Annotated in this window: 51 protein-coding genes, 2 tRNA genes and 2 pseudogenes (2 of these 55 running past the window's edge); 32 read left to right on the top strand and 23 right to left on the bottom strand. The window is 54.9% G+C overall.

Annotated features, from left to right (window positions below):
• Positions 1-58, top strand: the end of a protein-coding gene (locus WH279_RS18495) for a DUF3800 domain-containing protein (RefSeq protein ID WP_339457964.1). Its footprint begins 1,154 nt before the window's first position; the window shows 58 of its 1,212 coding nt (coding positions 1,155-1,212); its start codon lies beyond the left edge, outside the window; its stop codon occupies positions 56-58.
• Positions 59-324: 266 nt separating this feature from the next.
• Here the strand turns inward: WH279_RS18495 and WH279_RS18490 are convergent, their stop codons facing one another.
• The 3 genes from WH279_RS18490 to WH279_RS18480 all read right to left on the bottom strand — a co-directional run bounded on the left by WH279_RS18490 (position 325) and on the right by WH279_RS18480 (position 3,007).
• Positions 325-789, bottom strand: coding sequence for a hypothetical protein (locus WH279_RS18490; protein ID WP_159337002.1), 465 nt, complete (start codon positions 787-789; stop codon positions 325-327).
• A 352-nt stretch (positions 790-1,141) separates the two neighbouring features.
• Positions 1,142-2,452: a hypothetical protein gene (locus WH279_RS18485; RefSeq protein WP_339457963.1), complete on the bottom strand. Its 1,311-nt coding sequence runs from the start codon at positions 2,450-2,452 to the stop codon at positions 1,142-1,144.
• Between the two features lie 39 nt (positions 2,453-2,491).
• On the bottom strand, positions 2,492-3,007 hold the full coding sequence (locus WH279_RS18480) for a DUF7380 domain-containing protein (protein WP_339457962.1): 516 nt from the start codon (positions 3,005-3,007) through the stop codon (positions 2,492-2,494).
• Positions 3,008-3,477: 470 nt separating this feature from the next.
• Here WH279_RS18480 and WH279_RS18475 point away from each other — a divergent pair.
• Positions 3,478-3,744, top strand: a pseudogene (locus tag WH279_RS18475) (zincin-like metallopeptidase domain-containing protein); the annotation flags it as partial.
• A gap of 100 nt (positions 3,745-3,844) precedes the next feature.
• On the opposite strand, the gene WH279_RS18470 reads toward WH279_RS18475, so the two are convergent.
• Positions 3,845-3,920 (bottom strand) — tRNA-Asn (locus WH279_RS18470).
• Positions 3,921-4,282: 362 nt separating this feature from the next.
• Between WH279_RS18470 and WH279_RS18465 the strand changes: the two genes are divergently transcribed.
• Positions 4,283-5,719 (top strand): glycoside hydrolase family 1 protein, encoded by a 1,437-nt coding sequence (locus WH279_RS18465; protein WP_200643307.1) that lies wholly within the window; start codon positions 4,283-4,285, stop codon positions 5,717-5,719.
• Between the two features lie 45 nt (positions 5,720-5,764).
• Here WH279_RS18465 and WH279_RS18460 read toward each other — a convergent pair whose 3' ends face one another.
• Genes WH279_RS18460 through WH279_RS18445 form a run of 4 tightly spaced genes read right to left on the bottom strand, consistent with a single transcriptional unit; the run spans position 5,765 to position 9,166 of the window.
• Positions 5,765-6,601: a metal ABC transporter permease gene (locus tag WH279_RS18460; protein ID WP_167863850.1), complete on the bottom strand. Its 837-nt coding sequence runs from the start codon at positions 6,599-6,601 to the stop codon at positions 5,765-5,767.
• Entirely contained in the window at positions 6,601-7,455 is an 855-nt protein-coding gene (sitC, locus tag WH279_RS18455; RefSeq protein ID WP_133841677.1) for an iron/manganese ABC transporter permease subunit SitC, read from the bottom strand. Before sitC ends, WH279_RS18460 begins: the two co-directional genes overlap by 1 nt.
• Positions 7,455-8,258, bottom strand: a complete 804-nt coding sequence (locus WH279_RS18450) for a manganese/iron ABC transporter ATP-binding protein (RefSeq protein WP_212812947.1) — start codon at positions 8,256-8,258, stop codon at positions 7,455-7,457. The genes sitC and WH279_RS18450 overlap by 1 nt, the downstream gene beginning before the upstream one ends.
• Positions 8,255-9,166, bottom strand: a complete 912-nt coding sequence (locus tag WH279_RS18445) for a metal ABC transporter substrate-binding protein (protein ID WP_339457961.1) — start codon at positions 9,164-9,166, stop codon at positions 8,255-8,257. The genes WH279_RS18450 and WH279_RS18445 overlap by 4 nt, the downstream gene beginning before the upstream one ends.
• Positions 9,167-10,096: 930 nt before the next feature.
• Between WH279_RS18445 and WH279_RS18440 the strand changes: the two genes are divergently transcribed.
• The 10 genes from WH279_RS18440 (at position 10,097) to WH279_RS18395 (ending at position 22,197) form a co-directional block, all read left to right on the top strand.
• Positions 10,097-12,178 carry a hydantoinase/oxoprolinase family protein gene (locus WH279_RS18440; protein WP_339457960.1) on the top strand — a complete coding sequence of 694 codons (2,082 nt, stop codon included), beginning with the start codon at positions 10,097-10,099 and terminating at the stop codon, positions 12,176-12,178.
• Positions 12,175-14,202, top strand: a complete 2,028-nt coding sequence (locus WH279_RS18435) for a hydantoinase B/oxoprolinase family protein (protein ID WP_339457959.1) — start codon at positions 12,175-12,177, stop codon at positions 14,200-14,202. The genes WH279_RS18440 and WH279_RS18435 overlap by 4 nt, the downstream gene beginning before the upstream one ends.
• Positions 14,189-15,274 carry an ABC transporter substrate-binding protein gene (locus tag WH279_RS18430; protein ID WP_339457958.1) on the top strand — a complete coding sequence of 362 codons (1,086 nt, stop codon included), beginning with the start codon at positions 14,189-14,191 and terminating at the stop codon, positions 15,272-15,274. Before WH279_RS18435 ends, WH279_RS18430 begins: the two co-directional genes overlap by 14 nt.
• Positions 15,271-16,362, top strand: coding sequence for an ABC transporter ATP-binding protein (locus WH279_RS18425; RefSeq protein ID WP_339457957.1), 1,092 nt, complete (start codon positions 15,271-15,273; stop codon positions 16,360-16,362). The genes WH279_RS18430 and WH279_RS18425 overlap by 4 nt, the downstream gene beginning before the upstream one ends.
• Complete coding sequence (locus tag WH279_RS18420) at positions 16,359-17,228, top strand: ABC transporter permease (protein WP_133841684.1); 870 nt, start codon at positions 16,359-16,361, stop codon at positions 17,226-17,228. Before WH279_RS18425 ends, WH279_RS18420 begins: the two co-directional genes overlap by 4 nt.
• The gene (locus WH279_RS18415; RefSeq protein WP_339457956.1) at positions 17,218-18,021 is read left to right on the top strand and encodes an ABC transporter permease; all 804 of its coding nucleotides are present in this window, start codon (positions 17,218-17,220) and stop codon (positions 18,019-18,021) included. The genes WH279_RS18420 and WH279_RS18415 overlap by 11 nt, the downstream gene beginning before the upstream one ends.
• 560 nt (positions 18,022-18,581) lie before the next feature.
• Positions 18,582-20,042, top strand: coding sequence for a methyl-accepting chemotaxis protein (locus tag WH279_RS18410; protein WP_339457955.1), 1,461 nt, complete (start codon positions 18,582-18,584; stop codon positions 20,040-20,042).
• Between the two features lie 270 nt (positions 20,043-20,312).
• Entirely contained in the window at positions 20,313-21,083 is a 771-nt protein-coding gene (locus WH279_RS18405) for a VOC family protein (protein WP_339457954.1), read from the top strand.
• Between the two features lie 125 nt (positions 21,084-21,208).
• Positions 21,209-21,805, top strand: a complete 597-nt coding sequence (locus WH279_RS18400; RefSeq protein WP_339457953.1) for a hypothetical protein — start codon at positions 21,209-21,211, stop codon at positions 21,803-21,805.
• A gap of 146 nt (positions 21,806-21,951) precedes the next feature.
• The gene (locus WH279_RS18395) at positions 21,952-22,197 is read left to right on the top strand and encodes a YmjA family protein (protein WP_171149801.1); all 246 of its coding nucleotides are present in this window, start codon (positions 21,952-21,954) and stop codon (positions 22,195-22,197) included.
• A 114-nt stretch (positions 22,198-22,311) separates the two neighbouring features.
• Here WH279_RS18395 and WH279_RS18390 read toward each other — a convergent pair.
• The 3 genes from WH279_RS18390 to WH279_RS18380 form a co-directional block, all read right to left on the bottom strand.
• Positions 22,312-22,387: transfer RNA gene (locus WH279_RS18390), tRNA-Asn, on the bottom strand.
• A gap of 99 nt (positions 22,388-22,486) precedes the next feature.
• Positions 22,487-23,281 (bottom strand): DgsA anti-repressor MtfA, encoded by a 795-nt coding sequence (mtfA, locus tag WH279_RS18385; RefSeq protein ID WP_339457952.1) that lies wholly within the window; start codon positions 23,279-23,281, stop codon positions 22,487-22,489.
• A 136-nt stretch (positions 23,282-23,417) separates the two neighbouring features.
• Positions 23,418-24,074: a hypothetical protein gene (locus WH279_RS18380; protein ID WP_339457951.1), complete on the bottom strand. Its 657-nt coding sequence runs from the start codon at positions 24,072-24,074 to the stop codon at positions 23,418-23,420.
• Positions 24,075-24,668: 594 nt separating this feature from the next.
• Between WH279_RS18380 and WH279_RS18375 the strand changes: the two genes are divergently transcribed.
• On the top strand, positions 24,669-25,382 hold the full coding sequence (locus WH279_RS18375) for a phosphohydrolase (protein ID WP_339457950.1): 714 nt from the start codon (positions 24,669-24,671) through the stop codon (positions 25,380-25,382).
• Positions 25,383-25,445: 63 nt separating this feature from the next.
• Entirely contained in the window at positions 25,446-25,694 is a 249-nt protein-coding gene (locus WH279_RS18370; RefSeq protein WP_133841703.1) for a hypothetical protein, read from the top strand.
• 49 nt (positions 25,695-25,743) lie between these two features.
• Here WH279_RS18370 and WH279_RS18365 read toward each other — a convergent pair whose 3' ends face one another.
• Positions 25,744-27,345: a methyl-accepting chemotaxis protein gene (locus tag WH279_RS18365; RefSeq protein ID WP_339457949.1), complete on the bottom strand. Its 1,602-nt coding sequence runs from the start codon at positions 27,343-27,345 to the stop codon at positions 25,744-25,746.
• Positions 27,346-27,474: 129 nt separating this feature from the next.
• Positions 27,475-28,128, bottom strand: a complete 654-nt coding sequence (locus WH279_RS18360) for an epoxyqueuosine reductase QueH (RefSeq protein ID WP_339457948.1) — start codon at positions 28,126-28,128, stop codon at positions 27,475-27,477.
• A gap of 156 nt (positions 28,129-28,284) precedes the next feature.
• On the opposite strand from WH279_RS18360, the gene WH279_RS18355 reads away from it, so the two are divergent.
• A complete protein-coding gene (locus WH279_RS18355; RefSeq protein ID WP_339457947.1) occupies positions 28,285-29,694 on the top strand; it encodes a DNA cytosine methyltransferase in 1,410 nt (469 codons plus the stop codon).
• A 72-nt stretch (positions 29,695-29,766) separates the two neighbouring features.
• Entirely contained in the window at positions 29,767-30,237 is a 471-nt protein-coding gene (locus WH279_RS18350; RefSeq protein WP_159336456.1) for a very short patch repair endonuclease, read from the top strand.
• 562 nt (positions 30,238-30,799) lie between these two features.
• Here the strand turns inward: WH279_RS18350 and yedA are convergent.
• Complete coding sequence (yedA, locus tag WH279_RS18345) at positions 30,800-31,720, bottom strand: drug/metabolite exporter YedA (protein ID WP_133841708.1); 921 nt, start codon at positions 31,718-31,720, stop codon at positions 30,800-30,802.
• 166 nt (positions 31,721-31,886) lie between these two features.
• Between yedA and WH279_RS18340 the strand changes: the two genes are divergently transcribed.
• The 4 genes from WH279_RS18340 (at position 31,887) to WH279_RS18325 (ending at position 33,626) form a co-directional block, all read left to right on the top strand.
• On the top strand, positions 31,887-32,162 hold the full coding sequence (locus WH279_RS18340; protein ID WP_133841709.1) for a hypothetical protein: 276 nt from the start codon (positions 31,887-31,889) through the stop codon (positions 32,160-32,162).
• 11 nt (positions 32,163-32,173) lie between these two features.
• The gene (locus WH279_RS18335; protein WP_339457946.1) at positions 32,174-33,085 is read left to right on the top strand and encodes a DUF808 family protein; all 912 of its coding nucleotides are present in this window, start codon (positions 32,174-32,176) and stop codon (positions 33,083-33,085) included.
• 34 nt (positions 33,086-33,119) lie between these two features.
• On the top strand, positions 33,120-33,254 hold the full coding sequence (locus WH279_RS18330) for a hypothetical protein (RefSeq protein WP_259151748.1): 135 nt from the start codon (positions 33,120-33,122) through the stop codon (positions 33,252-33,254).
• A 192-nt stretch (positions 33,255-33,446) separates the two neighbouring features.
• The gene (locus WH279_RS18325; RefSeq protein WP_133841711.1) at positions 33,447-33,626 is read left to right on the top strand and encodes a YodC family protein; all 180 of its coding nucleotides are present in this window, start codon (positions 33,447-33,449) and stop codon (positions 33,624-33,626) included.
• Positions 33,627-33,682: 56 nt separating this feature from the next.
• Here the strand turns inward: WH279_RS18325 and WH279_RS18320 are convergent, their stop codons facing one another.
• From WH279_RS18320 to WH279_RS18310, 3 genes are all read right to left on the bottom strand, one after another.
• A complete protein-coding gene (locus tag WH279_RS18320; protein WP_339457945.1) occupies positions 33,683-34,006 on the bottom strand; it encodes a DUF6388 family protein in 324 nt (107 codons plus the stop codon).
• Positions 34,007-34,106: 100 nt separating this feature from the next.
• The gene (locus tag WH279_RS18315) at positions 34,107-35,408 is read right to left on the bottom strand and encodes an ABC transporter substrate-binding protein (RefSeq protein ID WP_339457944.1); all 1,302 of its coding nucleotides are present in this window, start codon (positions 35,406-35,408) and stop codon (positions 34,107-34,109) included.
• A 14-nt stretch (positions 35,409-35,422) separates the two neighbouring features.
• Positions 35,423-36,988, bottom strand: a complete 1,566-nt coding sequence (locus WH279_RS18310) for a methyl-accepting chemotaxis protein (RefSeq protein ID WP_339457943.1) — start codon at positions 36,986-36,988, stop codon at positions 35,423-35,425.
• Between the two features lie 254 nt (positions 36,989-37,242).
• On the opposite strand from WH279_RS18310, the gene yedD reads away from it, so the two are divergent.
• Positions 37,243-37,692, top strand: coding sequence for a lipoprotein YedD (yedD, locus tag WH279_RS18305; protein WP_339457942.1), 450 nt, complete (start codon positions 37,243-37,245; stop codon positions 37,690-37,692).
• Positions 37,693-37,727: 35 nt separating this feature from the next.
• Here the strand turns inward: yedD and amyA are convergent, their stop codons facing one another.
• The 4 genes from amyA to fliD all read right to left on the bottom strand — a co-directional run bounded on the left by amyA (position 37,728) and on the right by fliD (position 41,535).
• Positions 37,728-39,206, bottom strand: coding sequence for an alpha-amylase (gene amyA / locus WH279_RS18300; protein WP_339457941.1), 1,479 nt, complete (start codon positions 39,204-39,206; stop codon positions 37,728-37,730).
• Positions 39,207-39,345: 139 nt separating this feature from the next.
• Positions 39,346-39,711 carry a flagella biosynthesis regulatory protein FliT gene (gene fliT, locus WH279_RS18295; RefSeq protein WP_200643286.1) on the bottom strand — a complete coding sequence of 122 codons (366 nt, stop codon included), beginning with the start codon at positions 39,709-39,711 and terminating at the stop codon, positions 39,346-39,348.
• A gap of 12 nt (positions 39,712-39,723) precedes the next feature.
• Positions 39,724-40,122 (bottom strand): flagellar export chaperone FliS, encoded by a 399-nt coding sequence (gene fliS / locus WH279_RS18290; RefSeq protein WP_200643285.1) that lies wholly within the window; start codon positions 40,120-40,122, stop codon positions 39,724-39,726.
• 9 nt (positions 40,123-40,131) lie between these two features.
• Entirely contained in the window at positions 40,132-41,535 is a 1,404-nt protein-coding gene (fliD, locus tag WH279_RS18285; protein ID WP_339457940.1) for a flagellar filament capping protein FliD, read from the bottom strand.
• A 278-nt stretch (positions 41,536-41,813) separates the two neighbouring features.
• On the opposite strand from fliD, the gene WH279_RS18280 reads away from it, so the two are divergent.
• From WH279_RS18280 to WH279_RS18265, 4 genes are all read left to right on the top strand, one after another.
• On the top strand, positions 41,814-43,019 hold the full coding sequence (locus tag WH279_RS18280; RefSeq protein WP_339457939.1) for a FliC/FljB family flagellin: 1,206 nt from the start codon (positions 41,814-41,816) through the stop codon (positions 43,017-43,019).
• A 204-nt stretch (positions 43,020-43,223) separates the two neighbouring features.
• Positions 43,224-46,751, top strand: a complete 3,528-nt coding sequence (locus WH279_RS18275) for a glycosyltransferase (RefSeq protein WP_339457938.1) — start codon at positions 43,224-43,226, stop codon at positions 46,749-46,751.
• 3 nt (positions 46,752-46,754) lie between these two features.
• The gene (locus WH279_RS18270) at positions 46,755-50,222 is read left to right on the top strand and encodes a glycosyltransferase (protein ID WP_339457937.1); all 3,468 of its coding nucleotides are present in this window, start codon (positions 46,755-46,757) and stop codon (positions 50,220-50,222) included.
• Positions 50,223-50,249: 27 nt separating this feature from the next.
• A complete protein-coding gene (locus WH279_RS18265) occupies positions 50,250-51,377 on the top strand; it encodes a DegT/DnrJ/EryC1/StrS family aminotransferase (protein WP_200643280.1) in 1,128 nt (375 codons plus the stop codon).
• 40 nt (positions 51,378-51,417) lie between these two features.
• On the opposite strand, the gene WH279_RS18260 is transcribed toward WH279_RS18265, so the two are convergent.
• Both WH279_RS18260 and WH279_RS18255 read right to left on the bottom strand, forming a co-directional pair.
• On the bottom strand, positions 51,418-52,008 hold the full coding sequence (locus WH279_RS18260) for an acyltransferase (RefSeq protein ID WP_339457936.1): 591 nt from the start codon (positions 52,006-52,008) through the stop codon (positions 51,418-51,420).
• 95 nt (positions 52,009-52,103) lie between these two features.
• Positions 52,104-52,205 (bottom strand): annotated as a pseudogene (locus tag WH279_RS18255) (sugar phosphate nucleotidyltransferase); the annotation flags it as partial.
• A 285-nt stretch (positions 52,206-52,490) separates the two neighbouring features.
• On the opposite strand from WH279_RS18255, the gene WH279_RS18250 reads away from it, so the two are divergent.
• The 6 genes from WH279_RS18250 to WH279_RS18225 all read left to right on the top strand — a co-directional run.
• Positions 52,491-53,459: an HNH endonuclease signature motif containing protein gene (locus WH279_RS18250; RefSeq protein ID WP_339457935.1), complete on the top strand. Its 969-nt coding sequence runs from the start codon at positions 52,491-52,493 to the stop codon at positions 53,457-53,459.
• A gap of 167 nt (positions 53,460-53,626) precedes the next feature.
• Positions 53,627-54,349 carry an RNA polymerase sigma factor FliA gene (locus tag WH279_RS18245; protein WP_062742546.1) on the top strand — a complete coding sequence of 241 codons (723 nt, stop codon included), beginning with the start codon at positions 53,627-53,629 and terminating at the stop codon, positions 54,347-54,349.
• A 43-nt stretch (positions 54,350-54,392) separates the two neighbouring features.
• On the top strand, positions 54,393-54,896 hold the full coding sequence (gene fliZ / locus WH279_RS18240) for a flagella biosynthesis regulatory protein FliZ (protein ID WP_200643273.1): 504 nt from the start codon (positions 54,393-54,395) through the stop codon (positions 54,894-54,896).
• Between the two features lie 284 nt (positions 54,897-55,180).
• Positions 55,181-56,161 carry a D-cysteine desulfhydrase gene (locus tag WH279_RS18235; RefSeq protein WP_339457934.1) on the top strand — a complete coding sequence of 327 codons (981 nt, stop codon included), beginning with the start codon at positions 55,181-55,183 and terminating at the stop codon, positions 56,159-56,161.
• A 186-nt stretch (positions 56,162-56,347) separates the two neighbouring features.
• Positions 56,348-57,442, top strand: a complete 1,095-nt coding sequence (locus tag WH279_RS18230) for an acyltransferase family protein (RefSeq protein ID WP_133842132.1) — start codon at positions 56,348-56,350, stop codon at positions 57,440-57,442.
• 163 nt (positions 57,443-57,605) lie between these two features.
• On the top strand, positions 57,606-57,671 hold the start of the coding sequence (locus WH279_RS18225) for an acyltransferase family protein (protein WP_339457933.1). It continues 1,008 nt past the right edge of the window; 66 of the gene's 1,074 nt are visible here — the first part of the coding sequence; the start codon lies at positions 57,606-57,608; its stop codon lies off the right edge, out of view.

Raw genomic sequence — 57,671 nt, 5'->3', positions numbered from 1 at the left:
ATTTTATGTAATGTCTATGCATGAGCATGAAAAACATCATCAATTTACATTTTCTTGATAAAAAGGGGTGAAAACCCCTTCTTTCTTTACCTACACATTTATCTAATAACCTCTCCATTCATTTGATATTTCGGATATCCGCTTCTCGCTCAAAATTGCCTGTCAAAGTGGTTAAGCTCTACAACAGCTCAGAGGTACAAAAAAATCACCTTAACGTACAATAATTTTCTATATCCAAACTGATCCCTTCCATACCGATGGGGGCTATCAGTCAAGCAGGTAAACACCGAGTTTTGGCTTGGGTCTATCGTATTCATCCATCCCCTAAAACGGCAATCGAAACCATATGGCCCACAGGATATAAACGCCACCCGCGAGAAATAACAGGCGATAGACCCAGACAATGGCGTTTTCCTGCCGCAGGTAAAATTTCAGCGGGTTACGGTGCAGGTTGGCCGCATTGTGAGTTTTATGAAAATGCGTCATCTGTTGCGCGCCTCTGCTGGCTAGTGCAATCATAAAACTGGTCATCATGATCATCACTAATACCATATAGCTTTTCACCAGAAGCCCCAGGCTCAGGCGCAGCCATGAACTGTCACCCTTGTGCAAAACGACGACACCATGTTTTTTAAGCGCAATCGCAGCAAAGCTAAGCGTAAGGTGCACGACCAGCAGGATGACAAAATGCTTCGCATTGGTGCGGAAAGGATTCTTCAGTGTGATACCAAAGATCCAGGCGAAAAACAGCAGTGTTGATGCCAGCCACATCATTGAGTTTAGAATCATTCCAGGCCTGCTCAGTAAATTACTCAGTGGCATATTTTTGCCGAATGACGGTAAGAGCGCCAGGATGATTTTTGCTGCTAAATCGTAACTGACAATATTTCACGAATACTCGGGTTCTTTTGACTGACGGTTTTGTGCCAGAAGCGGACATTGCTGACATCATAATGTGTGAATCATCCTGGAACAAGGCTGTGAGTTGGTGATGAGAGTGGGGTGTCAAAAGTTGTCGCTCGCCATCACCGCCAGCGGGGATTCTTGAGTGTACGCGCCCTAAGTTACAGTTGCTTCATTCAGGCGCATAAGAAATATTTTTAATTTCCGTATTCACAATAAATCGAAATATTAGATAAAGCTAAAGCGTCATCTCAATTTTCGGTATTACTTGGTCTTTCCAACAATGAAGAATGGGTAAACAAATGAGTCTATAAATGAACCAACAAGCGTAGATAGAATCTGGCTGGTAACAGTCTCCGGCCGACAATTTACCATGTGCAACTTTGTGCCTTAGTGAAGGGCCTGCTTTATAATGGAAAAGCATATCGATCTCATGTACCATATCCTCTCCAAATATTTTGACTAAATCACTACGTTTATTTTCCAATAGGCCTGACAATGAACGGTCCTCCTGAAGTCCGCCCTCCGAAAATTTGAATGAATCTCTTCCGCTACAGAATAAAACATGGCGCAAAGTATTCTCGAGTTGAGGGATTAATATGTACGCGGCTGATGCAAAATCACCTTGCCATAAACGAGCAAATCCTAAACTGAAGAGATGTTCATGGCCAAAAGGAACAAAACTACTTAAACTCACAATAGAGTCGAAGTGTCTTAATTCTACGGCGTATTGTAGCATCGTAGCATGTCGGGCTGGCTTAATCATTGATTCAGCGATAAAAAACCTAAGATTACTCATATATATAATAGAGTTAGATTTCAACCACTCATTGTTAAGCTCTTGCTCTGAAGAGTCGTTGGATGTTTTAGCTATAGGCTTGCCTTCTTGGTCAATATATATTGAAGTGGGGAATAAAACGGATAGCCCACTGCTATTGTTGTTTGAAATTTGTTCTTTTATACTTTCAATAGATGGTGATTTAGATAATGTTGCAAAGCAATACAGTATTTCCGGTAGGCCTATGTTTGTAAACTGATTAATTGTTTCATTGCATTCTTCTGATAGATCACAAGGCATGTCATATGAAAACATCTCAGAAAGACTGGCAAGTTGTAAATCCCTTAATTTAACTCGAAGAATATCAATTTTATCCTGAAACCCTCCCGCTATTTGAAGTTCTGTTATAGCCTGTCGTACCCAAGAAGCTTTTGCAGCATAGCTTGAAACTTGTTCACACATTCCTAGGGTTTCATTGGAATATTCTTCTAAACAGCGTCTGCGACCTTCAGTATTTTTATTTTTTAAATGGCATTGTGCTGCAAGTGCCCACACTTTTTTTCGCGCTTCTGGGTAATCATTTTTACTTCCCCTGTTAACAAGGTTTTCTGAATTATCAGCTACTTCTTGCCATGTTCTTATTTTATAACCTATGGCTAACTCTCCAATTCTAGAAAATGCTACATATATACATTTTTCATAAGTGAAGTTATAAAATTTCTCAAAAGTCTCTGCCAGATAACTTGGAATACGGTCGCGCTTACCCATCATCCCATTTATGTATAAGGCTCTCTGTAATAAATTTATTAGTTAAAATAACCTTGTGAAATTATCGGTTTCGCATTTTTTGCTTATATGTTCAAGAACTATACTAGAGTATGCCTTAACCGCTTCAATTCCACACTTGTATTCCTTACGGTCATTTGACCATACGATATCTGCAATTCGGCCTTTTAATGCTAAATTATTAATAACATTAATAATATCTGAAAGAAGTGAGTTGTAATCATTTTTTATATTCTGAGGGGTGAACATTTTATTTTCCGCGTCTTGCCACCTTGGATGCCAAGTATCAGCAGGATCGTCAGATGACATTCGCATTGAACATAGTGTCGCTAATAATTTATATGCTCTGTGAGCAGAATTCTCACCGCGGTTTAAAGCTGTAGATGCTAATTTACTAAGCTCAAGCCACATATCTAAATCACACAGTTCTTCATAATCGTCTAACAATGATGCGAGGGGGATGCTGTGTAAATCATCAATAGTAGTATTATCGTCAAACGGGTTTTTACTTTTTCTTCCCTGATTCATTGAGTCTGCCATAGATTTGTCCTTTCGTTAAAAGTTTTGAAAAAGTGCTTTAAACTTTCATCCGGTTCGGTTTCTAGAAAAATTTACTTGTAGAACTAGAAAAAAGCATGTGACCTTAATCTCTTCATAATAATCTAACTATTGATAATACTCGAAGTTATGGTGGGAAACTTGTTGGATTGACTGGGACCGTTGAAGATGGTACCGCTATCGGTGTGGAAGCTCCGCGTTTAATCACAAAAGAGCTAAAAAATATCCAACTCTGGCCGCCGCGCAACAAGTCTCGTTTGATACCATTCGGGCGAGTTTGGCTCTGGAATGTGATCCATTTGAAGTTATTGAAGAAGTTTTAGCTACTTTAAAAGATATGTTAACTTCCGCTGTTCGCTCATAGCAGACAGCGGACCTTGTCTGACATTAGTGTGATTGGCTTAGAACGAGAGGCGGGCATTGCTAACCCAATTACCGCAACGATGTTTATTGCTGATGCCACCAACTTCTACGCCACCAGCCTGCATGAGTGGATTATCAGTAGCGGGGCAAAACCGCCAGAATCCTGAAATCAAAGGGATGCTCGGCAGTGAGGGGGACGCGTTTGAGGCGTTGATCGCCGAGCTGCGAAGCGCGTTCCTGATGGCGATCTGAGGATTACCAGAGAGGTCCAGCACAAAAACTAAATCGCCTGCTGGCTGAAAACCCTGAATAACGACAAACGCTATATTTTCAACGTCACCAGTGCAGCATCCTAAGCGCAACGCTATTGAGGAATGACATCTGATCCCGCCACGATTGATACGCCCAAAAAAAAAAAAGCCCGCTCAGGTTTCCCTGAGCGGGCTTCTCTAAATTTGGCTCCTCTGACTGGACTCGAACCAGTGACATACGGATTAACAGTCCGCCGTTCTACCGACTGAACTACAGAGGAATCGTGTGAACGAGGCGCATATTAATGATCCCGACCCTGGGTGTCAACGGCAAAAGTTACGATGGGCAACCAACTGCTGATGTTTGCAGCAACCTGATGATTTACTCAACATTTATCGTGTTTTATCGTCAGTAACCTCAGCCACAGGGCATGCTGCGAAAGTTATTCGTGCCAAAGCGCAGTGGGCGGGAGAGGGTAAGTTTTATCGCATGGTTCATTTCTGCAATCGGTTTCATGGTGCTGTTCTCTCCACCGATTTTGCTCTACTATTTCTGCCGTTCAGGCGGTGCTGACGTCGGGTCAGGGCAGTGCGTTCGCGCTGCGGCGCCGCTAACTCTCCGTATCATTTAAGGAAAAGTGGCATGAAAGACAGGTTTCCGCAGGGCTTTATGTGGGGCGGCGCAACGGCTGCTAATCAGGTTGAAGGAGCATACGACGTCGACGGCAAAGGCCTGTCGATTGTCGATGCCATCCCGGGCGGCAAACAGCGCCTGAGCATTGTGGCCGCACCAGAGTTCGACTTTACGCTGGATGAAACCCGCTACACCTATCCCAACCACAAAGGCATCGACCACTATCATCGCTTCCGCGAAGATATCGCGCTGTTTGCTGAGATGGGTTTCAAATGCTATCGCTTCTCGATTGCCTGGACGCGCATCTACCCGAACGGCATTGAACAGCAGCCGAATGAGGCGGGCCTCAGCCATTACGACCAGGTGATTGATGCCTGTATTGCGCACGGCATTGAACCAGTGATCACCATTTCCCACTACGAAATGCCGCTGCACCTGGCGACCGTGTTCGGTGGCTGGAAAAACCGTGAGGTGATCGGCCACTTTGAGCGCTTTGCCCGCACGGTGCTGGAGCGATTCGGCGACAAAGTGAAGTACTGGATGACCTTTAACGAGATCAACAGTGCCGCGCACTTCCCGATGATGAGCCAGGGGCTGACGGTGAAAACCGGCGCGCTGGAAGCGCAGGCGAAATTCCAGGGCTGGCATAACCAGTTTGTCGCCAGCAGTCTGGCGGTGAAAATTGCCCACGAAACCAACGCGCAGATCCAGATGGGCTGCATGATCCTGTTTGCCACCAACTACGCGTACGACTGTAACCCGCTCAACCAGCTGGCCTCGCTGAAAGAAACCCAGGCGTTTAACTTCTACTGTGCTGATGTGCAGGCGGGCGGGAAATATCCGTACTACGCCAAAAAACTGTGGCAGTCGCTGGGCGTGACGCTGGATATCCAGCCGGGCGATCTGGAACTGATTAAGCAGCACACCGTGGACTACATCGGTTTCAGCTACTACATGTCCTCCACCACTTATGCCACCGACCCGGATGCGGCAGCAGCCAGCGGCAACCTGCTGGGCGGGGCGCGTAACCCGTTCCTCGAAGCCAGTGCCTGGGGCTGGGAGATTGATCCGGTTGGCCTGCGCATTGCGTTGAACCAGCTGTATGACCGCTATGAGAAGCCGCTGTTTATTGTTGAAAACGGTCTGGGCGCGGTGGATGAGCCCGATGAAAGCTTCAACATCGCCGATGACTACCGCATTAACTACCTGCGTAAGCACATTGATGCGATGGCGGAAGCGATTGACGATGGCGTTGAGCTGATGGGTTACACCCCGTGGGGGTGCATCGATCTGGTGAGCATGTCGACGGGGGAGATGAGCAAGCGTTACGGCTTTATCTATGTTGATCTGGACGACAAGATCAGCGGTACCGGCAACCGCTACAAGAAGAAATCCTTCCACTGGTATCAGAAAGTGATCGCCACCAACGGCCAGGATATCAGCTAGACCGACAGAAACGGCGTCCTGTGCAGACGCCGTTTTTATTACCTGTCAGGAGAGCACCACCCGGCGCTCGCGGCGCACCGACCAGATAAAGGCCGCGATAAACAGCAGGGCGAACAGCACGACAATGGTCGGGCCGGGGGCGCTGTCGAGGAAGAAAGAAAGATAGGTTCCACTAAAGCACACCACCACCGACAACAGCACCGCGCAGATCATCACGCTGGAGAAGCGACGCATCAGCAGAATGGCAATCGCACCCGGTGCAATCAGCAGGGCAATCGACAGCACAATCCCCACTGCTTTTAACGTCGCCACAATCGTCAGGGCAATCATACTCAGCAGGCCGTAGTGCAGTAGGGTGGTGTTCAGCCCGCTGGCTTTCGCCTGATGCGGGTCAAACGCATGCAGCACCAGGTCGCGCCATTTCACCCCGATAATCACCGCAATCACGCAGGCAATGCCGCCGCTTTGCAGCAGATCGCTGGTGGAGATCCCCAGCATATCGCCAAACAGAATATGGTCGAGATGCACCTCGGACTGAATCGAGATGTAGAGGATCAACCCTGCGGCAAACATCCCGGAGAAGACAATCCCCATCACCGTATCCTGCTTGATGCGGCTGTTCTCTTTCAGGTAACCGGTGGCCAGCGCGCAGAACAGTCCGGCGCAAAAGGCCCCGATGGCGAGCGGAATGCCGACAATCCAGGCGATCACCACGCCGGGGAATACCGCATGGCTCATGGCATCGCCCATCAGCGACCAGCCCTTGATCACCATAAAGCTGGAGAGCAGGGCGCAGGGGATGGCGACAATCACCGAGATGGTCAGCGCCGTGTTCATAAAATCAAATTCAAACGGGCTTAACAGCAGTTCTGTCAGGTTCATCATGCCTCCTGCTGCGGGGCGGCTGCGCGACGGCGGCGGGCCAGCAGTCCGTGTTTAGGGGCAAACACAAAGGCGGTGAGAAACACCAGCGTCTGTGCCACGACAATAATGCCGCCCGTGGCGCCATCCAGGTAGTAGCTGATCCACGCACCGAAGAAGCTGGTAGTGCTGCCGATAGCGACGGCAATCATCAGCAGGCGCGGGAACCGGTCGGTGAGCAGATAGGCGGTAGCACCCGGCGTGACCACCAGGCAGATCACCAGGAATGCCCCTACGGTCTGCAACGCGGCAATGGTACAGGCGGCCAGCAGGGTGAAAAACAGCAGTTTCAGCCGCGTGGGGTTGAGCCCGACGGAGCGCGCATGGTTCTCGTCAAAGAAGGTCACCATCAGATCCTTCCATTTGATCAGCAGGATCAGCAGCGAGATAAAGCCAATCAGCGCCAGCTGAATGATATCTTCCGGGGCAATCGCCAGGATGTTGCCCAGCACGATGGTTTGAATGTTCACCGACGTGGGGTTGAGCGACACCATAAACAGCCCAAGGCCAAAGAAGGAGGAGAAGATCAGCCCGATAATCGCGTCCTCTTTCAGCCGGGTGCGCTGATTTAAAAACAGCATACTGCCCGCCGCCAGCCCGCCGGAGAGAAACGCGCCCAGGGCAAAAGGCAGCCCGAGCATATACGCCCCGGCCACGCCCGGCACGATAGAGTGTGACAGCGCATCACCAATCAGGGACCAGCCCTTGAGCATCAGATAGCAGGAGAGAAACGCACACACGCCGCCCACCAGCGCCGATACCCACATGGCATTCAGCATATATTGATAGTGGAACGGTTCCGCCAGCCACGCCATTAGCGATCCCCCTGCACCATGGAAAGCGCAGGACGCGCATCGCCGTCGCCGAACACTACGTCGCGCAGTGCGCCGCTAAAGGCGTTTTCCAGATTGGCGCGGGTAAAGGTGGTGGCCGTCGGGCCGCAGGCCAGCACGGTGCCTTTCACAATCACCGTGTGGTCGCAGTATTCACTGACCGAGGCCAGATTATGGGTCGAGACCAGCAGGGTGCGGCCTTCCTCGCGCAGCTCATGCAGCAGGCTGATGATCTGGCGTTCGGTGTTGACGTCGACGCCGGTAAAGGGTTCATCCAGCAGGATCACCTGGCCGCGCTGGGCGATGGCACGCGCCAGGAATACGCGTTTCTTCTGCCCGCCGGAAAGCTCACCAATCTGACGCTGACGAAACTCCGCCATGCCGACGCGCTCCAGGGCTTCTGTCACCAGGCGTTTATCTTCCGCACGCGCAATGCGCAGCATCCCCATATGGCCGTAGCGGCCCATCATCACCACATCTTCCACCAGTACCGGGAAGGACCAGTCAACCTCTTCAGACTGCGGCACATAAGACACCATATTCTGCTTCAGTGCCTTGTGTGCGGGCTGGCCCAGCAGGGTAATCGATCCACGCGAGAGCGGCACAAAGCCCATAATGGCTTTAAACAGCGTGGACTTACCCGAACCGTTAATCCCGACCAGGGCGGCGATGCTGCTGCCGGGTACCTGTAAGGTGGCATCGCGCAGGGCGGTATGCCCGTTACGATAGGTGACTGTCAGATCGTTAACCCGAATGCCGTCGGGTGCCGCCTGGGTAGTGTTCATTTTGCCAGCCCCTGCTGAATGCCTTTAACGATGGTGTCGCTGGTGACGCGCAGTAAATCGAGATAGGTCGGCACCGGCCCATCGGCGGCGCTGAGGGAGTCAACGTACAGCACGCCGCCGTAATGACTGCCGGTTTCACGCGCCACCTGGCGGGCGGCTTTATCGGAAACCGTGCTTTCGCTGAACACCGCCGGGATCTTCTCCTGCTTCACTTTATCGATCACTTTACGCACCTGCTGCGGGGTACCCTGCTGGTCGGCGTTGATCGGCCACAGGTACAGCTCTTTCAGCCCGAAATCACGCGTCAGATAGGAGAAGGCGCCTTCACTGGTCACCAGCCAGCGCTTATCGGCCGGGATACTCGCCAGAGCCTGCTGCACCGGGGCCACCGTGGCGCTGATTTTTTCTTTGTAAGCGGCGGCATTTTTACGATAGATGTCGGCATTGGCCGGATCGTGTTTCACCAGCGCATCGCGGATGTTATCGACGTAGATCAGGGCATTTTTGGGTGACATCCAGGCATGAGGATTGGGTTTGCCGCTGTAAGGCCCCTCGCTAATGCCCATGGGCACAATGCCGTCAGACACCACCACTTCCGGCACGCCGGAAAGATGCTGATAAAAGCGCTGGAACCACAGCTCCAGGTTCAGACCATTGGCGAGGATCAGCTGTGCGCCCTGGGCGCGTTTGATATCCCCCGGCGTGGGGTGATATTCGTGGATTTCTGCCCCGGCTTTGGTGATGGAGGCTACGTCCGCGGCGTCACCCGCCACGTTTTTGGCCATATCGGCAATCACCGTGAAGGTGGTGATGACCTTGAATTTTTCCTGTGCCAGCGCGGGTGCCAGCGGCAAGGTGGCGAGCAGAGTGGCGCAGATCCACCTTTTTAACCGGAACTGAAAACGCATAGAAATCTCCCAGAAAGCGCTTAAAAATACGACGTAATTAGCAGTTGCTATAAGGTATAGCACAGGCTATATCTCCGTGTGAATGTTTTTTGTGTGGGATTACACTCTTTGACAATTAAAGGGGGGAGCCTGGCGGCGAGCCGAAGGGGCGACCTTTTATTCCGGTCCACCTGTGGGGAAGGTGTGCACGATGTTCCAGGGCCAGGTCAACGTCAAGGGCGTTTCGCTTTCCCGCTGCGCGGGCTGAGCGACCCAGGGTGGGCAGTCGCCCCCACCCTGGGGACCCGGGCTTGCGGCTGGCGCTGCGTCCACTGCGTGGATGCCCTCGCAAGCGTCGTTCACCGACGGACTGGTCGTGACGGCACATCCTTGTGCCGGCTCTCCCTCTCACCGCCGTCCTGGCGGTTCGTCCTGGTTCACTGTGCTTCCTCAGCGCTGCTGAATGCCGCCTCAACGTCAAAATCCAGGTCAAAACCAAACCCATCCCAAAACCCAAAATTCTGATTTCAGTCAATCCGCAGAGGCTGTCACATGGTGGGGGGGGTAATACCCAAAGCGAGCGCTCTCTTGCGGGGATGGGGCCAGTTTGAGGTAAGCCGGACGTCACGCGGCAGGGACGCCGCGTGCCGAGGCCCGCATGGATGCGGCAGTTGCTGATCCGGCGTGCTCAAACTGGCCTCAGACCGGAAGCCAAACTATCAGCGATAAAAAATGCCTGGGGATCCCTCAGAGGTCGAACTCTGCAAAAGATCATGGTGGGTACTCCACCGCCTAAACGAAAACCATCTATTAAGGCTGTTACACACCTTCATGCTTTTTCCGGCAAAGGTTAGTCCTATTTGTTATTCGTAATACGGGAGTATCCAGGGAAAATTAACAAAATATTTCATTAATCAATTTCGCGACTTACGCGTGAATCAGGAGAAAAAGGTGAACAACATTCCCGATGCCGGGCTGACAGTGGGAGTGGATGTCGGGGGCACCTTTACTGATTTTGTGATATTTGACCCGCAGCATCAGCACTATTTCTTTCATAAACAACCCAGTACCCCGGCCGATCCGGCGCTGGCCTTTAGCGATGGCTTACGGGCGGCGCTGAAGAAAACGGGCCAGCCTGCCAGCGCACTCTCCCTGTTGCTGCACGGCACCACGCTGGGCCTGAACGCCATTATTCAGCGTCGTGGTGCGAAAATTGCCCTGGTGATCACCCAGGGATTTCGTGATGTGCTGGAAATTGGCCGCGCACGTATGCCGTCCTCCTTTGATTTTCATGCCGACCGTGAGCCGCCGTTTCTACCGCGTGAGCGGGTGCTGGAGATCGGCGCGCGCTTCAGTCCGACAGGTGAGGTGATGCAGTGGCCGGACGAGCACGCCTTGAGCACGCTGGCGCAGGCCATTACCCGGCTCGACGTCAGCGCCGTGGCGCTGGTCACCCTGAATGGTTACGCCAATCCGCAGCAGGAGGGCGAGCTGGCGCAGCGGCTGCAGGCTGAGCTTGATGATATCCCCGTGCTCTCATCCGCCGAACTGTGGCCGGAAATCCGGGAATATGAACGCACGCTGGTGGCCGGGCTGAATGCCTATATTCAGCCGCTGATGCAGCGCTATTTCAGCCGCCTCACTGGGCTGCTGGAGCCGCAGTCGGTGACCGCACCGCTCCTGATCACCGCCTCTAACGGCGGCGTATTGCCGCTGGCGTCGGCCCGCCAGCGCCCGGTCGATACGCTGTTATCCGGCCCGGCATCGGGCGTGATGGCGGCGGCACATCTTGCCGCCACCACGCACAGCGGTGGCTATGTCTCCTTCGATATGGGCGGCACCAGCAGCGATATTTCCCTTTCTGCGGAGGGCGATGTTGAACGCGTCAACCGCACCGATGTTGGCGGCCTGCCGCTGATTTTACCGGTGGTCGGCGTCTCTGCCATCGGCGCCGGAGGCGGGTCGATTATCCATGTCGATGAATACGGCATCTTAAAAGTGGGGCCGGAAAGCGCAGGGGCCGATCCCGGCCCGGTGGCCTATCGCCGTGGCGGCGTGGCCCCGACCATCACCGACTGCTATCTGGTCAGCGGCATCCTGCCGGCTGATGCCCGGCTGGGTGGCACCATTCCCCTCGACCTTGCGGCAGCGCGAACGGCACTGGCCGGGCTGGCGGCGCAGCTCGGTATCCGCGGCGAGGATGCGGCAGAGCAGGTTGCCAGCGGGGCGCTGGCGGTGGCGACCACGCAGATGGCGACGGCGCTGAATAAAGCCGTGGCGCAGCGCGGCGTCTCGGCCGATGCCCTGACGCTGATCCCGTTCGGCGGTGCCGGACCGACGCACGCCAACCTGTTTGCCAGTGAGGCGGGCCTCGAACGCATTGTGGTGCCGTTACGTCCTGGCACCTTCTGCGCACAGGGGGCGATCACCGCCGATATTCGCCGTGACTTTGTCCGCAGCCTGCGCGTGCGCGTCAATGCCAGCACCTTCATTACGCTGACCACGACCCTTGACGAACTTCATCTGCTGGCGCAGCAGTGGTTCGGTGAGCAGGCCGCTGCCCTGAGCCGCGCAGCGCCGCGTTATACGGTAGAAGCCGATATGCGTTACAGCGGCCAGGCCTATGAGCTGAGCGTCAGCCTTTCCAGCGTGGACACGCTCACCCTGGACGGATTGCAGGAGAGTTTCCAGCAGCTGCACCAGCAGCGCTACGGCTTTACCGGTGCCCGCACCGATATCGAATTAACCACCCTGCGGCTGTCGCTGACGGCACCGCTGCCGCGCCCGACAGAGAAAGCCTTTGTGCCACACGCGCCGGAAGCCCATCGCCCCCGGCGGCCGCTGTATCTTAACCAGCGCTGGCAGCCGGCGGATATCTGGCAGCGTGCGCAGATCCAGTTTGACGATCGCCTGACAGGCCCGGCGATTGTGGAACAGGATGATACCACCACGCTGATTCTCCCCGGCTGGACGGCACAGCTCGACCCGGCAGGCAACCTGTTGATCACCCGTGAAACGGGAGGCCCCCTGTGAAGCTCGACGCGATTACACTTGAGATCCTCAACCATAAACTGACGGCGCTGACGGAAGAGATGTGCCACATCCTGCAACGTACCGGGCGCACGCTGTATGTGAAAGAGACGGCGGATTTCTGCTGCGCGGTGGCCGATCGGCACGGCAAGTTCTTCGCCTATCCGCGCGGCATCGGCGTGTGCGGGTTTGTGGGGGTGAATCTGCTGACCACGATGCAGGCGGTGGGCGAGGTGCAGCCGGGGGATGTGATCCTCACTAACGATCCCTGGCGTTCGCGCGGTCTGGCAACGCACCTGCCGGATTTACAGGTGCTGGAACCCTGGTTTATTGACGGGGAGATCGTCGCCTGGGGCTGGGCCTTCCTCCATGCATCCGATGTCGGTGGCCGTGTGCCCAGCAGCATCTCACCGACCAACAGCGATATCTTCCAGGAAGGGCTGCAAATCCCGCCGGTCAAACTGGTCAGGGCGGGGGTGCTGAATCAGGACGTGGTCACTATTCTCGCCGCCAACAGCCGCACGCCGGATGCCAACGCCGGGGATATTCAGGCGATGCTCGCCGCACTGGGGGCCGGGCGCCAGCGCCTGCAAAAAATCGTTGCTCAGCACGCTGCACCGCAGGTGATTCAGGCGCAGCAGGATCTGCAACAGTATGCGGCGGCCCGTGCGCGTCAGGTGCTGCGCCGTATCCCGCAGGGCAGCTACGAATTTGAAGACTATCTGGATGATGCGGCTGGCAGCGGCCTGCCGGTGCGGCTGGCGCTGAAAGCCACCTTTGACGATGGCAATGTGCATCTGGATTTCAGCGGCAGCGATGCTCAGGTGGCTGTGGCGCTGAATATCCCGAGCCACGGCGATCCCCATGCCTGGCTGACGCTGCGCATTCTGGCGCTGGTCTGCACGCTGGATAAAACCGTGCCACTGAATGCCGGTCTGCTGCAACCTGTTACCCTGTTTGCCCCGGTTGGTTCGCTGGTCAATCCTCAATTCCCGGCCGCCGTTGGCGTGCGCCATGCCACGGCCGTGCGCGTCAACGACTTACTGAACGGTTTGCTGGGGCAGGCGCTGCCTGAAGTGATGCCAGCGGCCAGCGGCGGCACCATTATTCCGCTGGTAGTGGCAGAAACGGCCCGCCACGGCAAAGAGCAGAATGTACAGGTGATTGAACCGATGGTCGGCGGCGGTGGCGGCCGTTTTGGCCGTGACGGCATCGACGGGCGTGACAACAGCATCTCTAACCTGGCGAACAACCCGGTGGAGATGGTCGAAGCCGAAACCTCAATCGAAATCGTGCAGTATGCCCTGCGCGCAGAGTCTGCCGGAGCCGGGCAGTGGCGCGGTGGTATGGGCCAGCAAATCCGTATTCGCATTTTGCACGATGACACCACGCTGCTGGCGCGCGGCATGGAGCGGATGGTGTTCCAGCCCTGGGGCGTTAACGGCGGTCTGCCGGGGCAACCCACGCGTATGACGCTCAACCCGGGCGATGCGGGCGGCACCGTGCTGGGCAAAATTGACCTGCTCAGCGTCAAAGCCGGGGATGAAGTGCTGCTGCAAACCCCGGGCGGCGGCGGCTGGGGCGATCCCTTCCTGCGTGACCCGGCAGCGGTGAAGCGTGATGTCGATAACCAGTTGATCGGTATTCTGTCCGCCGCCGACCAGTATGGCGTGGTCATCGTCAACGGCGAGGTGGATCAGCAGGCGACAACCACTCTGCGTCAGCAGGCCAGAACACCGGGCTCGTCCTCCGGCCCGGCGCGGGATAACTGGCTGGCCGTGTTTTCCCCCGCGCTGTTATCACGCCTCAACCAACAACTTTATGCGCTGACGCCGGCGGAAAGACAGCGTTATCGCCAGCAGGCGTTTGCCGCCGCGCTGGCGCAGTTACCGCCGCACTTCCCGCTTGAAACGCAGGCCGATATTCACACTGCCCGTCAGTGTTTTGCCGACGCTGTTGCCGCACTGGAACAGCAGTTTTTATCCCTTACCTCGTCATCACCAGGAGATGAACATGCGTTTAACTAAAAACAGTGGGGCACTGCTTTCTGCCTTGATCGGCCTTGTTATCAGCGGTGCAGCCACGGCAGCAACCGCGCCGGAAGCCACGGATTCGGTGGTGGTGGGGGTGTATGGCGGTGACTGGGAGAAGAATATTCGTGCCTCCGGCCTGGAGCAGTTTGCCAAAGATAACCACATAAAACTGACCGTGGTGCCGGGTGCCGATGCCGAATGGTTTACCAAACTGCGTGCAGCCAAAGGGCGTCGTTCGCCTTACGATATTGTGGTTTTCCAGCCGGATACCGTGCAGCGTGCGACGGCAGCAGGGTTGCTGCAACCGCTGGAGGCCAAAGAGATTCCTAACCTCGATAAGCTCTATCAGAGTGTGCAAACGCGCTTTGTCAGCGAGAACAAAACCTATGCTGCCGCGTTCAGCCTTGGGCAGTTAGGCCTCGCCTACCGCAGCGACCTGGTGAAAACCCCGCCGACCAGCTGGCTGGATCTGTGGAAGCCGGAATACAAAGGCCACGTGGCGATTTCGTCACCGACCTATGCGGCGGGGCTGCAGTTCTTTGCCGGGCTGGTGCATGCGCTGGGCGGTGAGCTGAACAACCCGGCTGATGTGGATAAAGCCTTTGCCAAATTGAAAGATCTGCGCGGTAACGCGGTGGCCTTCCCGGACAGCCCGGGTGCCATCCAGACGCTGCTGGAGCGCGGGGATGCGTGGATTGTGCCGTTCTGGGATGGTCGCGTGTTTGCCCTGAAACAGCAGGGGATGAAAATCGACTTTGTGTACCCGTCTGAAGGCGCGGTGGTTGGCGCGGCCAACTGGGTGATCCCGAAAGGCGCACCGAATCTGGCGAATGCTTACAAAGTGGTGAATGCGCTCTCCAGCGCCCAGGTGCAGAAAGCCTTCTCCGATAAATCACTGTACGGCATGACCAATAAAGAGGTGCAGTACAGCGACAACCTGAAAAAACAGGTGAAAGTGGGTGAAGAAGCCTACAGCAAACTGATCTGGATTGATTACGCCACGGCCACGCCGCAGCTTGCCGACTGGACCAACCGCTGGAGCCAGTCGCTGGGGGCGACAAAATGAGTTCTGTGGTGATTGACGCGGTGAAGCGGCAGTTTGGGCAGCATCGCGCGCTGGATGGCGTCAGCATGACAATAGAGCAGGGGGAGTTTTTCTCCCTGCTCGGCCCCAGCGGCTGTGGCAAAACCACGCTGCTGAATATCATCGCGGGTTTTCTGGCGGCCGATAACGGGCGGGTGTTGATTGGCGGTCAGGATATGACCGCGTTACCCCCTTATCGACGCAATATCGGCATGGTATTTCAGAACTATGCGCTGTTCCCGCACCTCAGCGTGGCGGATAACGTGGCTTTTGGGCTAAAGGTGCGCCATGTGGCGCGCGATGAGCAGCGCCGCCGGGTCGCGGAGGCCCTCAGGCAGGTGCGCCTGGAGGGGCTGGGAACGCGCATGCCGCATCAGCTCTCCGGCGGCCAGCAGCAGCGCGTGGCGATTGCCCGTGCGCTGGCGATTGAGCCGCAGGTGCTGTTACTGGATGAGCCGTTGTCCAATCTGGATGCCCGGCTGCGCAAGGAGATGCAGGATGAGCTGCGTGCGCTGCAAAAACGGGTGGGCATCACCACGGTGCTGGTCACCCACGATCAGGAAGAGGCGCTGACGCTCTCCGATCGCATCGGTATTCTCGGTCAGGGGCAGTTGCAGCAGGTGGGCACACCGTCGGAACTTTACCGCCAGCCGGAAAACCGTTTTGTCGCCGAGTTTGTCGGGCAGGCGAACCTGTTCCAGGTGACGGCCGACCGTGGCAGCGAACGTTATCAGGCCAGCGAACATTTCAGTGCAGCGGGGCAGCCGTTACAGCTGGCAGCCAGTCGTTTTGATGCCCGCAGCGCATTACTGATTGTGCGACCCGAACGCATCCGCATTCTGCCCGGCGGCGGTGAACCGGCGGTTAACGGCACCTTCGCCAGCGTAAAAGAGGCGAGCTTTGCCGGGGCGACGTTGCGCCTGCTGTGCCAGCTTCCTGGCGGCGGCGAGCTGCGCGTGCAGCCTGCGGAACAGGACTTCCGTCAGTTACCCGCACCGGGCGATAAGCTCTACCTGGCGTGGCGTGAAGACGATGTGATCGTGCTGCCCACGCCGGGAGCGCCGCAATGAACCGGCTTAGGCAGAACGCCTTTCCCTGGCTGATGCTGACGCCGTGCCTGGTGTTCCTGGTGCTGTTTCTGCTGGTGCCGCTGCTGCTGCTGCTCGATCAGAGCCTGACCGCGGTCGACAGTTTGCTGAATCCGCTGCCCGGCCACAGCCTGGCGCAATACCTGACGGTGTTTGGCGAGTCGCAGTATCTGTATGCGCTCTGGACCACACTGTGGGTGTCGTTGCTGACGGCGGCGATGACCGTGCTGCTGGCCTGGCCCGCTGCCTGGCTGCTGGTGACCGTGAAAGGCCGCCACTGGCGTACGCTGCTGTATGTGATTTTAATCTCGCCGCTGCTGACCAGCGTGGTGATCCGCACGTTTGCCTGGATTGTGCTGCTGGCGCAGAACGGGCTGATTAACGGCTTCCTGCTGTTTACCGGGCTGATCCCGCAGCCGCTGGCGCTGTTGTGGAATATGAATGCGGTGGTGATTGCCTATGTGCAGGTCATGCTGCCATTTGCCGTGCTGCCGCTGATCACCTCGTTAAATGAAATTGCCCCGTCGTTGCGCCTGGCCGCGATGAGCCTGGGCGCCACGCCGGGCCAGACGTTCCGTCGGGTGGTGTTACCGCTGACGCTGCCCGGGATGCTGACCGGATTTATCATTGTCTTTTCGCTGGCGGCAGGCAGTTACATTACGCCGTTGCTGATTGGCGGGCGGCTGCAACCCTTGCTGCCGATTGCCATCTATCAGCAGGCGATGCAGACGGCGAATCTGCCGCTGGCGGCCGCGTTGTCGCTGACGCTGCTGGTGATGACGCTGGCGGTGGCCGGTATTGTCGGCCTGTTCCTCAAACGCTGGGAGAAGAAAAATCATGGTCACTGACCGTATACTGCGGCACCTGAGCCAGGGTCTGGTGACGCTGGCCGGAATTGTGGTGTATCTGTTTCTCGCCTTACCGGTCGGCGTGATTGTGCTCTCGGCCTTCAGCCCGGAACCGTATCCACAGTTTCCGCCGCAGGGTGTTTCCCTGCGCTGGTTCTCCGCATTGCTGGATGATGCGGGCTGGCGGGAGTCGCTCAGTATCAGCCTTATCCTGTTAGTGGTGGTGACGCCGCTGACGGTGATCCTCGGCACCTTTGCCGCCTGGGCGCTGGCGCGGCTGGAGTTTCGTTATCGTGAGACGTTGCAGGCCTTTATTTTATCGCCGCTGATGATCCCGCAGGTGGTGCTGGGGATTGCCCTGCTGTATGTGCTGACCGCCGCCGGGATGGCCGGGCTGGTCAGTGGGCTGGTGATAGGTCATATCGTGGTGGCGCTGCCCTATGTGGTGCGTACGGTGAGCGTCAGTCTGGCGGCAATGGACAGAAGGCTGGAAGCCGTATCCATGAGCCTCGGGGCCGGGCGCTGGTACACTTTCCGCTACGTGACGCTGCCGCTGATCAAACCCGGAATGCTGGCCGGTGCGGTGTTTGCCGGGGTCACGTCGTTTGGCGAAGTGTCCGTCAGCCTGTTTCTCAGCGCACCGGATACCATCACCGTTCCGGTGAGGATCTTTAACTATGTTGATCAGACCTTCGACCCGACGGTGAATGCCATTTCGGTGATCTTTATTGTGATTGCGGTGCTGATCCTGCTGGCGATTGAACGCACCATCGGGTTAGTGAAGATTTTGTAAGAGGCAGGGCGTCTAATCGCTCGCGTTGGGTTTTAAACCTCCACTGCGTGGATGCCCTCGTCAGCGCTGCTGAATGCCGCCTCAACGTCAAAACCCAGGTCAACACCCAAACCAATACACAGAGAGCGTCATGCTGTGGCGGTTTTAAAACCCACAGCGAGCGCTATCTTGCGGGGAGGGGGCCAGATTGAGGTAAGCCGGACGTCACCCGCCAGGACGTCGCGTGCCGAGGCCCGCAGGGAGGCGGATTTTGCCGATCCGGCGTGCTCAAACTGGCCCCGGACCTGACGCCAGACGGGAAGCCATTAATTTTTGTGGGGATCCCTCAGGGGGCGATCATCTTTTCCGAACGAGCCGTGCTGATGGCGTGTTCTAGGGATCAGGCCAGCTTTGCTGGCTGACCGGAACAGATGGCCAGCCACTCCGGGTGAATGCCTCTCTTCTTTTATATTTAACTGCCTGAAAAATAGAAACACTATAAAGATCGGCGCCAACATGCCGTAACTGATCAGGTCATCTTAAATAAAAATCCCACTCATGCTGTCTCACGGAGGATGTTGATGCTGCAACTGCTCAGGAACATGAAGGTTGGCCGAAAACTGACGGCAGGTTTCGGTGTATTACTTTTTTTTGTCGCCGCCATTTGTTACTGCGGCTTTAGTGGTTTCAGCACGGCGGAAGATTCATCGGCACGTTTATCGGTGGTCGGCGCACTGTATGATAATGCCGGTGCCGTCAAGGATGGCTTGCAGGAGAACCCTGCCGTCGCGATGACGAAGCTGACTGCGGTCAGCACCGAACTCGACAAAATCCACTCACTGATCCGCGAAGGCGACTGGCCAGCCCAGTACGCGCCCTTAGCCGACACCATACAGCAAGATATCGACGCCCTCCGTACCGATCTGCAAAGCACCGCTGCCCGCAATGATAAGTCCACCCAGGTGCGGATCTCGGGCCTGCTGGAAGACATCAATAAAATCTACGGGGCTGAAGAGTCGCACTCCGCTGAGCTGCTGGCCTGGAATCGCTGGCTGCTGGGTGTTCTCGGTATTGTCGCGATGCTGGTGGGCGTGATCGTTGCCGTCAGTATTCACCGGCAGATCGTTCCACCGCTGAATGAAGCCCTACAGGAGGCCAACCGTATTACTCATGGTGACCTGACAGGCACGCTGAATAGCGATCGTCAGGATGAAATCGGCCAGTTATTGCAGAGCATGGCGGGCATGAAGGCGCAGCTTAACCAGATTGTTCACCGCATCCAGGTGCGCACCAGTGAAATCGTCAATGCTGCGGATGAAATCTCCTCCGGCAACAGCAACCTGTCGGCGCGAACCGAAGAGCAGTCGGCCAGCGTTGAGCAAACGGCAGCCACGCTCAGCCAGTTGACCAGTACACTCAGCCAGACGGCCGGGCACACCGGGCAGGCACATCAGCTGGCGACCAAAGCGGGCGGGATTGTCAGGCATAACGGGGAGCTGATGCGCTCCGTCACTCACCGTATGCAGGGCATCCATGATTCATCTTCCCGGATGGCCGATATTATTCAGGTGATCGACAGCATCGCTTTTCAGACCAACATTCTGGCGCTGAATGCCGCCGTCGAAGCGGCCCGTGCCGGCGAGTCCGGGCGCGGTTTTGCGGTGGTGGCGGGCGAAGTGCGCACGCTGGCAGGGCGCAGTGCCACGGCCGCGAAGGAGATCCGTGAGCTGATTGATCGTTCTGTTGGCCAGATTGATGAAGGTCGTGAGCTGGTGGGGAAAGCCGATGTAGCGATGCAGGACATGGTGCAGAACATTACCAGTATGGCGAGCCTGATGAGTGATATTGCGGGATCAAGCCATGAGCAGAGCGATGGTCTGGCGCAGATTAACAGCACCATGAATCACATTGATGATGCAACCCAGCAAAATGCCGCCTTAGTGGAGCAGTCTGCCGCTGCCGCCGCATCGATGCAGGAACAGGCGCGCGATCTGATGGTGATGGTGGATGTGTTCAAAGTGGACCCCGTTGCGTCGCATTAATCGCTGACTGCCACTCAGGCACAAAAAAGCCCGCTCAGGAAAACCTGAGCGGGCTTTTTAATGAATGGATTATTGGTTTTACCCTTCATGAGGGAAGCGATTTTTACGACTTTGGATAGATTATTTTATTGTTTGTTTTTGCCCTCGTCGCGGCAATATAGTTGCCACCAGAACCCTGTATCGCGGTGCGATACAGGCAAAAGAGGCATTATTCGGCCAAAAGATAATGATGCCAGCCATCCATCTTTACCAACAGATTCAGGAGGCAGGATGGCAACACTAAAGTGGGATCACGCGGTTCAGTTTGTCAATCATCCCGCAGAGGCGATTCAGATTTTCGCCGCACAGCAGCTGAACGCCATACCGGGCGGGCGCCATCCGGGGTGGGGCACCCGGAATGCGCTGAGTTACTTCGGCCTGACCTATATCGAGTTTCTCGCGATTGCTGACCAGGCAGAGCTGGAGACTGCCGCACAGAGGTTCCTGCTGTCGCGCGACGCGGCGCAGTTACTGCCGGAAAACCAGGCATTGCATCGGCTGGCCCTGCGCAGCGACGATATTGTGCAGACGCACGAGGACCTGCACCGCAAAGGCTTACAGGTGTCGGCGATTGCGGACGGCCAGCGCAACGATCCGCAGGGCAACGTGATCAGCTGGCGTATTTTTACCATTGATGGCGACGTTAACGGTTTGCCTTATCCCTTTGTTCTGCAATGGGGGGAAGATGATGATGCCCGCCTGGCGCGGTTACGGGCACAGGGGCTGGACAGCCCGCATCCTGCCGGAGAGGTGGCGCTGACGCGTGCGGTGTTTGACGTGCAGGACCCGCAGGCGGTGCGCGCTCACTGGCAGGCGCTGTTTGGCTTTGCCCCGTTAGCGGATGCCACGCACGAAGGGCTGGACCTGGGTGATCAGCAGTTTATTTTCCGCCCCGGTGCGGACAACCGGCTGGTGGAACTGGTGTTGACGGCCGGGGAGCCTGCGTTACACGGCAAGCGCTGGTCGGTGGGAAATGGCGAGTATGTTTTCGCGCAGGGATAACCGGCGATAACACAGGATCATGTTATCGGCGCCGGGCAGAGAGGAGAGGGCAGAACGGCAGATCTGCCCTGTCAAATTTCACATCGTGCTAGAATTATCGCTCAAGGGGTATATTTGGATAAAGTATGACGAATATCGACACAGTCAGGGGTTTAGTGGGCAAAAGAGGGTACAAGGATAACCCTGTGTATCGTGAGGCCATGATACAGATGCGTTTTGAGACCTTCACGGATGACGATGTGGCTTTTTTGGAGGCGCACTACCTCACATCAAAAGATGTTTTCAGCCGTAATCAGATATTGTATGCATTGGTCTTAACCTGTCCGGACAGGGACCTGAAAGATTTTTTCCTCGCGGCATTCAAAAAAGAACGTCATGTCGATATGCGATTAGTCGCCCTGCGCGGTTATACGCACTTTGCCTCTGAAGAAGAGGTGATTCCGCTGATGTCTAAACTTTCCGATATCATCAAAAAGCTCCCCGCGCATACACGCTATCCTTACCAGGAATATGAGATGTTACGATCTCAATTTGGGCTACCTTATTTAGTGGCGCACTATGGCTATGCCTGTTTTATACAGGCATCAGAACAGCTCAATGCGCAATATGATGCGATGCCGGATCTGTGCAAAGGCTTTTTTACGCTGGATGCTCAGGGGCTGCATATTCAGTTACTGCCTCCCGCTGAGGCAAAAGAACGGCTGGGGAAACTGTTCGGTTAAACAGGGTACAGCCTGCCAAATTACAGGTATAATCCCCCGCATTATCCACTGGTTGACAAGCGGGATATATCAGGCCGATATCAGACGCTAAGCCTGATTAACCTGCACCCGCTGAAAAAACTGGCACTACCTTCAGGAAACGACTGATGAGCAATGACATCCCCCTTAAGTATTATGACTTCGTAGATGAGTATGCGACGGAAGCCGCACAGCCGGTAACCGAATCAGAGCGCAGCCCTCTGGCGCGTTATTTCGAGCTGCTGATGACGCATTTAACCAATAACGAAGAAATCAGCGAAGAACAGCAGAAAGAGATGGCCACTGAAGCCGGTATCAACGCGTTACGTATTGATGATATCGCGACGTTCCTGAATCAATGGGGCAATGAGTAACGCCCTCTGAGGTTTTTTGATGCCCGGGCACGTTTTCTACCGGGTATCCTGTCCCTCAAAAAACACCAAAAGCAAAAAGCCCGCTTAAGTTTCCTTAAGCGGGCTTCTCTAATTTGGCTCCTCTGACTGGACTCGAACCAGTGACATACGGATTAACAGTCCGCCGTTCTACCGACTGAACTACAGAGGAATTGTGGAACGAGGCGAATAGTAGCGATACGCCCTCAGACTGTCAACAGCAAAAAACATTTTAGCTTTCAACTGGCTGCGTTTGAATCAACCCGGCCGATTAGTGAACAATTCCACCCGCATTATGGTGTAACTGCTGCTGCTCCAGGCGCTGATGGGGATCCTGGCGATAAAACTGGCGGAACCGTTGATAAACCGCCGGGAAACGGGCGATCAGCAGCTCAGGCGCACTGAAAAAATACTCTGACAGTACCGCGAAGCATTCCGCGGGTTCGCTGGCGGCGTAGGCATCAATGCTGGTGGCGTTTTCACCCACCTGGTCGATTTCATCCTGTATTGCACTCATTGCCGCACGCAGATCGCGCTCCCAGCCCACCACGTCGCGCAGGGGAATGGCCGGTACACCGTTAGCTTCACCGCTGCCGCGCGCATCAAGCTTGTGTGCAACTTCATGGATCACCAGGTTATAGCCGGAGAGATCGAACGAGTCCTGCACATCCAGCCAGTTCAGGACAATCGGACCCTGCTGCCAGCTTTGCCCGGCGTGCACCATTTGTTCACGATGCACCAGGCCGAACTCATCCTGCCATTCATCGTCGACCATAAACGGGGAAGGGTAGATCAGCACTTCATGAAAACCGTCCAGCCAGTCGTAGCCGAGGCTGAGAACCGGCAGGCAAAACAGCAGTGCCAGTCGGCAGCTTTTGAGATCGTCCAGTTCGAAGCCTTGTAAAGGCACCAGACGTTTCTGGCGCAGAAAACGGGTCGCAAGCTGGCAGATCGCCTGTTGTTCAGCAGGACTTAAGGCTGTCAGCAGCGGGATCTCCAGCGCCTGTTGCCAGGGCAAGCCACTTTCCACCGCGTCATCACCGCCTTTCCACGGCCATTTGATCATGCTGTTGTCACTCCTGCCTGATGATGGCGTCAACGCCGCTGAATAAGGGAAAGATTCAAGCAGTTATATTGCTGATTGTCTGTGACAAAACGCAAACGGCGCTGAAAAAAATCAGCGCCGCTGCGGTTTACGAGCATCAGATACGCGCGAATTCGATCACCCAGACCCAGGGATTCACTTCCCAACTGGTGCCACCGTACTGAATGGCCCACTGCTTGCGGTAAGCATCTTTAGCGGAAACGGCTTCGCTATGCAGGGTGAAAAAGTTATTGAGGAAATGAGAGTCTACCTGCACGCCTTCCGCCAGCACGTCATCGTCACTGATATCCTGGATGCGCTCGACCCGAATGGCGGTGATGGTCAGGTCGATACGGCTGGCCCAGCGCGGCATATGAATGCCGGCCTGCCAGCCAAAATTTGTTTCTTCTTCGTCAGAGCTATAGATGCTGGAGTCGGCACGGTACTGACAGTAATTAATATTTTTAAACTGTGCAGGCGAGGTCTGATATTTCGTCATCTCCTCCGCGGGCACCACAGGGCCGCGCCAGGTTTCACGCACCCACAGGCGATCGCCCGGCTGCCCGTAAGGGCAGTGATAACTCAGGTTTTCCATGCCCAGAACACGGTTACCCTGCAAATTGTTGCTCAGGACATCAATGCCGTAACAACCTTCATGGTTGTCCTGGCCTGGCCCGAACAGTTGGGATTTCATGATGCGCCGTGTCTGTTTTTGTTGGCCTGAGAGCAGGGCGCGCACCCGTTGATCGCTAAATAGAATCGGGCGTTCTTTCATGGTTTAACCTCTAGTATGACTTTCTCGACCAGTTCCTGGTTCATAAGCAAAGTAGAAACACAATACAGATAATTCCTAACCTTAGCGCAAAAAAACGATTCAGCACGTTTATTTTACTAAACTTAGGAAAAACTTTTAAAAAAAATGACTTAGGGCAAATTTGCACTTCTGCCGGACGCAATTGTCTGGTGCGTCCCGCGTCGTCATCACGGGGTCGTCATGCCGTAACCAAATTGACATTTTACCATATTACAATGTGTTAGTGTGACGAATGCTTAGCGACGATGGCCTCTCACCGTGGCGATCGCCTGTTCCTCAAGATCACTGACAAACCGGGCGCACACCGCGCCTGTATTGTTGTTTGAGAGACAATTACCCGCATCTGATCATAACTATTGTTTATCATTTAGATCAAAAAACAGCCAGTTAAAAGTGAGCCAGAAAAAACTGAAAATGGGAAAAATGCTGTCACCAGCGCGTAACAACCGCTATAAGTTTGATGTGGATCTCATTTTTAAGCAGAAATGGTTAACCCGTTGCAGTGGGTGACCACCACTGACATCTCAAAAAGTTCAAACAATTAAGGAGAAGTCTATGACGCTGACTGACTGGCAATTACGTTTTGAAAAGTGGCTGCACGACACCTGGCAACATGATGATAAAGCCCATGATGTGGCGCACCTGACGCGCGTCTGGCAGTCTGCACAGCGCATTATGGTGGGCACCGGGGCCGACGAGCTGGTGGTGCTGGCCGGGTGCTACTTCCATGACATTGTCAATCTGCCTAAAAATCACCCTGAGCGCCATCTGGCTTCCGCGCAGGCAGCTGACGAGACCCGGCGTGCGTTACAGCAGGTCTTTACGGATTTCCCCAGCGATAAAATTGAAGCCGTGGCCCACGCGGTTCACGCGCACAGCTTCAGTGCTGGCGTAACGGCAGAAACCCTTGAAGCCAAGATCGTGCAGGATGCCGACCGTCTGGAATCACTGGGCGCTATTGGTCTGGCGCGGGTGTTTTATGTCTCTGGCGCATTAGGGCGTTCTCTGTTTGACAGTCGCGATCCGCTGGGGCGCGAACGCCCACTGGATGATGCTGAATGGGCGCTGGACCATTTCCAGAAAAAGTTACTGAAATTGCCTGAAACGATGCAAACGGCAGAAGGGCGGCGCCTGGCGGAATTTAATGCCCGCTTTCTCGTGACCTATATGGCGAAGCTGTGCGCTGAATTGAAGGGGGATTTTTGCGCGTTGGATCAGGCAGTACTGGAAGAATTCAGCCCGGGGGCGTCAAATATTAAATTTTTATGACAGTATGGTTAAATCGCACGTTACAGGTTACGTTGTTGGGACAATTCTCAGGAGAATCAGGCAATGACCGACAAAGTTAGCTTAACAATAAAGATCGATCCCGCCTTAAAAGAAACGATTAAAACACTCGCTCTGGATAGTGAGATTTCCCTTAGCGAATTGGTTACCCAGCATCTGGTAAAGAGTTTTTCTGCTCAGGCACCTGATGCGGTAGATAGTACCCATACAGAAGAAGAGACGGCCGAACAATTGAGCCAGGCAGAACTGAAACAAGTTCGCGCACTGCTGAAAAAGTCGAAGAAGAAAAAGTAAGCCCCGTCTTATCCAGCGTCTCTCGTTCTGAGAGACGCTTTCAACCCCCTTACATAACAAACTGACTCACGCTGTGCGAGAGCCGTTGCGCATGATCCACCAGCGCTTCCGATGTCTCTGCGCTGCGACGTGTCAGTTGCTCGCTCTCTTTGACCTGCTGATTCAGGCGAGTAATCTCCAGCGCTATCGCATTGACCCTTTTACTCTGCGCATCCGCATTGTGTTGCAACTCGCTCAGTAGGGTAACCACGCCGGATACGGCATGCGTAATTTCCCGATACAATCCCTCCAGCGTCTGTACCTGGCTAAAGCCGCTATCAATGTGTTGATGAGTTGAGCCGATCAGCCCGTCAATCAACCGCGTCGAGGCACTGCTCTTCTCCGACAGCAGGCCGATCTCTTTTGCCACAATGGAGAAGCTGCGGCCATAAACGCCGGCATGGGCTGATTCGATAGCGGCATTCAGTGCCACCAGCCGTGTTTGCAGCGAAATGCCCTCCAGCAGGGTAACAATCCCGGCGATCTCACCGGAAGCGTCAACAATCTGGCGCATTTGCGCATCAACAGCGGTCACTACGGTGCCGCAGCGGCGGGTCAGTTCATCGGCGGCCTGTACCTGCTGCGTCGCATGATGAGTAAACGTCACGCTGTGGCCCACTTCCTCTGCCACCCGGTTCAGACGCTGGCTGATATGCTCAAACGCGCTGCTCTGCTGCTGATTGTGGGCACTAAACTCATCATTTTGTTGTGCCATGCGGTCTGCGCTGCCACGCACCGCACCGGAGATGGCGTTAATCTCGCCCACGATATGCCGTAAACCTTGCTGCATCCCGTCCACATTCTGTATCAGCTGGCTGATCTCCGTTGACTGGTAACGGCTCTGATGCGCCTGCTGCGAGATATCGCCCGTTGCGATCTGTGCCAGCCAGCGCGACACGCGTTCCATCGGCTGGATCACCCCCAACAGCAGTAACCCGCCGCTCAGTAACAGCAGCCCGCCCAGCAGGGCAGAGATACCCAGGGAAAGATTGCGGCTGGTGGTCAGCGATGAGAGCGTAGAGAGGTTGAGGTTGTCTGCCTGGTGATTGGCCTGCGTCAGCACCTGATAGTAGGTGTCATTAAACTGCTGCTGAAAAGCCTGCATCGGCACCATAAAAAACGCATCAATATCTTTCGCATTCAGCCCTTTTAGCTGCTCCTGCAATCCGTCGGCCAGCATATCGAAGTTCTGTTTCAGCGGACTGTCCTGCGCCACCGGATATTGATCAAACAGCTTTCGTGCATTATCCAGTGAGGTCTGAGCCGTTTCGGCCAGGCTTTTCCAGCTGTCGACGGAACCGGTCTGGTTATCCTGCATCAGGTAGATCCCGGCGCGGTGGCTGTTGTCGCTGGCGGTGAGCAGTTCCATACGGGCTTTATCCAGCAGCGCCTGGCGGCCAGACAGGGTATGGATCTCGGAAATATTGTCACCCGTGCTGGAGACGAGGCGGGTCAGTAGCAGCACGCTGGCACACTGAAGCAGCGAGAAGACCAGCAGAAACAGGATGAAGCCACCCCGCAGGCTGCGTAACCAGCCCCAACCGGTCATCAACAAGGCAATACGTGGACGGCGCAGCATAGTGCGTAAGGGTAAAATCGTGATCAGTGACATAAGCTTCCCTTAAAATAAAAGGGAGTATTCGCCGCTTTTATGTCACTTGTGTTACCGCGATAACATAGAAAAAAGAAACAGGGGATTATCCGCTGATAAGGCAAATTACCCCGCTATTTTTCAGCGTTATTATTCTTCATCGCCGTAATAGAGGACGCCGAGCTTGATTAATGGTCGGCCCTGGCTTTTGCGATGCAAATTGCTGTCGCGCAACGAATACACGCAGCCGCAATATTCCTGCTGATAGAAACGCTCACGTTTGCTGATCTCAATCATGCGCGCCGACCCGCCTTTTTTGCGCCAGTTATAATCCCAGTACTGGATGCCGGGGTAGGGCGCGGCCGCCCGATCGCCACAGTCGTTAATCTGCTGCATATTCTTCCAGCGCGAAATACCCAGAGAGCTGGAAATCACCGAAAAGTCATTTTCAAAGGCGTACAGCGCGGTGCGTTCAAAGCGCATATCAAAGCACATGGTGCAGCGCACACCACGCTCTGGCTCCCACTCCATGCCCTTCGCGCGGGCAAACCAGTTATCGGTATCGTAGTCGGCATCGACAAACGGGATGCCGTGCTGTTCCGCAAAGCGGATATTCTCTTCTTTACGCAGCAGATACTCTTTCTGCGGATGAATATTCGGATTGTAGAAGAAAATGGTGTAATCAATGCCTGATGCCTGCAAGGCTTCCATCACTTCGCCGGAGCAGGGGGCGCAGCAGGAGTGCAGCAGCAGTTTTTTAGCGCCATCGGGAAGGCTAAGCAGCTCGCGTTGGGGGGCGTTCATCGGGAATAGCTCCATTGTTAACAGTCAAACCGCATCAGTGTAGAGGCAGCATGACGCGCTGTCATTAATTGCCCTCGCTGCGGCCAATTTCCGCCTGGCGCTGGGTCAACTAAGTGATAGACTGACACCCGTTTATCCCCTGTTAACTGAGTAAATATGAGCGATTTTGACCGCGTGGCCGCCGAACTGGCTGAACAGGCACGAGAAGATGCCCGGCATAAAGAACAGCAGGATCGTGAGCTGCTGCTGCGGGTGCTGGAGATTTATGACCAGAAAACGGTCGCGGCGACCCTGCGGAAGGTGAGTCAGCAGGAGTGGACGCGGGAGTCTGTTAATCGCTGGGTGAAGGGCAACAGCCGCAAAACGCTGAATGAAGCTGAAGTCAGTTTGCTGCACAGTATGTTACCTGCGCCTCCGGCACATCATCCCGATTATGCTTTCCGTTTTATTGACCTCTTTGCGGGTATTGGCGGCATCCGCAGCGGCTTTGAAGCGATTGGCGGACAGTGCGTGTTTACCAGTGAGTGGAACAAACATGCGGTGCGCACCTATAAAGCCAACTGGTACTGCGATGAACAGCAGCACCGCTTTAACCAGGATATTCGCGATGTCACTTTGAGCGGCGATACCCAGGTGAACGAAGAGCAGGCGTATCAGCATATTCGTCAGCAGGTGCCGGACCATGATGTGCTGCTGGCGGGATTCCCTTGCCAGCCATTCTCGCTGGCGGGCGTGTCGAAGAAAAATGCCCTGGGCCGTAAACATGGTTTTGAAGATGAAGCGCAGGGGACGCTGTTCTTTGATGTGGCACGCATCATCACGGCCAAAAAACCGGCGATCTTTGTCCTCGAAAACGTCAAAAACCTGAAAAGCCACGATAAGGGCAATACTTTCCGCATTATTATGTCGACGCTGGATGAGCTGGGCTATGACGTGGCGGATGCGGCGGTCACCGGTTCGCCGGACCCGAAAATTATCGACGGCAAGCATTTCCTGCCACAGCACCGTGAACGCATTGTGCTGGTAGGGTTCCGTCGCGATCTGGCGCTGCCCGCTTTCAGCCTGAGCGCGTTATCTGCGCTCTACCCGCCGCAGCGCACGCCACTCAAGGCCTTACTCGACCCGGTCGTAGACGCAAAATATATTTTGACGCCAACGTTATGGAAGTATCTCTATCTCTATGCGAAGAAGCACCAGGCACGCGGTAACGGTTTTGGCTACGGGCTGGTTGACCCGGCGCTTGAGCAGGGGGTGGTTCGGACGTTGTCGGCGCGTTATTACAAAGATGGCTCGGAGATCCTGATCGATCGCGGCTGGGACAAAGCGCTGGGTGAGGAAGACTTCGATAACGCGGACAATCAGCAGAACCGACCGCGTCGTCTGACACCGCGCGAGTGCGCCCGACTGATGGGCTTTGAACAGCCCGGCCAGGAGGCGTTCCATATTCCGGTATCGGATACCCAGGCCTATCGCCAGTTTGGTAACTCGGTGGTGGTGCCTGCCTTCGCGGCGGTTGCCAAACTCCTGCGCCCCTGGATCCTACAGGCGGTACAACAGCGCCAGTGAAATGTGGCCCGGTGCCACCACGGCAGGGCCGCTTTTAGCTACACTTAAGGTCTTCGTTAAAGGAATATCAAGATGGCCGACGTTCACTCTTCCGACGTGCGTAGTAAGAATATGCGCGCTATTCGTACCCGCGATACGGCAATTGAAAAGCGGCTGGCAGAACTGCTGGTTGAACTGGGCCTGAGTTATCGGGTGCAGGATAAATCGTTGCCCGGTCGTCCCGACTTTGTTCTGGCAGACTATCAGGCCATTATCTTTGTTCACGGCTGTTTCTGGCATCGTCATCACTGTCATCTGTTCAAGATGCCGGCGACACGCACGGCGTTCTGGCAGGGAAAAATAGACAGTAATGTGGCGCGTGATAAACGTTATGTTGAGGAGCTGACCGCCAGCGGCTGGCGCGTGTTGCTGGTGTGGGAATGTGCGCTACGCGGGAAAACGCGACTGGAGGAAGAGGCATTGCGCACGCGGCTGGAGGAGTGGATTTGCGCCGCGGAAAACAACGGTGAGATCGATGAACAAGGGATTCGCGTACTACCGTAAACCCTCTGTCAGCGACGCTGGCCTGCACGATCGCCAGGTCAACGTCAAGGGCGTTTCGCTTTCCCGCTGCGCGGGCTGAGCGACCCAGGGTGGGCAGTCGCCCCCACCCTGGGGACCCGGGCTTTGCGGCAGGCGCTGCGTCCACTGCGTGGATGCCTTCGCAAGCGTCGTTCACCGACGCACCGGTTGTGACGGCACATCCCTGTGCCGGCTCTCCCTCTCACCGCCGTCCTGGCGGTTCGTCCTGGTTCACTGTGCTTCCTCAGCGCTGCTGAATGCCGCCTCAACGTCAAAACCCAGGTCAAAACCCAAATTCAAATCAATCCACATAAATCATCATGTCTTCGCTATTTTAAAACCCACAGCGAGCGCTCTCTTGCGGGGATGGGGCCCGTTTGAGGTAAGCCGGACGTCACGCGACAGGACGTCGCGTGCCGAGGCCCGCAGGGAGGCGGGTCTTGCCGATCCGGCGTGCTCAAACTGGCCTCAGACCTGAAGCCGAATGATCAGCCATTCATTTTTGTGGGGATACCTCAGGGGGCATGCTGCACACGCTGAGGGTTTAATCAGTCGGCGAGCAGGGTTTCACCACCGGTTTTGCCGGGAAGAGGTATTTACCCAGCGTGACCAGCACCACTGCCAGCACAATAATGCCCAGCGCCAGCCATTCCCGTCCTGACAGGCTTTCACCGGCAAAAGCGATGCCCAGCAGCACGGCAACCACCGGATTGACATAGGCGTAGCTGGTGGCGATAGCGGGTGTGACGTTGCGGATCAGGAACATATAGGCATTGATGGCAATCACCGAACCAAACAGGCTGAGATAACCCAGCGAGAAGAAGCCCGCCAGTGAGGGTTTCTGAACCAGATGTTCACCCGTCAACTGGCTGGCGGTCAGTAATACCACCCCGGCGGCCAGCATCTCGACAGCCCCGGCCATCATGCCGTGCGGCAGCGCAATACGTGAACCCCACACCGAGCCAAAGGCCCAGGTCAGCGATCCGCCCAAAATCATCAGGGCACCCCAGGGATTGCCCGCCAGATGGCCGCCGCTGTTAAGCAAAATAATCCCCACCAGGCCGACGCCAATGCCCAGCCACTCAATCCAGCGCGTGGTAATGCCGAACATACGGCTAAAGCACATGGCAAACAGGGGGACGGTCGCCACCATCACGGCAGCCAGCCCGGAAGGCACATGCTGGTGTTCCGCAACGGTGACTGCGCCATTACCCATTGCCAGCAACAGGACACCGATGATCGCCGCGTTACCGGCTTCACGCCAGGAAGGCAATTTTTCCCCTCGCATCAGGAGGAATGCCAGCAGCACCACGCCCGCGAGCAAGAAGCGCAACCCGGCCAGCATCATCGGCGGCCAGCTTTCCACACCAATACGGATCACCAGATAGGTGGAACCCCAGATAAAGTAGAGAGAAAAGAGCGCGGCCAGCAGAGGCAGCAGGGCGGGGGCACGGCGTAACGTCATGTCAGAGACTCTTCCTAAAGTGATATCAGGTTGTGAAAATGTTATAAGCCTCCGATTCTGCCACTAATTATCCCCGGCGGGCGTTATTTTTTTACAAAATTTGCACTCCATGCCCATAATTGCTTAGATCTGTTCCCTCTTTAATACAGCCAGCCAGGGGTGAGCCATGGCCAGTGTCAAACTGACGGTAAGACGTCTGTATAAACTCAGCGGCGAACGCATGGTCAATACCCAGGCGACGGCGCGTATTTTCGTGGGCGATCGTCTGATTGCCACGGAAGAGATCAGCGGGATGACCGAAAGCCCGGTGAGTAAGTATCTGCACCATGCGGAAACGCAGGGGCAGCCAGTGCGCGTTGAGTGGGACTGTGATGGCATTGCTGATATGGCGGTGACCGAAATGGAGCTGTGCCCCTGTTGTCAACATGATGGACATGAATAAGGAATCTGATTTTGGCCGGAAGTAGTTTACTGACCTTACTGGACGATATTGCCACACTGCTGGATGACGTTGCCGTGATGGGCAAAGTGGCGGCAAAGAAAACCGCCGGTGTATTGGGTGACGATTTGTCGCTGAATGCGCAGCAGGTCAGCGGGGTAAAAGCCAACCGTGAACTGCCGGTGGTCTGGAGCGTGGCGAAAGGGTCGTTCCTTAACAAACTGATTCTGGTGCCGCTGGCGCTGCTGATCAGCGCGTTTGCCCCGTGGGCGATCACCCCGCTGCTGATGGTGGGTGGCGCATACCTGTGCTTTGAGGGCGTGGAGAAAGTACTGCACAGCCTGCATAAAGATAAAAGTCAGGAAACGCCGCAGGCTCGTGAAGCGCGTTTGCTGAAAGCGGCCGAGCAGAACCCGGCGGAGTTTGAGCAGAAAAAAGTAAAAGGGGCGGTACGCACGGACTTTATTCTCTCGGCGGAGATTGTGGCGATTACCCTGGGTATCGTGTCTGAAGCACCGCTGCTGAATCAGGTGATCGTTCTGGCTGGCGTGGCGATTGCGGTCACCGTTGGTGTGTACGGGATTGTTGCGGGTATCGTGAAGATTGACGATCTCGGCCTGTGGTTGCAGCAGAAATCCTCGGCGGCAGCGAAAGCGATAGGCGGCGTGCTACTGGTGGCGGCACCGTGGCTGATGAAGATCCTGACGGTGGTGGGCACCTTGGCGATGTTCCTGGTCGGCGGTGGGATTATCGTGCACGGCGTACCGTTACTGCACCATCTTATTGAGGGCGTTAGCGCAGGTCTGCATGGTTTGCTGGCGATGCTGTTGAGCAATGTTGCTAACCTCATCATCGGCTTTATTGTGGGGTCGATTGTGCTGTGCGCGGTAAATTTGATTGCCAAAATGCGCCCGTCATCAGTATAAAGACGGGCTGAAATCAGTAAATATCCAGGGGTTAATGATGAACGACGATATGTTTGAATTTGATATTGATGCTCAACTTGAGCAGGCAGAAGCCAATGCCCAGAAGAAAGCGGCCGAAGTACCGGCTGACTTAGGCGATGAAGCCGACTGCGAAGGCTGCAAAATCTAATCGCAAAATGCGACGAGTTTCACATAAAAAGCGTGTAGTAAAACTACACGCTTTTTTTATATTTAGTGTTTTTAACTGCTTATTTGAATTTAACAAATACTTTACCTGGCGTTAACAGCACGGTTTATATTCAGATGCTATAACTATTTGACGTTTCATAACCAGTGATAACCAGATAGGGAGGTACTTTGTATGAGCTTTATAGTCAGTGATGAAGTGCAACATAAGGATGGTGGCCCCGCAATGATTGTGACGGGAGTGGCCAGCGGTATGGTCGAGTGTCGTTGGTACGATGGTTTCAGTGTGAAGCGCGAGGCATTCCGCGAAGAAGAGCTGTCATCATTATCGTCCGCAGCGCGATTAGCGGGGTAGTTCGACTGTGTTATGTGACGGGCGGCACCGCTTCCTCGGTCCGCCCGATAATACGATTACAACTCGTTTTTAATACAAAATTCTTCCCAGCTCATCCCCAGCGCTTCGGCATGGGTGTGCAGATACGCTTCAATCGCGTTCACCATCACCGCTTTATCCGGCTCAGCCAGTTGAATGGCAAACAGCATGCCGTCCAGTTTCTTTTCTCGCACATACGCAGCATAGGCGCGATCTTTCTGCATGGATTGCAGCTGCTCCACCGTCATTCCGAGCGTGGCGGCCTGGTCTGCCGTCAGATTGTCAATACCGGCTTTTAGCGTCGGGTGGGCCTCAAGAAACAGATCTTTGGCGATGGCGTAATATTCTTCAACGGTTTTCATAACGATAATGCCCGGGTTGATGCAGGAAAATTCACTGGCGCTAGTGTACACGGCCGGATTGATCGGGGAAAGCCGGGCAGCAGCGCTGCCCGTCAGCCGTTTATGGAGGGGTTGTGGCGTAAATCTCGGTCACGGCCTGCTGGTTTCGCGTCAGGGTTTCGTCCAGCGTCAGTTTGCCCTGCAACAGCGCGGCAATGTTCTCACCCACGGCGTTGCCCATCTGGTCGAAGCCGGGAATGCTGACGTACTGCACGCCCTGATACGGCACCGGGCCGAGGGTTGGCTGTTCCACCGTGGCGCTTTCCATGGCGGCCTGTACCCGTTTTGCGTAGGGTGCCAGGCGCTGATAGCTCGCCTGCTGGTAGGTCGAGTAGCGGCTGCCTGGCGGTACGGCACCCCAGCCGACTGTTTGCGCCACCTGCTGTATGTAGGCGGGTGAGGTCGCCCAGCTGATAAATTCCTGTGCGACCGCCTTGTTAGCCGCACTGGCGGGGACGGCCAGTGCCCAGGACCACAGCCAGTTCGAGCCATTGCGCGTCAGTTCACCGGGGGCCGGGGCAAAATCAATTTTGTCGGCCACACGGGAGATCTGCGGGTTAATCAGCAGCCCGGCAGCCACGGTGCTGTCGACCCACATGGCACACTTGCCTTCGGCAAACAGCTTAAGGATTTGACCAAAACTGTTCTCTGCACTGTCCGGCGGGCCGTAGTCGTGCACCATCTGCACATAGTCGCTGAGCGCTTCCCGCCACTCCGGGCTGTCCAGCGTGGGTTTCCAGTCGAGATCGAACCACTGTGCACCGTAGCCGTTGGCCATGGTGGTGACAAACGCCACGTTATCCCCCCAGCCCGGACGGCCGCGCAGGCACAGGCCATAAACGCCGTTCGCTTTATCCGTCAGCTTCGCCGCCAGGCGTTTAATGTCGCTCCAGTTGACCTCCTCGGGCATTGTCAGACCACGGGCAGCAAACAGATCTTTACGGTAATAGGTCATGCTGCTTTCGCCGTAAAACGGCAGGGCATAGAGTTTATCCTGCCAGGAGAGGGCTTTACGCACGGGCTTCAGCAGGTCGTCCACCTGATAATCAGCGGGCAGGGCATCCAGCGGGGTTAACCAGCCGCGCTTGCCCCACAGCGGCGCTTCATAGGTGCCGACGGTAATCACATCAAAGGTCGGCTGGCCGCTGTTCATAGCCGCCAGTACCTGTTTACGCAGCTCTGCATCATCCATGACCTGCCAGCGCAGGTGAACGCCGGGATGAGCCTGCTCAAAGGTGCCGGAGAGCTGCTGCATGATGGTCATGTCACCGTTGGCGATGGTGGCAATGGTCAGTGTGGTGTCAGCCCGGGCAGCGCCCGCAGCCAGCATCAGCAGCAGGGCGGCGGTGAGTTTGCTACGCATAGTCGCTCCTGATATTACAGCAAAGGGGAACGGGGGCGGTCACCGCGAAAACGGAAGAAGGCCATCTTTTCAACCAGTAACCCGGCATGCTGATTCACCGTCTGGCTGGCGCTACTTGCCTGCTGGACCAGCGCGGCATTTTGTTGGGTGGCGCTGTCCATCTGGATCACCGCCAGGTTGACCTGCTCAATGCCACTGGACTGCTGACGGCTGGCCACGGCGATTTCACCGACGATAGCCACCACCCGCGCCACGCCACCGTTGATCTCCTGCAGCATCTCGCCAGAGCGCGTCACCAGCGAGCTGCCGGTATCGACTTTACTGACGCTGGCCTGGATCAGGGTTTTAATCTGCTGGGCTGCCTGCGCCGAACGCTGGGCCAGCTGACGAACTTCTGACGCCACCACCGCAAAACCACGGCCCATTTCGCCCGCACGCGCGGCTTCCACTGCCGCATTCAGGGCCAGCAGGTTGGTCTGGAAAGCAATCTCATCGATCACCCGGTTAATATCGCCAATCTGCTTGCTGGAACTTTCGATTTCCCGCATCGCACCGACGGCATCCTCCAGCACCTTGCTGCCGCGCAGCGCCTGTTCACGCACCGTCATCGCCAGTTCGTTCGCCTGTGCGGCGTTATCCGCGTTGTGTTTTACGGTGGCGGTCATCTGTTCCATGCTGGCGGCCGTTTGCTCCAGCGAGCTGGCCTGGGCATGGGTGCGACCGGAGAGATCCTGATTGCCTTCTGCCATCTGGTGGGCGGCATCATTCAATGCCACGGCGCTGTCGCCCACTTCACGCACGATGCCGGAGAGGCGATGGTCCATACTGGCCAGCGCACGCATCAGTTCGCCCAGTTCATCAGGGGCAAAATGTTCGATATGGTGATCGAGCTTGCCGTTGGCGATCGCTTCCGCCAGTCGACGGGCTTTACCCACCGAATGGCTGATGGAGCGCACCAGCATCAGTCCGGCAATCAGCGCCAGCAGCAGGCCAACGGTAAGAATGCCGATCAGACTGTTACGTGCAAGTTCATAGGAATGCGCACTCTGCTGGTAGTTACGCTCTGCATGTTCGCGCATCAGCCGATCAAGCTGGTCGATGCCCTGTTGCAGCGCGAGGCTGCCGGTACGCAGGCGGGTTTCGATGATCACCAGCGCTGCAGAAGGGTTGCCGGTTTTCAGCAGGGCGCCCGCGTCTTTCAGCGCTTGCTGCCACTGAGTGAGGTCTGTGACAAATTGTTTACTGAGGTTTTCGGTTCCGGGGATCTGTGCCAGGCTCTGGTACTGTCCGCGAATCTGTTCAATCTGGCTGGCATACTGTTGGATGATGGCAAGGCGTTTATCCACTTCTCCGGCGTCGGTCCAGTAACGCAGCGCCTCAAACAGCGTGGCGGATTGCAGCTGGGCCAGACGGTAGAGGCGGGAAGAACTTTGTAACGGGAGCAATTCGGTTTGGTAGGTGGCGGCAGCGCGCTGGTCAGCAGCACGAAGCCCGATAATTCCCCATACTGCGGCGATAATCAGCAGTATGCACAGCAGGCCCACGATCCCGATCAAACGGGCGCGAATGGTTAATCGCATAGCAGTTATTTCCCCTGAATTGACAATTCAATAGTCCGGGAGGGTGGGTGTTCTCTGTGCGGCGGGTTCCCTCATTAAACTGCTATCGGCAGCACATAAGGCAAACTTTAACGATTTGCTTAATTATCCGGCAAAGCAAGTATCAGAAAAGACATGAAAAATCAGAAAGCACAGCGGCAGGGCGCGCCGGGCTTGCGGCGGGGCAGGGAAAAATTATAACGTATCGCCTAATTGAGAACATCAGGATGAGAAAAATGAAAAAGTGGATTGTTGCCGCCGCAGCGGTGGTGACCTTAAGTGGTTGTGCGCAGTTAACCGATTACGCCAGTGCGGTGAAAACGCCACCACCGGCCGCGCTGGTAGGAAACTGGCAAACGTTTGGCCCGCAGAAAGGCCTGATCAGCAAGGAGGCGAAAGCCAGCCTGATGATCACCGCCGAAGGCGATACGCTGGACTGCCGCCAGTGGCAGCGTGTGATTGCCAAGCCGGGTAAAGTGACGCATTTTGACGGCGAGTGGGTGAATGTGAATAAGGAGGCACGCGTGATGCCGCTGGAGCTGGAAGGCACTGAGCTGCACTACGATAAACTGACGTTGCAGAAAGTGTCGCAACCCACCGTGGAGTGCCAGAAGGCGCTGGCCGATCAGGCGAAACCCCAGGACACGAAGGGTGAACAGCCTGCCAACACCACCACCGAGAAGTAATCAGGTTGTCGTGGCCGTCCTGGCCACGACTCTCCTTAGATCAGCACCCAGACGCTGACGCTGCCCGCCGGACAACGAAACACCGCGTTGCCCTGTTCGTCGCTCCCGACCTCTTCACTGATGTGCCCCAGCAGATCGTGCCAGCGCTTCCCGGCGTAGTGCTCCCCTAAATCCAGCGTTTTCTCACCGGCTTCACCGTTTGACATGATCACCACGCAGCCTGGCATCTCTTCCGTCCCACTGCGCGCAAAGGCAATGCAGTTAGGGTGATCAAACCACTCACGTTGTTCTCCGTGGGCATATTGCTGGCGGGCACGCACCAGGGTTTCCAGCTCGGCGATCACCGGGATCTCAATATCATACTGTTCGCCGTCACCCCCTTCATCCTGATAGTGAGCGCCGAACAGGTCCGGGTAGAACAGCACCGGGACGCCGTTTTCACGCAGCAGGATCAGCGCGTAGGCCAGCGGTTTGAACCAGGGCTCCACCGGGGCTTCCAGCGCCTGCAGCGGCTGTGTGTCATGGTTAGCCACAAGGGTGACCGCATGCCAGGGATCGGCCGCGACCAGAGTGCCGGTGAAGATCTGGCTGAGGTCGTAATCCGCCCCCTGTTTTGAGGCCGTATGGAAATTCATTTGCAGCGGGGCGTCAAACAGCAGGGTTTTGCCTTCGACCTGATGGATGTACTGTTGCAGCTTATCCACTTCGTGCGACCAGTATTCTGCGACAATAAACAGCGGCTCAGGTGCCACTTCCTGTACGTGCTCAATCCACTCTTTATAAAACCAGGCGGGGATATGTTTTACCGCATCGAGACGAAAACCGCGGCAATGCACTTCCTCCATGACCCAGCGCGCCCAGTATTTCAGCTCTTCGGTCACCGCGTGGTTACGGAAATCGATATTAGCACCCATCAGATAGTCAAAATTGCCCAGCTCGTCATCGACCTGGTCATTCCAGCCCTCCCCGGTGTAGTCGTTAACGATTTTGAATACGCCGTTTTCATCGGGATTTTCGATATGGTCGACGCCGCTGAAGCATTTGTAATCCCAGACGAACTGCGAGTACTGTCCGGCACGCACCGGGAAGGTAAAGCGCGTCCAGGCTTCGGCGGTGAGCACTTCCGGGTCGATCTCATCGCGGTTGTCCGGATTAACGCGGTTGACCTGTACCTGTTCTTTTTCGTCGGCACCCATTTTATGGTTGAGCACCACATCAAGGATGACCCCCACGCCGTGGGATTTCAGCGCCTCAACGGCGGCCAGCAACTGCTCTTTGTCACCGTATTTGGTGGCACGCGAGCCTTTCTGGTCAAATTCACCGAGGTCAAACAGATCGTAGCTGTCGTAGCCAACCGAATAACCGCCGGATTCCCCTTTATAAGCCGGGGGCAGCCAGACGTCAGTGATACCGATTTCTGCCAGCCATTGCGCGCGTTCCGCGGCTTCCGGCCAGAGTTTGCCGCCTGTGGGATAATACCAGTGAAAAAACTGCAACAGCGTGGGATTGTGCATGTTAAGGATCCATTTTCGCCAGACGGGAAAATGAAGTATGAGCGAGAAGGGGGGAAAAGCGCGGGCCAGGGTGGAATTATTTATTTCACGCTGGCCCACTGACAGTGTTGCGAAAGGGCATAACCGTTAACTGTCAGGTTTATACGTTGGCTCCAGTGGGAAATAACACCACACCGGACATTTTGGTATAGGCATTATTGACCGATTTCTGACGGCCCGCCTGCTGGATAAGACCGGAAATCTCATCCTGACGACGCTTCAACAGCACTTTGAGTTCCGCTTCGTTATCCAGGATATGACGCAGTACCGGACGCAGTTGTTCCTGAGTATGGCTTGGAACCTGCTGGTGCTGAGTTGCATTCGCCAGTTTTTCCACGGCGTTAAGGTAGTTAACTTCCATATCAATCAGTGCATCCCACTGTCCTTCGCCAGCCAGACGCAGCATAGACTGACTGTGTGTCAAAATTTCCTGATAAATCGCGAGCAGATGTGGGGCAATGTTCATGTGTACAGAGTCCTAAACCAGAGCGGTTGTGCCAGAGACCTCTTTCCAGGCATCGGCGATATTGCGCAACAGCGCTTCAACTTCTTCAATTATTTGTACATCGTTATCTATGTTAGCGCGTACCAGGCGATGCACCATATAGCGGTACAGCCCCAGCAAATTCTGCGTTAACTCGTCTTCGCTGTTTTCATCTAAACCCAGCTTAAGACCGTTATCGATAATATTAATGGCTTTGGAGAGCGACTCTCCTTTTTTGATCGTGTTACCGTCCTGCATGAAGAGTCGTGCGCGAACCAGGGCACTGAGTGCCCCATCAAACAGTAGAGTGATCAGCTGATCGTTACTGGCACTCATCACTGCACTTTCCACGCCGACTTTTGCATAGGCCTGGGTACCGCTTGCACTATACATTCTGGCTCCTTACTTCGTGGTACTGTTGGTTGTCGCGAACTGCTGAGTCAGGTAACTGCTGGTATTGTTCAGTTTGCTGATCATGACATCCAGTGCGGTAAACTGGGTTTTCAGTCGCGCAATCGTGTCATCGATGCGGTCACTGATCTTGTTGTACTGCACGGTCAGGTTATTCAGGGTCTTACTGACGCCATCTGTCGCCGCCTGGATGGCACCTTTGGTTGATAACCAACTGGTCAGGTTACTATCCAGCTTGGTGGTGATCCCGGTGGTTTTACCGTCACCCATAAACATCGCTTTAATGCCGTCAGGATCTTTCGCCAGCGCCGCATCCAGTTTGGTCTGATCGGTTTTCAGCTGTCCGGAAGTCGGATCGGTCGTAATGCCAATCTGCGACAGGGTTTTGAAGGTCGAGGTGCTGGACATGTTGGTCAGCATATCTTTCATCTGCGACTGAATGGTACGCAGGGTGCTGTCACCCAGCAGGGCGCCGTTGCTGGTGTCCTGTGCATCGGTCCCGGCATCAACGGCGGTATATTTGGTCAGCGCGTTTAAGCTGTCCTGCAGGGTATTGTAAGCGGTAGCCCAGGCCGCAATCGTATTGGAGACGCTACTGGTATCTTTGGTGATGGTCAGCGACTGCGTGCCGGTGGTTTCTGCCGTCAGGTTGAGCGTAATCCCCTCCAGCGCATCGCTGATGGTATTACTGCTACTTTCGATATCGACGTTGTTCACTTTCAGCATCGCATTTTGAGCGGCTACGCTCTGGGTCATATTGCTGCTGTTGGTACCATCGTAATTCAGCATACTTTCCAGCGCACTGTCGCCGGTTACGCTAAGGGTAGCTGCGTTATCCGTACCCGTTTCATCCGAAGTCAACGACAGACGATAGCTGCCGTCACCGGTTTTGATAATGCTGGCGGTCATACCGGTATCGGCTGCGTTGATCGCATCACGTATCCCGGTCATCGAAGAATTTGCCGCCGTCACTTTCACGTCGACTGCCTTATCGCTGCCCGCCAGTTTAATCGAAATGGTGCTGTCAGAGGTGGCCAGCGCTGTAGAGTTGCTGGTCTGAACGCCGGAGGTCAGGGTCTGAGCCGAGGCCAACTGGGACACGGCAATCGTATATTTGCCCGCTACGGCACCGGCTGTCGTTGTGGCGCTAAACGCTGTGCTGGTGCTGCTGGTTTTGGTGGCACTAAACAGGTTGGCATTGTTCAGCTTGGTATTGGCCGCCTGGAAGGTGGTCAGTGCGCTTTTCATGGTGCTGTAAGCACTCAGCTTGGCGGTAAACGCCGTCTGCTGCTTAGAGATAGGCGTCAGTGCCGCTTTCTCTGCGCTTTCAGTTTGCGTAAGGATGGTGCTTAATTCCAGGCCGGAGCCGATACCTAAGGTAGAGATACTAGCCATGATGTTTCCTTTATTTAATCAGGACGGAGTATGAATACCGAGGTTATCGGCGATTGATGCACAAAGTTTACGATTATTTGCGCAACAGCAATAAAACGAATAGCGGTAATAAAGAGGGGTATTTCGGCCAGTAGGGGAAAACGAAAAAAAAACGCTGAGAGGCTAAAAAAAATCTAAAGGTTACTGAGGGACAGACGATAACAACTTTGACGGCGATGAAGCCGGGGGGCAAACAGCCCAACCACTTAACCCGAAATGATTAAACAGGAAACTTTATCATGGCACAAGTAATCAGTACCAACAGCCTCTCGCTGATCACTCAGAACAACATCAACAAGAACCAGTCTGCTCTGTCTACTTCTATCGAGCGCCTGTCTTCTGGCCTGCGTATCAACAGCGCGAAAGACGATGCTGCTGGTCAGGCGATTGCTAACCGTTTCACTTCTAACATCAAGGGCCTGACTCAGGCTGCTCGTAACGCTAACGACGGTATCTCTGTTGCGCAGACCACTGAAGGCGCACTGTCAGAAATCAACAACAACTTACAGCGTGTTCGTGAGCTGACTGTTCAGGCTTCTACTGGCACCAACTCTGATTCTGACCTGTCTTCAATCCAGGACGAAATCAAATCCCGTCTGTCTGAAATCGACCGTGTGTCTGCTCAGACTCAGTTCAACGGCGTGAACGTGCTGGCGAAAGACGGCACCATGAAAATCCAGGTTGGCGCGAACGATGGCGAAACCATCTCTATCGACCTGAAGAAAATCGATTCTAAGACCCTGGGTCTGGACAGCTTCAACGTTAACGGTCCTAAAGGTACACTGACTGCTGCTTCAGGTACTGCTGCTTTCAGCGGTTACTACGGTGCAACGACTGCGGTTTCTGGTGCAACTGTTGCAGAATCTGGTGCGACTGATGACCTGTCAACTCGTCTGGGCCTGGCATCTGGCGGCGCAGCGGTAGACGGCACTAACGTCTACAAAGACGAAAGCGGCAACCTGTATGCGAAAGTGACCATCAAGTCAACTTCAGCAGCTGAAACCAACAACCTGAAAGCGAACGGCTTCGATATCGCCAGCGGCGCAAGCCAGGACTTCTATGTGGCTGTTGATCCGCAGGCTGCGGATTCTACTTCCACTACCGGTACTGCTGCGTTCAAAATTGACACCAAGTCACTGAGCCTGTCTAACCTGACTCAGGGTTCTACCTCTGGTCCACTGGATAAACTGGACAAAGCGATTGCCAGCGTTGATGAATTCCGTTCATCACTGGGTGCGATTCAGAACCGTCTGGGTTCAGCGGTAACTAACCTGAACAACACCACCACTAACCTGTCTGAAGCACAGTCTCGTATTCAGGATGCTGACTACGCGGTTGAAGTTTCTAACCTGTCTAAAGCACAGATCATCCAGCAGGCGGGTAACTCAGTGTTGGCTAAAGCTAACCAGGTTCCACAGCAGGTTCTGTCTCTGCTGCAGGGCTAATTATCCTCGCGATAATCTTGCACATCAACCCCGCTTCGGCGGGGTTTTTTTATGCCTGTTAAAAAGGATTAACGCTCAGATAAGCCCTCTATTTTGTGCTTTCTTCCGCGATTGATTACGCCTGCGCTGGCTATGATAACGCTAATCACTTTGCCCTGCGTAGATGCCCCCGATGGACTGAAGGGGCCGGGAGAGCCATCAGCCATGACCCAGACAGCACGCGTTAGCATTATTATTCTTGCTCAGTACCCCATGTGGTTAAACGAAGCCCTTGACAGCGCACTGGCTCAGGATTATCCCCATTGCGAAATTATCATCGCCGATTGCAGTGGCGATAAGCTGGTCGGGCAGCAGCTGGCCGCAAGACCCGATGTGACTCAGTACCCGATTACCCATCTTGTTTTTGAAAAAAATCAACCTGATAGCTATGAAGTGGCTCTTCGTGCCGCGCAGGGTGAGTATGTCAAATTACTCACACAGGCGGAAAGACTGGAGGCGGACTGTGTCAGTCGCCTTGTGGCGGGGTTGCAACGTTACCCACAGTGCCGCGTTGCTGCATCAAAACGCCAGCGCATCGATCCGCGCGGTGAAAAGCTGCCCGATATTGCCTCTACCGCACCGCTAAACGCCAACGCCTGCATCATCAACGGACGCGATTTTTTGCGCAGCCAGGCCCAGATAAGTTACAGCCTGCTAGGTGAACTCACCGCCTCGCTGCTTTACCGTGACGATCTGCTGGCCCTGATGCCGGGTGAAAACACGTTGTTTTCCCTTAATGGGGAGGCGCTGTCAGGTGTGGAAGGGCTGGTGGTTTACAGTAAACTGCTGGCGCAAACCGACCTGTTGTGGTTCCCGCAGCCGCTGTGTTGTGTGCGCTTCTCTGCGGTGTACAGACAGCCGCATCAGATCGACAGCGATGAAGATATCAGCAAGGCGCGGGAAAAAGTGCTGCAGTCGCTGAAGGCACAGCCCTGGTATGAAACGGGCGCAGCGGTTGACACTGTGCAACTGACTGAACTTGACCAGCCAGACCGCGTTGAAGCGAAGAATTTACTCAGCACGCAGCAGCAATATGTGGTGCAGGATGCGTTAAACGCCTGGAACGGTCAGCGCAGCCTGCAGCCGTTCCAGCAAAAACATTTGCAGCAGCTGGCCGCCGCGATCCCGCAGCCGGTCAACGTCGCCGTGGTGATCACCGTCACGGCAGAAAACCGTCAGAGCCTGTCGGTGACGCTGGATTCCCTGGTACATCAGGGGATGACGACGCTAAGACTGAATCCGGTGGTTATCGGTGCCGTCGGCGATCTCTCCTGCGGTTTCCCCTGCTATGCGGCGCAGGAAGAGGATCGGCTGGCGGTGATCAATCAGTTGATTCAGCAGCATGATGACGGCTGGTTTATCTTCGTCGATGCCGGAACGCATTTTCAGCCATCGGGCCTGATTGCCCTCTCGACGACGCTGCCGCAGGCTGACAGCCTGTTAGCCATTTATGCGGACGAATATTTCTATCTCGGTGATGAACCCTCCGGGATGGTTTTTCGACCCGATTTCAATCTGGATTTATTCCTCAGTTCTCCCAAAACCATGGCGCAGCACTGGCTGTTTCGCCGTGAGTTACTGGTGGCGGCGGAAGGTTTTGACCTCAATTATCCGCAGGCGGCGGAGTTGGATTTAATCGTTAAGATGATCGAATCCCAGGGGCTGAATGTGGCCGGGCATCTGGCGGAACCGCTGCTGACGGCGCGGCTGAAAAGTCGTGCGATTGTTGAAGATGCGGCGATCATTGAACGCCATCTGAATAATCGCGGCTATCCACAGGCGCAGATAGCGCTGGACAGTTTTTACAATTACCGGCTGCGCTACCAGCATCCGACACAGCCTAAAGTGTCAATTATCATCCTCGCCAACTGGCATCTGCCGTCGCTGATTAGCTGTGTGACGACGCTGCTGGAAAAAACTCACTACCTCAATTATGAACTGCTGATTGTCGCTGATGGTCAGGGAAGCGCGGAGCGCGATAGCTGGCTGCACACCCTTGCCGGTGTCGACCCACAGCGCATTCGCGTGTTGCATTACCAGGACAGCTATCAACATGGTCCGATGGCCAACCTGGCGGCAGAGCAGGCGACGGGTGACTACCTGGTGCTGATGCACTGTGAGCTGGCGATGATTGATGGTGAATGGCTGGATAATCTGCTGAATCACGGACAACGTCCGGAAGTCGCCATCGTCGGCGGTAAGCAGTTAACCTCAGAGAATAAAGTACGTCATGCCGGGTACATCCTCGGGATGAACGGTGCGGCGGGCGATGCGTTCCGTGGTATGGATGACAGCCATCCCAGCCAGCAGGGCCGTTTGCAGCTCGATCAGAACTACAGTGCGGTATCCGGCGACTTTATGCTGATCCGTAAATCGGTGTTTTTCGAGCTGGGTGGCTTCGATAGCGCTAACCAGCTGTATGACGACGTCGACCTGTGCCTGCGCGCCCGCAGTGCGGGGTATATGACAGTGTGGACACCTTACGCACGCGTCCTGCGTCCGGCTGCGCGCAGTAATCCTTTCCCGGGTGAAACCGTTCACTCCTCCAGCAAGCTTAAGCAGCTGGAAGAGGACAAGCTGTTTGCCCGCTGGATGCCGGTGATTGCTAATGATCCGGCGTTCAATGCCAATATGTCGTTAAGAAGCCGTCACTTCGATATCGAAGGGGACAGCTTACTGAGCTGGCGCCCTGCGCCACGCGAGAATGTGCCGACGTTTCTTGCCCACAATGCGGATATGACCGGCTGCGGTCACTACCGGATGATGAAGCCGTTTGAAGCGATGCAGAATGAAGGCCTGGCGGAAGGCCATGTCAGTATGACGTTGCTGAATATCAGCGAAATTGGCCGCTTCAAACCTGACAGTCTGATTATTCAACGCCGCTACTCACCGGCTTTCCATAACTGGATTGAGCGTACCGGCAAGCTGCATAACGTTTTCAAAGTCTTTGAGCTGGATGACTACATCCTTAACGTACCGATTAAACACAATAACCGTCAGCACTTTAAGCAGGAAATTACCGGGCAGTTGCGTAAAAGTCTGAGTTTCTTCGACCGCTTTGTGGTGTCCACCGCGCCGCTGGCGGAAGCCATGAGCAGCATGCATCCGCAGATTCTGGTGGTGAAAAACCGCCTTCCGGCCGATATCTGGGAGCCTTTGCACAGCCTGCGCAATCAGGGGAAAAAACCCCGTGTCGGCTGGGCCGGGGGCTCAAGCCATCGCGGCGATCTGGAAATGATCGTCGATATCATCAAAGAGTTTGCTCACGACGTGGAGTGGGTGTTCTTCGGCATGTGCCCGGAGAAACTCAGACCTTATATCCATGAATACCATCAGGGTGTGGATATCAGCCTTTATCCTGAGAAACTGGCCTCGCTGAACCTGGATCTGGCACTGGCACCGGTGGAAGACAATATCTTCAATGCCTGTAAGAGCAATCTGCGCCTGCTGGAGTATGGCGTCTGTGGCATACCGGTGATTTGCAGCAATGTCGCCTGCTATACCGATGATGACCTGCCCGTGACGCGTGTCAACAACCGCTTTATTGACTGGCGTGATGCGATTCGTATGCATCTGGCGGACCCGGATGCCAGCGCGCGGATGGGGGCTGAACTGCAAACGGCGGTGCGACGTGACTGGATGCTGACCGGGAATAACGTTGTCGAGTGGGCCACTGCATGGAGTGCGAACTAAGCCATGACCGAAAAAAATATCCCCCCGGCGATGCCTTATATCTTACTGGCACCGGGCTATAAAGAGTCTTCGCTGGGGATCCAGGTGGTTCACCGTCTGTGCCACTTGCTGAATGAAGCCGGGCACGATGCCCGGCTTATCGAGTGTGACGTCAACCCGGACTGGAATACCCCGGTCATCTCCTTTGAAGATTATCTGGACTATTCAGAGGGCGGTGAGCCGTGCATCGCGATTTATCCCGAGGTGGTCGAAGGAAATCCGCTGAATGCGCCGATTGTGGTGCGTTACATGCTCAACCGTGAAGGCGTGATTGAGCAAAACAAGATGAATGCCGCGGCTGAAGATCTTTACTTCTGGTATCGCAGTGAATTCGCCGCTAAAGCCTTTGATCCGCAAATGCTGGAGCTGGAAGCCTACGATACGTCGCTGTTCTGTGATGATGCGCCGGTCAAAGATCTTGACCTGCTCTATCTCAATCGTGTGCCGCGCAGCAAAGTTGATTTCAGCACGCTGCCTGCCGGTGTTCGCATACTGTCAATGGAAAACCCTTTGTCGTTGACGGAGCTAGCCGCGGTGCTTAAGCGCGCCCGTGTGCTGTACACCTATGAATCCTCTGGCACCTGCTTCCTCGCCAACCTCTGCGGTTGCCCGGTGGTGGCCCGTACGCTGCCCGGTTTTGAAAAACTGGCGATTACCGCAGACACGGTCAGGGATGTCGGCGGAGGCGTAGGCTGGAATGATACGCCAGAGGAGATGGAGCGCACGCGCAATACCTTACCGGCGGTCAGACAGTGGCTTTTCACCAAGCGCGAAAATGTCGCGCATCAGCTGCAGGTCTTTATTGCCCGGACACAGCAGCGTGCCGCAGAAAAACGTCAGCATTTGCCGCAGTATGATACTCAGAACGGGTTACGCCAGCGTGGCGTCACTGCGGGCCAGCGTCAGCAGATGGCGGAGAAGATTGCGGCGTTGGTGCAGCCAGCATCATTACTGATCGTAGTGCGTAACGAGCGTCAGGACAGCGCCAGCCTGGAGGCGACGCTGACCAGCCTGGCCACCTGTCGTGCCGGGTATCCCCATTTCCGCGTAGTACTGACCTCGCTGGCGGCTAACGCAGCGCGCTTGCCGGAATGGGTGAGTGTGGACACTGACAACAGCCTGTTATCACGGGCGAAAGAGCAGTGGGTACAGGTGGTCGACGCCGGTGTGCGTTTCCTGGCGGACAGTTTTTGCACCGTGGGGTTAAGTCTGAGTGACGTCCCGGACTGTTTTGCTGTCTTTGCCGATGAACGGATTGAAGAACAAGATGGCACGCAGGTCAGCGCGCTGCGACCCGATTTTAACCTCGACCTGGTATTGAGCACTCCCTGGCGCTATGCGCGCCGCTGGCTGTTCCGCCTTGATGCCGTGAACAGCATGACGATGGAGCTATCCCTCAATCTGATAGCCTGGGAACTGGAAGCGATCACCCGGTTGATTGAGCTAAAGGATATCGCCGGTATTGGCCATATCAGCGAACCGCTGCTGGTGGTGCCGCAGACATTATTGCAGCCCGATGAGATTGATATTGCCGTCATTCAGCGCCACCTGCAACAACGGGGCTACGCCGACGGGCATGTGCGGGTTAACGGCGATAAGCCGTGGCATCTCTGCTATGGCGAGACGCAGTCCCTGATGGTATCGGTCATTATTCCCGCCAGTAACAGTCTTAATGACATGCAGACGGTGGTGGATCGGATGTTGGTCAACACCTCCCACGAACTGTATGAAATTATTATTGTGCGGGATTCGGCTACTGATGCCAGCGTGAATAGCTGGCTGGACACCATTGTTGCCGCGAATATTGCCAAGATACAGGTGAGTACAATCGCTGGCATTGGCAATGATGCCGCAAAATATAACGCCGGTGCCGCAGTGGCACGGGGTGATTTTATTCTGTTAGTGAATCCCTATGTGATCGTTATTGAGAAAGACTGGCTGACACATCTTCTCAATCATGCCCAGCGTCCTGAAGTCGGAAGTGTGGGGGGCAAGATTATTTCGCTCAACCGGCATCTGGTCTTATCCGCCGGGGAGATCCTGATCGGGGAAGAACTTTGCGCGGCTGTCGGTTATGGCGCCGCCGTTGATGAACCCGGCTATATGCAGCGCCTGCAAAGCGATCAGAATTACACCGTGCTTAACTATTCCTGCCTGATGATTAAAAAAGAGGCATGGAATAACGTAGCAGGTATGGACGACAGTTTAGCCACCCTGAAACAACAGAATATTGACCTGTGCCTGAAGCTGCGCCAGGCGGGGTATATGTCAGTCTGGACACCGCACTCTATTATCGCCTGCGACGCTTATTTTCTTTACCCGAAAAGTAAACAGGTCACGGCGGAGGAACAGCAGGGTAACGCGACGTTGCGCGCTAACTGGCTGCCTCATTTGCTCCGTGACCCGGCCTACAATGATCATTTCTCGACCTTGCGTAAACTGTTTAAACCCGAATGCCGGCCCGCGTTAATCAGCCATCCGTTTGCTGACCGTCCGTTGCCGGTGGTGCTGGGAATAACGTTACCTGTTGCGGCTCATGCCCCCGAGTCTTTTCCTGCCGTCATTGATAGCCTGTCGCGCAAGAAAATAATCAACGGACTGGTTACGGAAAATGCACTGGATTATGGGCTAATCCATCGCGCCGATGCGGATGCCATGGTGATCAGCGGCGAGCTGTCCGATGAGGCGCGGGCGCTGATTATTGCCCTGAAAAAACGGCAAAGCAGCATCATCGCCCAAGTGATTTCACCGGCCTGGATTATCGCACAGGGCCGCAATGTCCCTGACCTCACGGGGATTGACCGATTGATTGTGCAAAACGCCGCCCAGGCCGAAGCGGCCCGCCAGTATGACCGGCCGGTGGTGATACTGCCGCGCAGCCTGGTCAGCTTCACACCGCGACAAAAAGGGGGCCGACGCGCCGGTGACAAACTGCGCATGCTGTGCAACACCTGCGAACTCAGCGATGCCGATATCGAACTGGTGCATAACCTGGTGCGCGAGCTGGCGGCCGAGGTGAGCTGGCAGGTGCTTGGTCCGCTGCCCACGGGCTGGGAACCCTGGATTGAGGAGCACTACCGCTATCCTGGCGATGAATATTATCTGCCGCAGCTGGCCCAGCTGGATACCGATCTGGCGATGATCCCGCGTGCCGATAACAAACTCAACCGTCTTAAAGATGACTTTAGTCTGAAGGCGTTCGCGGCCTGCGCCATTCCTGCGCTGGTCAGTGATGTCGGCAGTTTACAAGGGCATATTCCTGCTCTGCGCGTGCGAAACCGTAAAGCCGACTGGCTGGCGGCGATACGTACTGCTGCGAGTGAACGTAACGTTTTGGCTGATTTGGCCCATACCGCCCAACAGGCACTGCGGGACACGGACTGGCTGAGTGGCGAAACAATCAACCAGCATCTGCGTGCCTGGTTGCCGTGACTGGTCTTGCTGAATAAGGTTAACATCATGAAAGATAATATTTTTGTTACCAGCCCGTTGATGCCACCGCTGGAAGAGTTTATGCCCTATCTGGAGCAGATCTGGGATAACAAACAGCTGACCAACGGCGGCCCTTTTCATCAGGCACTGGAGCAGGCGCTGGCGGACTATCTCGGCGTTGAGCATATCTGCCTGTTCGCCAACGGCACGCTGGCGCTGGTGACGGCCCTTCAGGCGCTGCGGGTGACAGGGGAGGTGATTACCACGCCTTACTCGTTTGTTGCCACTTCCCACTCGCTGCTGTGGAATGGCATCAAACCGGTATTTGTGGATATTGATCCGATCACCTGTAATCTTGATCCGGCAAAAATCGAAGCGGCCATCACGCCCAATACCAGCGCCATTTTACCGGTACACTGCTACGGCATTCCCTGCGATGTGGACCGTATTCAGCACATCGCTGATAACTACGGTCTCAAGGTGATTTACGATGCGGCCCACTGCTTTGCGGTTAAACAGCAGGGCGTCAGCGTACTGAATCATGGTGATTTATCGATCCTCAGTTTTCATGCCACCAAGGTGTTTAACACCTTTGAGGGCGGTGCCATTATCTGCCCGGACGCCAAGATAAAACGCCGCATCGATTATCTGAAAAACTTCGGTTTTGCGGATGAAACCACCGTGGTCGCGCCGGGCATTAACGGCAAGATGAATGAGTTTCAGGCGGCGTTTGGCATGTTGCAGTTAAAGCACATTGATGCCGCATTAGCCGTGCGTAAAACGGTGTATGAAACCTACCGCCAGGCGCTGGCCCTGATTCCGGGTCTGACTTTCCTTGAGGCCGACGACGACACACAGTGGAACTACGCGTATTGTCCGATGTTTATTCATGAAGGGTTATTCCCTCTGAGCCGCGACCAGCTGTATCAGGAACTCAAAGATCAGGGGGTATTTGTCCGGCGTTATTTCTATCCGCTGATTTCCGAATTCCCGATGTACAAAGGCTATGCCTCTTCCGCTGCAGAGAATCTGCCCGTTGCCAGCAAGATGGCGCAGAGCGTGCTGTGCCTGCCGATTCACCCGAATCTCACCGCTGCCGAGCAGAATACGATTATTGATATTGTGATGCGCGCAAGTGGGGCGATTGCGGCCTGATTAACGCCGGGTGGGCCGGTCAACAGGCCCATCCACCACACTATTTTTTTGAAAACTGTTCCAGAAACTCACGTTCTAATTCAAGCAGCTTCTTTTTCCGGTCTTTAATCTTTTTGGCTGGCGCACCAAAATACACTCCCCAGTCAGGAAGGCTCTTGGTGACCAGCGATAATGCCCCCACGCTTGCCCCTTCGCCGACCGTTACACGAGGAAGGATCACCGTGCCTGAACCAATAATGGCATGGCGGCCTAACACCACTTCACCTGAAGTCACCTGCGTAAAGTCGGGATCAACCGTGGGGTTGGTTAAAAAGTTACCGGAGTAATCATCCGTTTTACTGTAGATTTTTACCCCCTGAGAAATACCACTAAAATCATTCATGGTGATGCCTGCACCCGCGGATAAAAAAGCGTATCCGCCGATATGAATAAAGGAACCTAAATTCAAAAATCCCTTCCCACTGGCAACGATAGTGGTATATCCGTCAATTCTGACATTATCGCCCAGGGAAATATTTTCCAGCCCGATGATGTTGCAACTCTTTGCGATGGAGATGTTTTTCCCCAATCGCTTGAAACCAAAGTGAGCTAATTCATCTTCCGTGTAATATCCAACGTCAAAAGGATTCATGTGCCACCTCTTTTCTCAATGAATTTAGGGTTGCCAGCTTCAGCTCATGGCCAGTCACTGGCTAACATCGCCCAGGGCAACATCAGGCAGGATTACACCATCGGTTTGTCATACACCGGCAACAGCTGTTTGGACACGCCACAGGTGACGGGATGAAGGCGTGAACCGGTGCCACCGGCAAGAACGATACCTTTCATAATGTGTCTTCTTTTTTATTCAGAATGTCGACAGGAGAGCAATCACTCACCACTCAGTGGAATTGTAAAATGATACGCGACGGTCAATGGCCGAAATAGGGCGAGGAAAGTGTGGTATTCAAGGCTATAGCGCAGGGGAAGCGGTAGAAAAAACGCGGTGAAAATTAAAACACCCTTACAGATTCTTAACATTCTGCCGATAACAAAACTTATTGCTACTTTTCCTTTTCCACCCATGTGCAGTGTCTGCACGGGGTGCTTATCGGCCTGCTGGGGTGTGTTGCTATGCGCTTCAATTATGACTTGTTACCTGGGGAACTGCTGCCGTTTGAGGAGATAAACGACCGCTACAGCAGGAAGTACCCCGACGATAAATCGTTGACGACCAGAGGGTTACTAAGCCCGTCAACCTCCAGCAAAAACTGGACTATCCGCGCCATCTTTGCTAGCAAAGACAGCCATATTCCGCTGGAAGATCTGCTGTTTATTACCAACGACAATGAACGTAAAAATTACCTGCAGCGCTTCGAGCACTATTTGCAGCGTCAGGAGAGTTTTCTCTATTTTCGTCGTCCGCTGGAACCCGCACCCTGGAATACCTGGAAGGTGATGGGGGAGAGCAAAGTGCTCGCGATGCTGGATCCGGCATCGATCATGGCGCAAAGCCTGTTACAGCAGCGGGGTTACACCCTGACGCTGTTACGCAGCGACGAAGATGACGAATACTGGCAACTGTATGACCGCCAGTCTCAGCCCTGTTTTGAGTACTCGCGCCAGCTGCAGTTTATTGTGGTGCTGACCTCACCGTTATTACCGCCGCCTGCGGGTGTCATCCAGGGCACGCAGGTCGGGCGGCGGGTGAAAGCCCGCCTGTGGCAGCGCGCCAGCCATCATGAGTTCAGTCATGCGGTACGTGAGCGCTATGGTGCCTGTGTGATCACCGGTACGCTGCTCACCGACGAACATGCTTGCCCATGGGTAGAAGCCTGTCATATCGATATCCGTGAGAACGAACAGGGCTTCCTGCTGGATAACAGCGCGGATAACGGTCTGTTTCTGCGTAGCGATCTGCAACGTCTGTTTACCAGCCGCAGAATGACTATCGATCCTTTAAACGGCACGGTGCATTTTCGCCGCACGTTGCAGGAAGATCAGACCCTGTTACCGTTTTACCAGGAGCTGGAAGGGAAAGTGTGTGCGCTGTGGCAACAGGTGCCGGAGAATACGCGTCAGCGTTTACTGCGCAAAGTTTGAGCCGTTCTGTACTGAGGGATCCCCGTGTCGAAAAATCGCGTCACGGGGATCGTTTGGCTCCACAAAAATGAAATAACCCGCCTTTATTACCGCTATTCCCCCAATCAATCTGCCCTACAGAAACAGATAATCGTGCCGATAACTTAATTACAGCAGGGTAGGTCAGAGTGAACGATCTATATACCGCCGATGGCGTGATGGACAAACATTCTCTGTGGCAGCGATACATACCGCTGGTTCGCCATGAAGCGTTGCGCTTGCAGGTTCGTCTGCCCGCCAGCGTGGAGCTGGATGACCTGTTACAGGCGGGAGGCATCGGGCTACTGAATGCCGTAGAGCGTTACGACGCGCTACAAGGCACTGCGTTCACGACATACGCCGTACAGCGTATCCGTGGGGCGATGCTCGATGAACTTCGCAGCCGCGACTGGGCACCACGCAGCGTGCGCCGCAATGCGCGCGAAGTAGCGGGGGCCATGCATCAGGTGGAGCAGGCGTTGGGGCGCTCAGCCACCGAGCAGGAAGTGGCTTCGCAGTTGGATGTCTCGCTGGAGGAGTACCGGCAGATCCTGCTGGATACCAATAATAGCCAGTTGTTCTCCTACGACGAATATCGTGAAGAACACGGCGACAGCGCAGAGCTGGTGACGGACGGCCATGAAGAAGCCAATCCGCTGCACCAGTTAATGGAAGGCAGTCTGCGTGAACGTGTCATTGAAGCCATCGAGGCTTTGCCCGATCGCGAAAAAATGGTGCTGACGTTGTATTACCAGGAAGAGCTGAATTTGAAAGAGATTGGCGCAGTGCTTGAGGTGGGCGAGTCCCGTGTCAGCCAACTGCACAGTCAGGCGATAAAACGCCTGCGCGCCCGGTTAACGGGAGCGCGCTGACGAAGTCAGTTTTGCACTCTCAACACCAACCGGGGAATCTCGAATGGGATCCAAAACTAAAATGAGGCCGTTGAGCCGTTATTTGAAAGACTACAAGCACAGCCAGAGCAACTGCTCGCATTGCGGAAAAGTATTAGACCGCATGGCACTGGTTTTTCGTGGTCAGATCATTAACAAAGAGGCCATCGCCCGGATGGATCAGCTGATTGACGATCAGGTCTGGTTAAAATTACAGAATGAGCTGACGGCGTTGTGCCGTTTTTGTAGCGACATTTTTTGCAACACACATCCGACTTACTTTGACATCATGGCGTTCAAACAGTACCTGTTCGAGCAGACTGAAATGAGCCACAGTACCATTCGCGAATATGTTGTTCGCCTGCGTCGTCTTGACGATATGCTCTCAGCACGAGGCTTCCCGGCAGAGCGCCTGAGTGGCCCAAGCTGGCATGAGTGCCTCGAAAATGATTTACCGGATGCGGGAAATAACAATTACCGCATTGCGTTGCGGAAGTATGATCAGTTCCTCGGCTGGCAACGTAACTGAATAGCCTTCATACTTGAAGCTGCCACTGCGTTGGCTGCGTGCGTTCACCCCAGTTACTTACCTGATGTAAGCTCCTGGGGATGATGAGCCTCATCCCTGAGGCTCACCCTGCGGGCCAGCACGAGTGCTGTTCAAATCGGTTCCTGACCGATTTGTCACGCCCTTGCCGCCTTGTTGCAACTCCAATTATTTTGGCTATTCTAAAGAGTTAATTCGAAGGTGACCATCAGGTCATCTTCTGCAACACTGTAAGGATAACCTGAACGCCTGCTATGGAGGCCGCGTTGTCCTTACACAATATTGCTAATTTTCCCCGTCTTGAACTGCTGGGTTCGCCCACGCCTTTAGAACATCTTCCCCGTCTGTCTGATTATCTCGGCCGCGATATTTTTATCAAACGTGACGATGTCACGCCGGTAGCGCTTGGCGGTAACAAACTCAGAAAACTGGAGTTTCTCGCCGCTGATGCGCTGCGTGCCGGGGCTGACGTTCTGCTGACAGCGGGGGCGATTCAGTCCAACCATGTACGCCAGACGGCGGCGGTCGCCGCGAAGCTGGGCCTGAAGTGCGTGGCGTTGCTGGAGAATCCAATTGGCACCACCGCTGAAAACTACCTGAGCAATGGCAACCGCCTGCTGCTGGAGCTGATGAGCACCGAGATTGTGATGGTCGATGCGCTGCACGCCCCGGATGCGCAGCTTGAAGAGCAGGCCACGCTGCTGGAGGCGCAGGGTTTTCGCCCTTATATCGTCCCGGTGGGCGGCTCTAATGCACTGGGTGCGCTGGGCTACGTTGACTGCGCGCAGGAAATTGCCCACCAGAGTGAAGGCGTGGTCGACTTTGCTGCGGTGGTGGTGGCTTCGGGTAGTGCGGGCACACATGCCGGGCTGGCAGTGGGCCTGGAACATCTGCTGCCGGACACGGAGCTGGTGGGGGTTACCGTTTCACGCAAGGTAGCTGACCAATTACCCAAGGTCGAGAAAATCCGTCAGGAACTGGCCCGGTCGCTGGAGATGGTGAGTACGGCCCCCATCACGTTATGGGATGACTACTTTGCGCCGCGCTACGGCGAGCCGAATGAAGAGGGCATGGAAGCGGTTAAACTGCTGGCACGACTGGAAGGGATCTTCCTCGATCCGGTGTATACCGGCAAGGCGATGGCGGGCCTGATCGACGGGATTACCCGGCAGCGTTTTCGTCGTGAAGGGCCGATTGTGTTTATTCACACCGGGGGATCACCCGCGCTGTTTGCCTATCATCCCTAAACTTTAATAAGGTTATTCTTAAAGTAAAATGTTACCTGCCTGAAATCAGAGCATATTGCGGATGAGGGCAGGAAAAACATTAAGGATTTGAAAGCATTCGGAACGCTTTCAGACGATCCTCATAGTGATCCGTAGAGTATCAAGGGATACTTTCGGGATATTATGATGAGATTGGGTTTTATTATTATGTCTGTTGCTGGCAAGCAAGAAGTCCTGTGGATTAATACCCTCAAGGGCGGGTGCATATTACTGGTGGTCCTGCATCACACCATTATTACCACCTTCATTCCCTCTTTGCAGTATCTCACGGCCGGAATGATACCGGCTGACATGTGGGTTGTGTTTAATAAATACCTCTCGCCGCTGCGTATGCCGGCCTTCTTTTTCGTCTCAGGTCTGCTGGCAGCCAGTGCCATCAGTAAAAAGAGCTGGAGCGAGGTATTTACTAAGAAATTCACCAATATTCTCTACCTCTATATTCTCTGGGGTGTGATTCAGTGGGCAAGTATCTACAATATTTCCGCCAATTTGATTGGGCAGAAACTCTCCACCGCCGTCAATGCCGCTTATGCCAGTTCGCCGCTGGAGTTCGTTAAGCTGCTGACCCTGTCGATGACCAGCCTGTGGTATTTGTATGCGCTGGCGGGTTATTTCATCGCCGCAAAGCTGTTCCATCGCCAGAAAGTCCTGCTGCTGGTGGGCGCTATCCTGCTCAACTATGCCACGCAGTTTCATCTGGTGCCTGGCTGGGGCCCGAATGGCGTGGTGCAGAACTTTGTCTACTTTGTCCTGGGGGCCTTCTTCAGCCACACGCTGGTGGAGATCAGCCAGCTGTCACGCCGTCATCTGGCTCTGTTAGGGGCGATGGTGCTGGTTGGGGTGGCGCATCATGCTGCCGGGATGATGAAAAACCCGTTCTACTGCATCGTCGCGATTGTCGCGGGTATTGTGCTGTGTCGGGCGCTAAATAACCGCTTCAATATGGGGTGGCTGAACTGGATTGGCCGCAACACGCTGCAAATCTACGTACTGCACCGCATCTTTATCGAACTGCTGGGCCTGACCATGCTGACGCTGGCGGTGAAATACGGTCTGTTCGACAACCAGGGCTTCTCACTGGCCTGGGCGCTGCTGCTGCCGATTTTCGCGGTAAGCATCACCACTTGTATCTCGCTGATCGCCTGGAATCTGCTGAATCGCGGGCCGGGTAAAGCACTCTTTATGTACCCGAGGCTGCTGCGCAAACCGCAGCCTGCGGAGAAAGTTGTTAACAACGGCTAATTTTTTCATACCTGGCCGATAAACTCGGCCATTTTTATACCCGCCATGCAGATCAGTATGACGGGTATATTTTTATCGATACCCATAAAAAATATAAAAAGACCGTGACGGAGGATGCCTTTCCCTTTTATCAACATCAGATGCTCACAGCAGGAGTATTGTCATGAATATGACGACAAAAAAAGATATCGCCTGGGTTAATACCCTGAAAGGCGGCTGTATTTTACTT

The sequence above is a fragment of the Erwinia sp. MYb375 genome, from assembly GCF_037479175.1.
Lineage (GTDB): Bacteria > Pseudomonadota > Gammaproteobacteria > Enterobacterales > Enterobacteriaceae > Erwinia > Erwinia rhapontici.
Note: the sequence above shows the minus strand (reverse complement) of the source record. Positions and strands in the feature narration are given on the sequence as shown.

Excerpts from the sequence above, each read along its gene's own strand:
- WH279_RS18265 (WP_200643280.1), top strand. The coding sequence starts at position 50,250 with ATGAAAGATAATATTTTTGTTACCAGCCCGTTGATGCCACCGCTGGAA.
- WH279_RS18250 (WP_339457935.1), top strand. The coding sequence starts at position 52,491 with ATGCGCTTCAATTATGACTTGTTACCTGGGGAACTGCTGCCGTTTGAG.
- fliD (WP_339457940.1), bottom strand. The coding sequence starts at position 41,535 with ATGGCTAGTATCTCTACCTTAGGTATCGGCTCCGGCCTGGAATTAAGC.
- WH279_RS18375 (WP_339457950.1), top strand. The coding sequence starts at position 24,669 with ATGACGCTGACTGACTGGCAATTACGTTTTGAAAAGTGGCTGCACGAC.
- WH279_RS18410 (WP_339457955.1), top strand. The coding sequence starts at position 18,582 with ATGCTGCAACTGCTCAGGAACATGAAGGTTGGCCGAAAACTGACGGCA.
- WH279_RS18260 (WP_339457936.1), bottom strand. The coding sequence starts at position 52,008 with ATGAATCCTTTTGACGTTGGATATTACACGGAAGATGAATTAGCTCAC.
- WH279_RS18310 (WP_339457943.1), bottom strand. The coding sequence starts at position 36,988 with ATGCGATTAACCATTCGCGCCCGTTTGATCGGGATCGTGGGCCTGCTG.
- mtfA (WP_339457952.1), bottom strand. The coding sequence starts at position 23,281 with ATGATCAAATGGCCGTGGAAAGGCGGTGATGACGCGGTGGAAAGTGGC.
- WH279_RS18395 (WP_171149801.1), top strand. The coding sequence starts at position 21,952 with ATGAGCAATGACATCCCCCTTAAGTATTATGACTTCGTAGATGAGTAT.
- WH279_RS18465 (WP_200643307.1), top strand. The coding sequence starts at position 4,283 with ATGAAAGACAGGTTTCCGCAGGGCTTTATGTGGGGCGGCGCAACGGCT.
- WH279_RS18445 (WP_339457961.1), bottom strand. The coding sequence starts at position 9,166 with ATGCGTTTTCAGTTCCGGTTAAAAAGGTGGATCTGCGCCACTCTGCTC.
- WH279_RS18315 (WP_339457944.1), bottom strand. The coding sequence starts at position 35,408 with ATGCGTAGCAAACTCACCGCCGCCCTGCTGCTGATGCTGGCTGCGGGC.
- WH279_RS18340 (WP_133841709.1), top strand. The coding sequence starts at position 31,887 with ATGGCCAGTGTCAAACTGACGGTAAGACGTCTGTATAAACTCAGCGGC.
- WH279_RS18380 (WP_339457951.1), bottom strand. The coding sequence starts at position 24,074 with ATGAAAGAACGCCCGATTCTATTTAGCGATCAACGGGTGCGCGCCCTG.
- fliT (WP_200643286.1), bottom strand. The coding sequence starts at position 39,711 with ATGAACATTGCCCCACATCTGCTCGCGATTTATCAGGAAATTTTGACA.
- WH279_RS18370 (WP_133841703.1), top strand. The coding sequence starts at position 25,446 with ATGACCGACAAAGTTAGCTTAACAATAAAGATCGATCCCGCCTTAAAA.
- yedD (WP_339457942.1), top strand. The coding sequence starts at position 37,243 with ATGAAAAAGTGGATTGTTGCCGCCGCAGCGGTGGTGACCTTAAGTGGT.
- WH279_RS18325 (WP_133841711.1), top strand. The coding sequence starts at position 33,447 with ATGAGCTTTATAGTCAGTGATGAAGTGCAACATAAGGATGGTGGCCCC.
- WH279_RS18360 (WP_339457948.1), bottom strand. The coding sequence starts at position 28,128 with ATGAACGCCCCCCAACGCGAGCTGCTTAGCCTTCCCGATGGCGCTAAA.
- amyA (WP_339457941.1), bottom strand. The coding sequence starts at position 39,206 with ATGCACAATCCCACGCTGTTGCAGTTTTTTCACTGGTATTATCCCACA.
- WH279_RS18405 (WP_339457954.1), top strand. The coding sequence starts at position 20,313 with ATGGCAACACTAAAGTGGGATCACGCGGTTCAGTTTGTCAATCATCCC.
- WH279_RS18400 (WP_339457953.1), top strand. The coding sequence starts at position 21,209 with ATGACGAATATCGACACAGTCAGGGGTTTAGTGGGCAAAAGAGGGTAC.
- WH279_RS18450 (WP_212812947.1), bottom strand. The coding sequence starts at position 8,258 with ATGAACACTACCCAGGCGGCACCCGACGGCATTCGGGTTAACGATCTG.
- yedA (WP_133841708.1), bottom strand. The coding sequence starts at position 31,720 with ATGACGTTACGCCGTGCCCCCGCCCTGCTGCCTCTGCTGGCCGCGCTC.
- WH279_RS18460 (WP_167863850.1), bottom strand. The coding sequence starts at position 6,601 with ATGAACCTGACAGAACTGCTGTTAAGCCCGTTTGAATTTGATTTTATG.
- sitC (WP_133841677.1), bottom strand. The coding sequence starts at position 7,455 with ATGGCGTGGCTGGCGGAACCGTTCCACTATCAATATATGCTGAATGCC.
- WH279_RS18320 (WP_339457945.1), bottom strand. The coding sequence starts at position 34,006 with ATGAAAACCGTTGAAGAATATTACGCCATCGCCAAAGATCTGTTTCTT.
- WH279_RS18275 (WP_339457938.1), top strand. The coding sequence starts at position 43,224 with ATGACCCAGACAGCACGCGTTAGCATTATTATTCTTGCTCAGTACCCC.
- WH279_RS18270 (WP_339457937.1), top strand. The coding sequence starts at position 46,755 with ATGACCGAAAAAAATATCCCCCCGGCGATGCCTTATATCTTACTGGCA.
- WH279_RS18330 (WP_259151748.1), top strand. The coding sequence starts at position 33,120 with ATGATGAACGACGATATGTTTGAATTTGATATTGATGCTCAACTTGAG.
- WH279_RS18365 (WP_339457949.1), bottom strand. The coding sequence starts at position 27,345 with ATGTCACTGATCACGATTTTACCCTTACGCACTATGCTGCGCCGTCCA.
- WH279_RS18415 (WP_339457956.1), top strand. The coding sequence starts at position 17,218 with ATGGTCACTGACCGTATACTGCGGCACCTGAGCCAGGGTCTGGTGACG.
- WH279_RS18355 (WP_339457947.1), top strand. The coding sequence starts at position 28,285 with ATGAGCGATTTTGACCGCGTGGCCGCCGAACTGGCTGAACAGGCACGA.
- WH279_RS18350 (WP_159336456.1), top strand. The coding sequence starts at position 29,767 with ATGGCCGACGTTCACTCTTCCGACGTGCGTAGTAAGAATATGCGCGCT.
- WH279_RS18480 (WP_339457962.1), bottom strand. The coding sequence starts at position 3,007 with ATGGCAGACTCAATGAATCAGGGAAGAAAAAGTAAAAACCCGTTTGAC.
- WH279_RS18420 (WP_133841684.1), top strand. The coding sequence starts at position 16,359 with ATGAACCGGCTTAGGCAGAACGCCTTTCCCTGGCTGATGCTGACGCCG.
- fliZ (WP_200643273.1), top strand. The coding sequence starts at position 54,393 with ATGGGATCCAAAACTAAAATGAGGCCGTTGAGCCGTTATTTGAAAGAC.
- WH279_RS18490 (WP_159337002.1), bottom strand. The coding sequence starts at position 789 with ATGATTCTAAACTCAATGATGTGGCTGGCATCAACACTGCTGTTTTTC.
- WH279_RS18230 (WP_133842132.1), top strand. The coding sequence starts at position 56,348 with ATGTCTGTTGCTGGCAAGCAAGAAGTCCTGTGGATTAATACCCTCAAG.
- WH279_RS18280 (WP_339457939.1), top strand. The coding sequence starts at position 41,814 with ATGGCACAAGTAATCAGTACCAACAGCCTCTCGCTGATCACTCAGAAC.
- WH279_RS18485 (WP_339457963.1), bottom strand. The coding sequence starts at position 2,452 with ATGATGGGTAAGCGCGACCGTATTCCAAGTTATCTGGCAGAGACTTTT.
- WH279_RS18425 (WP_339457957.1), top strand. The coding sequence starts at position 15,271 with ATGAGTTCTGTGGTGATTGACGCGGTGAAGCGGCAGTTTGGGCAGCAT.
- fliS (WP_200643285.1), bottom strand. The coding sequence starts at position 40,122 with ATGTATAGTGCAAGCGGTACCCAGGCCTATGCAAAAGTCGGCGTGGAA.
- WH279_RS18430 (WP_339457958.1), top strand. The coding sequence starts at position 14,189 with ATGCGTTTAACTAAAAACAGTGGGGCACTGCTTTCTGCCTTGATCGGC.